The sequence below is a fragment of the Tistrella bauzanensis genome, from assembly GCF_014636235.1.
GTDB classification, from domain to species: domain Bacteria; phylum Pseudomonadota; class Alphaproteobacteria; order Tistrellales; family Tistrellaceae; genus Tistrella; species Tistrella bauzanensis.
The window spans coordinates 1-50,924 of record NZ_BMDZ01000042.1; the positions used below are offsets into that span (position 1 = coordinate 1).

42 protein-coding genes, 1 pseudogene and 1 CRISPR repeat array are annotated in these 50,924 nt (G+C 68.2%); of the genes and pseudogenes, 34 read left to right on the plus strand and 9 right to left on the minus strand.

Annotated features, from left to right (window positions below):
* Nucleotides 1-245 precede the first annotated feature (245 nt).
* From IEW15_RS16365 to IEW15_RS16380, 4 genes are read left to right on the plus strand one after another with little or no spacing between them, the layout of a single operon-like run.
* The gene (locus IEW15_RS16365) at nt 246-938 is read left to right on the plus strand and encodes an HlyD family secretion protein (RefSeq protein ID WP_188579832.1); all 693 of its coding nucleotides are present in this window, start codon (nt 246-248) and stop codon (nt 936-938) included.
* A 50-nt stretch (nt 939-988) separates the two neighbouring features.
* Nucleotides 989-2,611 carry a DHA2 family efflux MFS transporter permease subunit gene (locus tag IEW15_RS16370; RefSeq protein ID WP_229708172.1) on the plus strand — a complete coding sequence of 541 codons (1,623 nt, stop codon included), beginning with the start codon at nt 989-991 and terminating at the stop codon, nt 2,609-2,611.
* The gene (locus tag IEW15_RS16375) at nt 2,608-3,342 is read left to right on the plus strand and encodes a TetR/AcrR family transcriptional regulator (RefSeq protein ID WP_188579834.1); all 735 of its coding nucleotides are present in this window, start codon (nt 2,608-2,610) and stop codon (nt 3,340-3,342) included. The genes IEW15_RS16370 and IEW15_RS16375 overlap by 4 nt, the downstream gene beginning before the upstream one ends.
* A gap of 47 nt (nt 3,343-3,389) precedes the next feature.
* On the plus strand, nt 3,390-4,376 hold the full coding sequence (locus IEW15_RS16380; protein WP_188579837.1) for an NADPH:quinone oxidoreductase family protein: 987 nt from the start codon (nt 3,390-3,392) through the stop codon (nt 4,374-4,376).
* A 4-nt stretch (nt 4,377-4,380) separates the two neighbouring features.
* On the opposite strand, the gene IEW15_RS16385 is transcribed toward IEW15_RS16380, so the two are convergent.
* Both IEW15_RS16385 and IEW15_RS16390 read right to left on the minus strand, forming a co-directional pair.
* On the minus strand, nt 4,381-4,974 hold the full coding sequence (locus IEW15_RS16385) for a lysine exporter LysO family protein (protein ID WP_188579839.1): 594 nt from the start codon (nt 4,972-4,974) through the stop codon (nt 4,381-4,383).
* 2 nt (nt 4,975-4,976) lie between these two features.
* Nucleotides 4,977-5,282, minus strand: a complete 306-nt coding sequence (locus tag IEW15_RS16390; RefSeq protein WP_188579841.1) for a LysO family transporter — start codon at nt 5,280-5,282, stop codon at nt 4,977-4,979.
* Between the two features lie 214 nt (nt 5,283-5,496).
* Here IEW15_RS16390 and IEW15_RS16395 point away from each other — a divergent pair, with 214 nt between their 5' ends.
* From IEW15_RS16395 to IEW15_RS16465, 15 genes are all read left to right on the plus strand, one after another.
* Nucleotides 5,497-6,405 (plus strand): alpha/beta fold hydrolase, encoded by a 909-nt coding sequence (locus IEW15_RS16395; RefSeq protein ID WP_188579843.1) that lies wholly within the window; start codon nt 5,497-5,499, stop codon nt 6,403-6,405.
* Between the two features lie 198 nt (nt 6,406-6,603).
* Nucleotides 6,604-7,053 (plus strand): MaoC family dehydratase, encoded by a 450-nt coding sequence (locus IEW15_RS16400; protein WP_188579845.1) that lies wholly within the window; start codon nt 6,604-6,606, stop codon nt 7,051-7,053.
* A gap of 177 nt (nt 7,054-7,230) precedes the next feature.
* Nucleotides 7,231-8,208 carry a bifunctional riboflavin kinase/FAD synthetase gene (locus IEW15_RS16405; RefSeq protein ID WP_188579847.1) on the plus strand — a complete coding sequence of 326 codons (978 nt, stop codon included), beginning with the start codon at nt 7,231-7,233 and terminating at the stop codon, nt 8,206-8,208.
* A 154-nt stretch (nt 8,209-8,362) separates the two neighbouring features.
* Complete coding sequence (gene ileS / locus IEW15_RS16410) at nt 8,363-11,185, plus strand: isoleucine--tRNA ligase (protein ID WP_188579849.1); 2,823 nt, start codon at nt 8,363-8,365, stop codon at nt 11,183-11,185.
* Entirely contained in the window at nt 11,178-11,720 is a 543-nt protein-coding gene (gene lspA / locus IEW15_RS16415) for a signal peptidase II (RefSeq protein WP_229708173.1), read from the plus strand. The genes ileS and lspA overlap by 8 nt, the downstream gene beginning before the upstream one ends.
* Nucleotides 11,721-11,812: 92 nt before the next feature.
* On the plus strand, nt 11,813-12,364 hold the full coding sequence (locus IEW15_RS16420; RefSeq protein ID WP_188579851.1) for a DUF3035 domain-containing protein: 552 nt from the start codon (nt 11,813-11,815) through the stop codon (nt 12,362-12,364).
* 157 nt (nt 12,365-12,521) lie between these two features.
* Nucleotides 12,522-14,156 carry a M16 family metallopeptidase gene (locus IEW15_RS16425; RefSeq protein WP_188579853.1) on the plus strand — a complete coding sequence of 545 codons (1,635 nt, stop codon included), beginning with the start codon at nt 12,522-12,524 and terminating at the stop codon, nt 14,154-14,156.
* A 14-nt stretch (nt 14,157-14,170) separates the two neighbouring features.
* Nucleotides 14,171-15,589 (plus strand): M16 family metallopeptidase, encoded by a 1,419-nt coding sequence (locus IEW15_RS16430; RefSeq protein WP_188579855.1) that lies wholly within the window; start codon nt 14,171-14,173, stop codon nt 15,587-15,589.
* Between the two features lie 61 nt (nt 15,590-15,650).
* Nucleotides 15,651-16,934 (plus strand): glucose-6-phosphate isomerase, encoded by a 1,284-nt coding sequence (locus IEW15_RS16435; RefSeq protein WP_188579858.1) that lies wholly within the window; start codon nt 15,651-15,653, stop codon nt 16,932-16,934.
* Between the two features lie 18 nt (nt 16,935-16,952).
* Complete coding sequence (mutL, locus tag IEW15_RS16440) at nt 16,953-18,905, plus strand: DNA mismatch repair endonuclease MutL (protein WP_188579859.1); 1,953 nt, start codon at nt 16,953-16,955, stop codon at nt 18,903-18,905.
* A 28-nt stretch (nt 18,906-18,933) separates the two neighbouring features.
* On the plus strand, nt 18,934-20,070 hold the full coding sequence (locus IEW15_RS16445; protein ID WP_188579861.1) for an esterase-like activity of phytase family protein: 1,137 nt from the start codon (nt 18,934-18,936) through the stop codon (nt 20,068-20,070).
* Between the two features lie 288 nt (nt 20,071-20,358).
* Nucleotides 20,359-21,960, plus strand: a complete 1,602-nt coding sequence (locus IEW15_RS16450; RefSeq protein WP_188579863.1) for a B12-binding domain/radical SAM domain-containing protein — start codon at nt 20,359-20,361, stop codon at nt 21,958-21,960.
* A 41-nt stretch (nt 21,961-22,001) separates the two neighbouring features.
* Entirely contained in the window at nt 22,002-23,228 is a 1,227-nt protein-coding gene (locus IEW15_RS16455; RefSeq protein ID WP_188579865.1) for an aminotransferase class I/II-fold pyridoxal phosphate-dependent enzyme, read from the plus strand.
* 72 nt (nt 23,229-23,300) lie between these two features.
* Complete coding sequence (locus IEW15_RS16460) at nt 23,301-23,591, plus strand: type II toxin-antitoxin system RelE/ParE family toxin (RefSeq protein ID WP_188579867.1); 291 nt, start codon at nt 23,301-23,303, stop codon at nt 23,589-23,591.
* 48 nt (nt 23,592-23,639) lie between these two features.
* Nucleotides 23,640-23,969 carry a HigA family addiction module antitoxin gene (locus IEW15_RS16465; RefSeq protein WP_188579868.1) on the plus strand — a complete coding sequence of 110 codons (330 nt, stop codon included), beginning with the start codon at nt 23,640-23,642 and terminating at the stop codon, nt 23,967-23,969.
* Here IEW15_RS16465 and IEW15_RS16470 read toward each other — a convergent pair whose 3' ends face one another.
* The 4 genes from IEW15_RS16470 to IEW15_RS16485 are packed head-to-tail and all read right to left on the minus strand — an operon-like array spanning nt 23,970 to nt 30,336.
* Entirely contained in the window at nt 23,970-24,872 is a 903-nt protein-coding gene (locus tag IEW15_RS16470) for a DUF4349 domain-containing protein (RefSeq protein WP_188579870.1), read from the minus strand. It abuts the gene before it with no gap.
* A complete protein-coding gene (locus tag IEW15_RS16475) occupies nt 24,869-25,567 on the minus strand; it encodes an RsmD family RNA methyltransferase (protein ID WP_188579872.1) in 699 nt (232 codons plus the stop codon). Before IEW15_RS16475 ends, IEW15_RS16470 begins: the two co-directional genes overlap by 4 nt.
* Before the next feature lie 6 nt (nt 25,568-25,573).
* Nucleotides 25,574-29,602, minus strand: a complete 4,029-nt coding sequence (locus IEW15_RS25970; protein WP_229708175.1) for a pseudouridine synthase — start codon at nt 29,600-29,602, stop codon at nt 25,574-25,576.
* Nucleotides 29,599-30,336 (minus strand): gamma-glutamyl-gamma-aminobutyrate hydrolase family protein, encoded by a 738-nt coding sequence (locus tag IEW15_RS16485; RefSeq protein ID WP_188579874.1) that lies wholly within the window; start codon nt 30,334-30,336, stop codon nt 29,599-29,601. The genes IEW15_RS25970 and IEW15_RS16485 overlap by 4 nt, the downstream gene beginning before the upstream one ends.
* Nucleotides 30,337-30,489: 153 nt before the next feature.
* Between IEW15_RS16485 and IEW15_RS16490 the strand changes: the two genes are divergently transcribed.
* From IEW15_RS16490 to IEW15_RS16500, 3 genes are read left to right on the plus strand one after another with little or no spacing between them, the layout of a single operon-like run.
* The gene (locus tag IEW15_RS16490; protein ID WP_188579894.1) at nt 30,490-30,924 is read left to right on the plus strand and encodes a nucleoside deaminase; all 435 of its coding nucleotides are present in this window, start codon (nt 30,490-30,492) and stop codon (nt 30,922-30,924) included.
* A gap of 41 nt (nt 30,925-30,965) precedes the next feature.
* Complete coding sequence (gene motA / locus IEW15_RS16495; RefSeq protein ID WP_188579876.1) at nt 30,966-31,829, plus strand: flagellar motor stator protein MotA; 864 nt, start codon at nt 30,966-30,968, stop codon at nt 31,827-31,829.
* A 4-nt stretch (nt 31,830-31,833) separates the two neighbouring features.
* A complete protein-coding gene (locus IEW15_RS16500) occupies nt 31,834-32,895 on the plus strand; it encodes a flagellar motor protein MotB (RefSeq protein WP_188579878.1) in 1,062 nt (353 codons plus the stop codon).
* 216 nt (nt 32,896-33,111) lie between these two features.
* Here the strand turns inward: IEW15_RS16500 and purD are convergent.
* Nucleotides 33,112-34,314: pseudogene (purD, locus tag IEW15_RS16505) on the minus strand (phosphoribosylamine--glycine ligase); the annotation flags it as partial.
* A 449-nt stretch (nt 34,315-34,763) separates the two neighbouring features.
* On the opposite strand from purD, the gene xseA reads away from it, so the two are divergent.
* Nucleotides 34,764-36,383, plus strand: a complete 1,620-nt coding sequence (xseA, locus tag IEW15_RS16510; protein ID WP_188579896.1) for an exodeoxyribonuclease VII large subunit — start codon at nt 34,764-34,766, stop codon at nt 36,381-36,383.
* Between the two features lie 50 nt (nt 36,384-36,433).
* Complete coding sequence (locus tag IEW15_RS16515) at nt 36,434-37,477, plus strand: M23 family metallopeptidase (RefSeq protein ID WP_229708176.1); 1,044 nt, start codon at nt 36,434-36,436, stop codon at nt 37,475-37,477.
* Nucleotides 37,478-37,480: 3 nt separating this feature from the next.
* Here the strand turns inward: IEW15_RS16515 and IEW15_RS16520 are convergent, their stop codons facing one another.
* Nucleotides 37,481-38,563 carry a TerC family protein gene (locus tag IEW15_RS16520; RefSeq protein ID WP_229708177.1) on the minus strand — a complete coding sequence of 361 codons (1,083 nt, stop codon included), beginning with the start codon at nt 38,561-38,563 and terminating at the stop codon, nt 37,481-37,483.
* A gap of 279 nt (nt 38,564-38,842) precedes the next feature.
* On the opposite strand from IEW15_RS16520, the gene IEW15_RS16525 reads away from it, so the two are divergent.
* A complete protein-coding gene (locus tag IEW15_RS16525; RefSeq protein ID WP_188579881.1) occupies nt 38,843-39,646 on the plus strand; it encodes an alpha/beta fold hydrolase in 804 nt (267 codons plus the stop codon).
* A gap of 21 nt (nt 39,647-39,667) precedes the next feature.
* Here IEW15_RS16525 and IEW15_RS16530 read toward each other — a convergent pair whose 3' ends face one another.
* Nucleotides 39,668-40,660, minus strand: a complete 993-nt coding sequence (locus IEW15_RS16530; protein ID WP_229708178.1) for a LysR family transcriptional regulator — start codon at nt 40,658-40,660, stop codon at nt 39,668-39,670.
* A 212-nt stretch (nt 40,661-40,872) separates the two neighbouring features.
* Between IEW15_RS16530 and IEW15_RS16535 the strand changes: the two genes are divergently transcribed.
* The 9 genes from IEW15_RS16535 (at nt 40,873) to IEW15_RS16575 (ending at nt 50,469) form a co-directional block, all read left to right on the plus strand.
* Nucleotides 40,873-41,652 carry an ABC transporter substrate-binding protein gene (locus IEW15_RS16535; RefSeq protein ID WP_188579883.1) on the plus strand — a complete coding sequence of 260 codons (780 nt, stop codon included), beginning with the start codon at nt 40,873-40,875 and terminating at the stop codon, nt 41,650-41,652.
* A 95-nt stretch (nt 41,653-41,747) separates the two neighbouring features.
* A complete protein-coding gene (locus IEW15_RS16540; RefSeq protein WP_188579885.1) occupies nt 41,748-42,395 on the plus strand; it encodes an amino acid ABC transporter permease in 648 nt (215 codons plus the stop codon).
* Between the two features lie 14 nt (nt 42,396-42,409).
* A complete protein-coding gene (locus tag IEW15_RS16545; RefSeq protein WP_188579887.1) occupies nt 42,410-43,069 on the plus strand; it encodes an amino acid ABC transporter permease in 660 nt (219 codons plus the stop codon).
* 53 nt (nt 43,070-43,122) lie between these two features.
* Nucleotides 43,123-43,869 carry an amino acid ABC transporter ATP-binding protein gene (locus tag IEW15_RS16550; RefSeq protein ID WP_188579902.1) on the plus strand — a complete coding sequence of 249 codons (747 nt, stop codon included), beginning with the start codon at nt 43,123-43,125 and terminating at the stop codon, nt 43,867-43,869.
* Between the two features lie 77 nt (nt 43,870-43,946).
* Nucleotides 43,947-45,620, plus strand: a complete 1,674-nt coding sequence (locus tag IEW15_RS16555; protein ID WP_188579889.1) for a N,N-dimethylformamidase beta subunit family domain-containing protein — start codon at nt 43,947-43,949, stop codon at nt 45,618-45,620.
* 173 nt (nt 45,621-45,793) lie between these two features.
* Complete coding sequence (locus IEW15_RS16560; protein ID WP_322111510.1) at nt 45,794-47,089, plus strand: aminotransferase family protein; 1,296 nt, start codon at nt 45,794-45,796, stop codon at nt 47,087-47,089.
* A 77-nt stretch (nt 47,090-47,166) separates the two neighbouring features.
* Nucleotides 47,167-48,099 carry a BKACE family enzyme gene (locus IEW15_RS16565; protein ID WP_188579890.1) on the plus strand — a complete coding sequence of 311 codons (933 nt, stop codon included), beginning with the start codon at nt 47,167-47,169 and terminating at the stop codon, nt 48,097-48,099.
* Between the two features lie 298 nt (nt 48,100-48,397).
* Nucleotides 48,398-49,738: a CRISPR direct-repeat array (repeat unit 32 nt; unit sequence GTCGCTCCCTTCGCGGGGGCGTGAATTGAAAC).
* A 199-nt stretch (nt 49,739-49,937) separates the two neighbouring features.
* The gene (locus IEW15_RS16570) at nt 49,938-50,201 is read left to right on the plus strand and encodes a type II toxin-antitoxin system RelB/DinJ family antitoxin (protein ID WP_188579891.1); all 264 of its coding nucleotides are present in this window, start codon (nt 49,938-49,940) and stop codon (nt 50,199-50,201) included.
* Nucleotides 50,188-50,469, plus strand: a complete 282-nt coding sequence (locus IEW15_RS16575; RefSeq protein ID WP_188579906.1) for a type II toxin-antitoxin system RelE/ParE family toxin — start codon at nt 50,188-50,190, stop codon at nt 50,467-50,469. Before IEW15_RS16570 ends, IEW15_RS16575 begins: the two co-directional genes overlap by 14 nt.
* Nucleotides 50,470-50,924: the final 455 nt, after the last annotated feature.

A 50,924-nucleotide genomic window follows, 5' to 3' on the forward strand; every position in this document is an offset into this window, starting at 1 on the left:
CGCTTGGTCAATCTGGCGACGCACCCATCAGGCCCAAGCAAAGCTCGCTCACATCAGGAGAAATACGCAACTGTAATGCTAGAAGGTGCGGGTGGCCGAGGCGGCGCTGGCCAGCGCCCGCGCGTCGGTGGACGTGATCGACCGCCGGCTTGAGCTATCCACCTCCGAGATCGCGCGCGCCGAGGCCGCCGTTGCCGCCGCCCGGGCCGAGCGGTCGCAGGCGGGGGGGCGACCTGTCGCGCTATGTGGCCTTGAACAAGAGCGCCGCCGCCAGCACCCAGCGGCTGGAAACCGCCCGCGCCGATGTCCGCAAGGCCGAGGCATCGCTGGCCGAGGCGGAGGCGGACCTTGCCACCGCCCGTGGTCAGGTGCCGGTTCTGCGCGCCAATCGCGGCGAAGCGCTGGCACAGATCGCCACGGCCGACGCGCGTCTGGCGGCGGCGCGGCTGGATCTGGATCACATCGTGGTGCACGCACCCCGCGCCGGCGTGGTGGCCAATCGCGCGGTCGAGGTGGGCGAATACGTCAAGCCCGGCCAGACCGCGCTTGCGATCGTGCCGCTGCCCCAGACCTATGTCGTCGCCAATTTCAAGGAAACCCAGCTTGGGGCGATGCGGCCCGGCCAGCCGGTGGTGATCGAGGTCGATGCCCTGGGCGGCCGCGAGATCCATGGCACGGTGGAAAGCCTGTCGCCGGCCAGCGGCTCGCGGTTCAGCCTGCTGCCGCCCGAGAACGCCACCGGCAACTTCACCAAGATCGTCCAGCGCGTGCCGGTGCGGATCACCGTCGACGACACCGATGATGCGGCACATCTGTTGGTGCCGGGCCTGTCGGTGGTGGTGGCAGTGGATACCAGCGCCGCCCCCGATGCCGCCAGCCACCGTCCGGCCTATGGGCTTGGCGCCAGCATCGCGCCGCGCGCCCTGGCGCAGCGCTGACCGGCGGGGCCACGGCGCCCGCATAAGACGAGCGAGAGGATCAGGCGCCGGTGTCGACAACCTCAGGCACGACAACACCCCCGGTGACGGCGGCGGCGGCCCCGGCCGCGCCGGCCGGCGCGGATGCCGCGAGCGGCCCCAGCCGAGGCGAGATCGCCGGCTTCATCGCCATGGTCTTCGGCATGTTCATGGCCATTCTGGACATCCAGATCGTATCGTCATCTCTGTCGGAGCTGCAGGCCGGGCTTGCCGCAAGCCCCGACGAGGTGTCGTGGATCCAGACCAGCTATCTGATCGCCGAAGTGGTCATGATCCCGCTCAGCGGCTATCTGTCGCGGGCGCTGTCGACCCGTGGACTGTTCCTGATCTCGGCCGCCGGTTTCACGCTGATGAGCGTTGCCTGCGCCACCGCCACCAGCCTGAACGAGATGATCGTCTGGCGGGCACTTCAGGGTTTTCTGGGCGGCGCCATGATCCCGACCGTGTTCGCGGCCGCCTTCCAGCTGTTCCGGGGCAATCGTCGCGGCGGGGTGTCGGTGGTGATCGGGCTGGTGGCGACGCTGGCCCCGACCATCGGCCCCACGCTCGGCGGCTGGCTGACCGAGATATTCTCGTGGCACTGGCTGTTCCTGGTCAATGTGGTGCCGGGCGTTCTGGTGACGCTGGTGGTCTGGCGGGCGCCGGCCTTCGATACCGGCGACCGGTCGCTGCTGCGCCGGCTGGATCTGGCCGGGCTGATGCTGATGGCGGTGTTCCTGGGCACGATGGAATATGTGGTCGAGGAAGGCCCGCGCGACGACTGGTTCGACGACCGGACCATCTCGGTGCTGTTCGTGATCATGGTCGTGGCCGGCATCGGCTTCTTCTGGCGGGTGCTGAGCCATCACAATCCGATCGTCGACCTGAAGGCGTTCCGAGACCGCAACTTTGCCACGGGCTGCATGTTCAGCTTCGTGATCGGTGTTGGCCTGTACGGGCTGGTCTATGTGCTGCCGCTGTATCTGGCGCGGATCCGCGACCTGAACGCCATGCAGATCGGCGAGGTGTTGTTCGTCACCGGGCTTGCCCAGTTCTGTTCGGCGCCGATCGCCGGCATGCTGTCGCGCAAGATGGATCAGCGGGTGATGCTGGCGATCGGCTTCACAACGCTTGCCGGCTCCACCTGGTGGATGTCGCACATCACCGCCGACTGGGAATTCAACCAGTTGCTGGTGCCGCAGATCCTGCGCGGCATGTCGCTGATGTTCTGCATGCTGCCGATCAATCAGATCGCCCTTGGCACCCTGCCGATGGATATGCTGAAGAATGCCAGCGTGTTGTATAATCTGATGCGCAATCTGGGTGGGGCCGTCGGGCTTGCCGGCATCAACACGCTGATGATCGACCGCAATGCCGTGCATCTGGGTCGCATCGCCGACAGTGCCAATCCGGCCCGGCCGGAGGTGCAGGCGGCGCTGGACGGGTTGACGCAGCGTTTCGACGGCCAGGTGGCGGGGGATGCGTCGCTGGCCGCGTTGAAGACACTGATGGGCATGGTGCAGCAGCAGGCGACGGTGATGACGTTCGGCGATGTGTTCCTGGTGCTGGCGGCGATCTTTATCGGCGCGGCCATGCTGACCACGACCCTGCGCCGGCCGGCGATGGCGGGCGCGCCTGCGGGGGGCGGGCATTGAGCGACGCATCGGAACGGGGCAATGGCCGAGCGCGGGCGGTGCTGGCGGCGGCCCGCGCGGCGGCGGCCGAGGCCTGCCGGCCATGTGATCCCGCCGGCCGCACGGGCCCCGGCCGGCCGGTCGATGGCGACAAGCGCCGCGCGATCCTGGCGGCGGCGCGCCAGCAGTTCGCCACCAATGGCTTCAATGCCGGCATGGGCGACATCGCGGCCGAGGCCGGCGTGTCGAAACAGACGATCTATAATGCCTTCCGCAACAAGGACGAGCTGTTCCTGGCCGCGGTGGGCGAGGTCGCCGAGCAGATCACCGCGCCGTTGAGCGCGCCCGACCCCGATGCCTCGCCCGAAGACATCCTGACCGAGATCGCCTGGCATTTCATGCGGGTGGTGATTTCCGGCAAGATGGTGTCGGTGATGCACATGCTGACCGGCATGGGCAGGGGCGGCATGGCGCCGGAGCTGGCCGCCGCCTTCTACGAGATCGGCCCTGCCAGGAATGGCAGGCGGCTGGCCGACTGGCTGGCGACGCAGCATCAGGCCGGCCGGCTCGACATCGACGACCCGCATCTGGCGTCGGAGCACTTCTTCGGTATGCTGAACGGCAAGCTGCAGCTTCGCCAGCTGCTGCATGCGGCACCACCCCCCGATGATGACGAGGCGGCGCGGCGTGTGGCGGCGGCGGTGACCCGCTTCATGAAGGCCTATGCGCCGGAGGTACCGCCGGCGCGCTGACCGCGCCGGCATGTGCCGCCCGCCACGGACAGATCCGGAGATTGTGCATGCGATGCTGGCAAGGCGACGCCCTGGGCTCGCCCGATGATTTCACCCTGATCCGCCGGCCGTTGCCCGAGCCGCAGGCCGGTGAGGTGCGGATCGCGATCGAGGCCGTGGGTCTGGGCTATGTCGACGGGCTGATTGTTCATGGCCGCTATCAGATCCGGCCGCCGCTGCCCTATATCCCCGGCGGCGAGATCGCCGGCGTCATCGATGCGGTGGGGCCGGGGGTGAGCGGCCGGCGCCCGGGCGAGCGGGTGGCGGTGTGGCGGATGGGCGGCGGGCTTGCAACCCATGTGATCGTGCCTGAGGCCGAGGCGGAATGCCTGCCCGACGGGCTCGACCTGGGCGATGCCGCGGCGATGCTGGTCGATTATCAGACGGTGCATTACGGATTGATCCGTCGCGGCGGACTTAAGGCCGGCGAGCGGGTGCTGGTGACCGGTGCCTCGGGCGGGGTCGGTTCGGCGGCGGTGCAGGTGGCGGCGCGGGCCGGCGCCGATGTCACGGCCATGGCCTCGACCGATGACGGCCGCGCCAGGGCGCTGGCGCTGGGGGCTGCCCGGACCATCGATGCCACCGACCCAGACATCCGCGCCCGTATCCGAGAGGCGGTGCCGGGCGGCGTGATCGACATCGTGTTCGATCCGGTGGCGGGGCCGGTCTTCGAGCTGCTGTTCCGGTCGCTGGCCAAGGACGGCCGCCACCTGATCGTGGGCTTCGTCGGCGGACCCATTCCGTCCCTGCCGATCAATCTGCCGCTGCTGAAGAGTGCCGCCCTGGTGGGGGTGGAGATCCGGCATTTCCTGACCGCGCATGCGGAGCAGGCCGCCGCCGACCGGGCGGCGCTGTTCAGGCGGGTCGCCGCCGGCGATCTGGCGCCACCGGCGCAGATGCGCTTTCCGCTCGCGCGCGCGCGTGACGCCCTGGCGGCGACGCTGGCCCGCGGCAAGGCTGGCAAGATCGTGGTTCAGCCGCGACGGGCGGACTGAGCCGTCACAGCGACAGGAAGAGCCCCACGAAAACCGGCGTCGCCAGACTGACCGCGAAACCGCTGGCCAGGGCCACCAGCCCGGCCTCGCGCCCGCCATGGATGGTGATGATGCCGAGCGACACGTCCATGGCGGTGGCGCCGGCCGATGCCACCGGTGCCATCGGGCCGAAGGCGCGCACCATCAGCCCGGCAAAGACCAGGGTGATGACCTCGCGGCTGATATTGGCCATCAGGGCAAGGGCGCCCATCGCCTCGCCCCGGGCCTCGGCGATCATCACCGCCGACAGGCTGTACCAGCCGAAACCCGAGGCCACCGCCAGCACGTCGCCCGGCGCCATGTTGTCCAGCAATGGCGAGACCAGTGCCGCACCGCCAAGCGTGCCGGCGATCACCGCCACCGGCAGGGCGATCGCGCGCGGCCCGGCGCGCCGCAGCCGGTCCCAGGCCGAGGGATCGAGTGCCGTGCCGAGCCCAACCAGAAATACCAGCAGCATCAATGCGGGTTCGGTCGCCCAGGCGCTCTGCGCGGCAAGCTGCGGGGCCATGGCGCCGATCGCGATGCCGGCCAGATAGCCGCCCAGAATGATCAGGGTCATGATCATGGCTGGTCCTCGCGCGCATCGACGGGCCCGGCCCTGCGGCCGATCAGCCTCAACAGAACCAGGGTGACGGCGATTGAGCCCGCGACCGCGGCTGCCGAGATGATCACCGCCTTCAGGCCCGAGGCCGCGAGCGTGCGGGCGAGATCGGGCAGGGCGCCGGTGCCGATCCCCATGAGCACCAGCAGCACGACGATCGAGATCGTGGTCAGCCGGTCGACCGGGCGCTGAAGCCGAAGGCGGCGACTGCGGAGCAGCCAGCCGGCGGCGAGGCCGAGCAGGAAGGCGAGGGCAAGGGCAAGCATGGGGGCGTCTCGATGGCGGGGCCGGGCGGGTACGGATCGGGCCGGGTGCGGATCAGGTGGGGCGGACCTTGATCGATCTTATGGTTGCAGGCAATGGGAAGTCGTGGCGGGGCGGGCGTGAACCGGCTAGCATGCAGAAAAACAAACGTATGAATGCGGACCGGTCCGGCCAGCCGCCAAGGTCCGGCCGGCCGCCAAGGGAGGACTGCCCCAGATGGTCGAGATCACCCATCGTCGTGTCAATGTCGGCGAGGTCACCTTGCATGTTGCCGAGGCTGGCGACCTCGCAAAGCCGGTGATGCTGTTCCTGCATGGCTTTCCGGAATTCTGGTATGCCTGGAAGGGCATGATGGGGCGGTTCGCGGCCGACTATCGCTGTGTTGCCCCCGATCTGCGCGGCTTCGGCGAAAGCGACGCCCCGGCCGAGGTGGACGCCTATCGCGCCAAGCATGTCGTCGGCGATATCAAGGGGCTGATCGAGGCGCTGGGCGTCGCCAAGGTGATCCTGGTCGCCCATGACTGGGGCGGGGCCGCCGCCTGGTTGTTCGCGATGAGCTTCCCTCAGATGATCGAGCGGCTGATCATCCTGAATTCGCCGCACCCGGCGACATTTCAGCGCGAGTTGATGCGCAACCCCGATCAGATTCGCGCCAGCCAGTATTTCCGCCTGTTCCGCAGCCCTGAGGCCGAGGCGAAGCTGTCGGCCAATGATTTCGACTGGCTGTGGCGGTTCTCGATGAAGCCGGTCTACGAGAAGGGCATCCTGAACGATGCCGACAAGGCGGCCTATCTCGAAGCCTGGGGCCGCCCTGGCGCGCTCACCGGCGGGCTGAACTGGTATCGGGCCTCGCCGATCGATGTGGTGCCGGCCGGCACCCTGCCGGCTGAAAAGCCGCTGCTCGACCCCGAGAAATACGCGGTCACCCTGCCGGTGCTGGTGATCTGGGGGCTGGGCGATACGGCGCTGGTGCCCGGCCTGATCGAGGGGCTGGAGATCTGGGTGCCGAATCTGACGATTGAGCGGGTGCAGCATGCAACCCATTGGATCGCCCATGAAGCCCCCGACGAGGTGGAGGCGGCGATCCGGCGGTTTCTCGCGCGGGAGCCGGCATCCGGAGGATAATTTCACATAGGGCTATTTTTTGGAAATTAACAGGGCATAAAAACGGGCATCTTGGTTGTAAATGATGCGCGACCCGGATTGCTCACGGCTGTTGATCTTGCTCCGGCCTGCGGTTCTGTCTATAGTGCAGCGCACATAAAAATCGGCGCCGGCCGTGACGGACCAGGCGCGGGCGACGGAATGGAAAGGTCAGGCCCCATGACCGCGATCAGCGGCCTCTGCATCGAAGACATGACCGTGGGCATGGATGCCACGATCACCCACACCATCACCGATCAGGACGTGCGCGCCTTCGCCGATCTGTCGGGCGACCACAATCCCGTCCATCTGGACGAGGCCTTTGCGAAGACCACGCCGTTCAAGGGCCGCATCGCCCATGGCGCCTTCACCACGAGCTTGATTTCCGCGGTGCTGGGAACCAGACTGCCCGGGCCCGGCGCCATCTTGGTCGACCAGAGTTTCCGGTATCGCGCCCCGGTGCGGATCGGCGACACGGTGACCGCCCTGGTGCGGGTGCAAGAGGTCGACACCGCACGCCGGCGTGCGGTGCTGGCCACGGAATGCCGGGTTGGCGACACCCTGGTTGTCGACGGTATCACCAAGGTGATGGTGCCGGCTCGCCCGGCGGCGCTCGCCGCCGCCGGCTGACCTGCCGGCTTCATTGTGCTGCCGGCCTTGCCGTGCAGCAGGCGGCGGCGTGGCACAGCGGGGCGGCGTAACCGGCGTTCCGCCCGAGACCCCACCGCGCCCGCCGGGCGCGGCGGATGCCCCACGTAACCCGAGGGGCGACCGCCGCGGCTTCGGGGGCCAGACAATGGACGGTGCATGCGGCTCTATCGACGTTTCGACGGCCTGCCGGCAGAGGCACGGGGGCTGTCTGTGGCCCTGGGGAATTTCGATGGCGTGCATTGCGGCCATCGCGCGGTGATCGGGGCCGCCGCATCGGCGGCGCGCCGGCTGGGCACGCGCCCGGCGGTGCTGACCTTCGAGCCCCATCCCCGCCAGGTGCTGCAGCCCGATCGCGCCCCCGGTCGCCTGCAGACCCCGTCTGACAAGCTGCGGGTGCTGGCGGCGGAGGCCATTCCCGCCGTGTTCATGCTGCGCTTCAGCAAGGCGCTGGCGGCGATGCCGGCCGAGGATTTCATCGATCGGGTGCTGCTGCGCGGCCTGCGCGTGGCGCATCTGGCGATCGGCCATGATTTCGTGTTCGGTCGCGGCCGTGGCGGCGATGCCAAGCTGCTGGAACAGGCGGCCCAGCGCCATGGCTTCGGCCTGTCGGTGGTGGAGCCGCGATCGCTGGGCGACACCGTGTTCTCGTCGACCGCGATCCGCCAGGCGATCGCCGATGGCGACATGATCCGCGCCGGCCAGTTGCTGGGCCGGCCCTGGTCGGTGACCGGCCGGGTGCGCGGCGGCGACCGGCGCGGCCGCACCATCGGCTTTCCCACCGCCAACATCGCCATCGGCCGCTATGTCGAGCCGGCGACCGGGGTTTATGCGATCCGCGCCCATGTGGCAGCGGGGCGGGGCGCCGGCGGCGTGGCCCTGCCGGGCGGGCGCTATGACGGTGTCGCCAATTTCGGCCGCAGGCCCACATTCGACAAACGCGACCTGCTGCTGGAGGCGCATCTGTTCGATTTCGCCGGCGATTTGTATGGCCGGCAGGTCGAAATCGCCTTCATCGAGCGGATCCGCGCTGAACGCCGTTTCGACGGGATCGAGGCGCTGAAGGCCCAGATCGCCGCCGACAGCGAGCGCGCCCGCGGCCTGCTCGCCGATGCCGCCGACCGGCGCTATGGCTGATGGTGCGGGCGGCCATGCGCCGGTCGTGCTATGCCTGCGCCGCCGCCCGTGGCATGATGCGCGCCGCCTGACCTTCAGTGGCCGGGCAGCCGACCCATCGCGTTTTCCTGTCGCGTTTCCCTCTGACCTTCAAGCCCGGAAGGGCCGGACCTCGATGAGCGTGGACTACAAAGCCTCGGTTTTTCTGCCCCAGACCCGTTTCCCGATGCGTGGCAACCTGCCGGCCAACGAGCCGGGCCTGCTCGACCGCTGGTCCGGCCAGGATCTGTATGCCCGGCTGCGTGCGGATGGCGAGGGGCGCGAGCGTTTCGTGCTTCATGACGGCCCGCCCTATGCCAATGGCCATCTTCATATCGGCCATGCGCTGAACAAGATTCTGAAGGACGTGATCAGCCGCTGCCAGCAGATGCAGGGCCATGACGCGCCCTATGTGCCGGGCTGGGACTGCCACGGTCTACCGATCGAATGGGAGATCGAGAAGCGCTATCGCGAGAAGGGGCTGAACAAGGACGAGGTGCCGCTGGTGGAATTCCGCCGCGAGTGCCGCGAGTTCGCCAGCCACTGGATCGATGTGCAGCGCGCCGAATTCAAACGCCTGGGCGTGCTGGGCGACTGGGAGCGGCCCTATCTCACCATGACCTTCGATGCCGAGGCGCAGATCGTGCGCGAACTCGGCAAGTTCCTGCTGACCGGCCAGCTTTATCGCGGGCCGCAGGCGGTGATGTGGTCGCCGGTTGAGAAGACAGCCCTCGCCGAGGCCGAGATCGAGTATCACGACAAGACCTCGACCACGATCACGGTGCGCTTCCCGGTGGTGACCGCCAGTCATCCGGCGCTCTCGGGGGCGTCGGTGCTGATCTGGACCACCACCCCCTGGACCATTCCCGGCAACCGCGCCGTCGCCTATGGCCCCGAGCTGGACTATGTGGCGATCCGGCCGACGGCGGTTGGTGAAGGGTCGCTGGCACGCGTGGGCGAGGTGCTGGTGCTGGCCGAGGCGCTGGCCCCGGCCGTGCTGGCCGATGCCGGCATCACCGCACATGAGGTGGTGGCGACCTTCAAGGGCACGGCGTTCGAAGGTGCGGTCTGCGCCCATCCGTTCCGTGGCCAGGGCTATGATTTCGACGTGCCGCTGCTGCCCGGCGACCATGTGACGACCGAGCAGGGCACCGGTCTGGTTCACACCGCCCCCGGCCATGGCGAGGAAGACTTCATCCTGGGCCGGACCTTCGGGCTTGAGGTGCCGGACACGGTGGCCGAGGACGGCATCTATACCGAGAGCGTGCCGATCTTCGCGGGCGACCATGTGTTCAAGGTCGACGACCGGATGTGTCAGGCGCTGGCCGATGCCGGCGCGCTGCTGACGCGCGGCAAGCTGCGCCACAGCTATCCGCATTCCTGGCGGTCGAAGGCGCCGGTCATTTTCCGCGCCACCCGCCAGTGGTTCATCTCGATGGAGCAGTCGAAGCTGCGCGAGAAGGCGCTGGCGGCGATCGACCGGGTGCGCTGGGTGCCCGAGACCGGCCGCAACCGCATCCGCTCGATGGTCGAGAGCCGGCCCGACTGGCTGGTGTCGCGTCAGCGTGCCTGGGGCGTGCCGATCACGGTCTTCGTCGATAAGGCGACCGGCGAACCGCTGCGCGATCCCGAGGTTCTGGACCGGATCGCGGTCGCCGTGGCGCAAGAAGGTGCCGAGGCCTGGTACACCCGCGACCCCGCCGAATTCCTGGGCGCCGGCCGCGACCCGGCCGATTACGAGCAGGTCACCGACATCCTGGATGTCTGGTTCGACAGCGGCTCGTCGCATGCCTTCACCCTGGAAGGCCGCAACGATCTGAAATGGCCGGCCTCGCTGTATCTGGAAGGCTCGGACCAGCATCGCGGCTGGTTCCAGTCGTCGCTGCTCGAAGCCTGCGGCACTCGCGGCACGGCCCCGTATGAAGCGGTGCTCACCCACGGTTTCGTGCTCGACGGCGAAGGCCGCAAGATGTCGAAATCGGTCGGCAACGTCATCGCGCCGCAGCAGGTGATCGAGCAGTACGGCGCCGATATCCTGCGGCTGTGGGTGGTGTCGGCGGATTATTCGCAGGACGTGCGGATTTCCAAGGACATCCTGTCGTCGCAGGCCGATGCCTATCGCCGGCTGCGCAACACCTTCCGCTATCTGCTGGGCGCGCTCGACGGCTTCTCGGATGCTGAACGGCTCGACCTCGACCAGATGCCCGAGCTGGAGCGCTTCGTGCTGCACCGGCTGTGGGAGTTGGACGTGCAGATCCGCAAGGCGATCGCGGCCTATGACTTCCATACCATGGCGACCCTGTTGCACAATTTCTGCGCGGTCGACCTGTCGGCGTTCTATTTCGACGTCCGTAAGGACGTGCTGTATTGCGACGCGCCCGACAGCATCCGGCGGCGCGCGACCCGCACGGTCATGGATCTGCTGTTCGACCGGCTGACGGTGTGGGCGGCGCCGATCCTGGTGTTCACCGCCGAGGAAGCCTGGCTTGCCCGCTTCCCCGAGGGGATGGCCCCCGAAGGTGAAAGCGTGCACCGCCGGGTGTTTCCCGACACGGTCGAGGCCTGGCGCAATGACGCCCTGGCCGATCGCTGGCGCCGGGTGCGCCAGATCCGCCGGGTGATCACCGGGGCGATCGAGGTCGAGCGTCGCGAGAAGCGGATTCGCGCCAGCCTTGAGGCGCATCCGACCGTGTGGCTGGCGCCCGAACATGCCCATGCCTTCGACGGGCTGGATGTGGCCGAGCTGTCGATCACCTCGGCGGCGACGCTTGCCACCGGCGCGGGCGAGGCCCCGGCCGACGCCTTCCGGATGGAGGATGTGCCCGGCGTCGCCGTGGTCGTGGGGCGTGCCGCCGGCGAGAAATGCGCCCGCTGCTGGCAGGTGCTGCCGGATGTGGGCGTGAATGCCGACCATCCCGCCCTGTGCGGGCGCTGTGCGGATGCGGTGTCTCATGGCTGACCACCGGCCGGCGTCACCGGTGGGCGGTCTGGACCATCAGACGATGCGGGCCCGCAGCCGTCGCATGCTGCTGATCGGCTTCATCGGTGTTCTGGTGGCCGATCAGATTACCAAGCAGGTGGTGCTGGCCGCCTTCGACATGCCGGGCGACGGCGTGGTGGTGACCTTCTTTTTCAACCTGATCCTGGTGTTCAATCGCGGCGTCAGTTTCGGTATGTTGGCACAGCATGGTGAACTGGCGCGCTGGGGGCTGACAGTTCTGGCAGCGGTGGTTGCCCTGGTGCTGATCCGCTGGGGCTGGCGGGGTGAACGGGCCTGGACCGCGCTGGGGCTGGGCCTGGTGGCGGGCGGTGCGATCGGCAATGCGCTCGACCGGGTCCGGATCGGCGCGGTGGTCGATTTCCTCGATCTTCACTATGCCGGCTGGCACTACCCGGCCTTCAATATCGCCGATGCCGGCATCACGCTCGGCGTCGTCCTGCTGCTGATCGACGGCCTGTTCGGCCGCGATCCATCAGAGCAGGCCCGGTCCTGACACCGCCCGCCCGGGTGATGTCGACATGTCATTGGTAGCCGTTCGGGCCGCGCCATTCCGGTGCCGGCCGACGGGATGAGGGAGCAGACCGCATGAGCCGCCTGACCGCGCTGTCGGTGATCGCGATCCTGAGCGTCGGCCTCGCCGCCTGCGATACGGCGCGCGAGACCCTGGGGCTGAACAAGCGTGCACCCGACGAATTCGCCGTCGTCCCCCGTGCACCGCTTGTGCTGCCGCCCAATTACGACCTGCGCCCGCCGGAGCCCGGCATGGCCCGCCCGCAGGAGCAGACGCCGGCCCAGACCGCGCGCGCGGCCCTGACTGGCAATGCCGTGCCCGGCACGGCCCCCACCGGCGGCAGCGAGATCGAGCAGGCGGTGCTGGCCGCAACCGGCGCCGACCGCGCCGATCCCGGCATCCGGTCGACGATCGCGCAGGAAAACACCCAGCTGGTCGAGGCCAGCGACAGCTTTGTCAACAGCCTGCTGTTCTGGCAGGAGCAGCCGGAGCCGGGCACGGTGATCGATGCCGGCGCCGAGCAGCGCCGCCTGCAGAGCAATCAGGCGGTGGGTCGCGCGGCGACCGATGGTGAGAGCCCGATCATCGAGCGCAAGCGTCGTGGTCTGCTGGAAGGCATTTTCTGAGCCCGGCATCGGCCGGCGGTGCGGCCGCCGCCGGCCATCCGGTGGCTATGACATAACCGGGCACCCGGCGGCGGGGGGTTGCGCCGGCCGCCGCACCGGCCCATCCTTTGATGCGGCCGCATGCCACCCGGCCGGCCGATCAACGAGGAGACGACGCTTGCCTGCGTCACTACCCCCCGCCGAGCGTCCCCGCCGCCGCGGGCGGCGGACCGCGCCGCTGTTCGCCGCGTCTGCGGGCCTGATGATGCTGATGGCGACCGGCCTGGCCGCGCCGCTGGCTGCCGCCCAGCCATCCGCCGCTCAGCCAGCCGCCGCGTCACCCGCGGCCGTGCCGCCGCCATCGGTGGCGGCCGCGACGGCGACCGCCGCCGCCAAGGCCGCCACCCCGCTTCTGGGCGCTCGGACGCGCATACTCGACAACGGCCTTCAGGTCGTGGTGGTTGAGGACCATCGCATGCCGGTCGTGTCGCATATGGTGTGGTATCGGGTGGGCAGCGCCGACGAACCGCCGCGCCGGTCCGGCATCGCCCATTTCCTGGAACATCTGATGTTCAAGGGCACCGATCAGGTGGCGGGCGACGAGTTCTCGCGGCTGATCGCCGAGAATGGCGGTCGTGACAACGCCTTCACCTCGTATGATTTCACCGCCTATTATCAGAACATCGCCGCCGACCGGCTGGATCTGGTGATGCGCCTGGAAGCCGACCGGATGACCGGGTTGAAGCTGACGCCGGAAGACACCCGGACCGAGCTTCAGGTGGTGATCGAAGAACGCCGCAGCCGCACCGACAACGACCCGCAGGCGCGGTTTTCGGAAGCCTATCGCGCCATGCTCTATGGCGGCCATCCCTATGGCCGGCCGGTGATCGGCTGGAGCGCGGAACTGCCGACGCTGACCCGTGACGACGCGCTGGCCTTCTATAAGGCCCATTACCGGCCATCGGCTGCCATCGTGGTGGTGGCAGGCGACGTTCAGGCCGCAGACGTGTTCAAGCTGGCCGAGGCGACCTATGGCCGGGTGGCGAATGACGGCCCCGCTCCCGACGATGCGGCACCCGGTGCCGGCGCGGAGGTCGGTGTTGCCAATGATGCCCGGGCGATCGAGGCTCATCGGCTTCGCCCGGCGCCGGCACCGCTGATCGGCGACCGGCGGCTGGTGCTGGCCGAGGCCGGGGTGGCCTCGCCGACCTGGCGCCGGTCGTGGCTGGTGCCCGTGGCCGAGAGTTTCGGCCACGACCGCGAGGAAGCGCTGGACCTGTTCCTGTTTGCGATGGGTGGCGGGTCGAATTCGCCGCTCTACCGCCGGCTGGTGGTGGCCGAGGGCGTGGCGGTTCAGGCTGGCGCGTTCTATTCCGGCGCCCGCGACGAAGGCCAGGTGATGATCTATGCGGCGCCGGCACCGGGCGTGTCGGTGGCGGCGCTGGAAGCGGCCGTCGAGGCGGCGGTGGCCGATCTGCTGAAGGACGGCGTGCCCGCCGATGTGCTGGAACGCGCCCGCACCCGGATGCTGGCCGACGCGGTCTATGCCCGCGACAGCGTGTCGTCGACCGCCAATCTGGTGGGGCGCGCTTTGGCCACCGGCGAGACGCTGGACCGGCTGGAAACCTGGCCGGAGCGGATCGCCGCCATCACCGGCGAACAGGGGCTTGAGGCCGCGCGCGCGGTGATGGCGCCGCCCGCCGGCACCGCCACCGGCATCCTGCTGCCCGAAGGTCTGGGGGTCGACGATCCGGCGCCGGCGGTGGCCTCCGCGGCCAGTGCCGCGCCGTCCAGCGAAGGAACCGTCCATTGATCGCCGCGCTTTACATGTCAGCGTTTCGTCACGGGCGGGCGCTGTGGATTGCCCGTATCATTCCAGCCATCGCCCTGGTGGCTTTGATGGTGGCAAGCGGTTCAATGCCGGCGCATGCGCTGGAAATCCGCACCCTGAAGAGCCCGGAGGGCATTCCCTTCTGGCTGGTACAGGTGCAGGAGCTGCCGGTGGTCACGGTCGATTTCGCCTTCAAGGGCGGCACGGCGCTGGAGCCTGCGGCCAGGGCCGGTGCGGCGACCCTGGCATCGGGCCTGCTGGTCGAGGGCGCGGGCGATATGGATGGCCCGGCCTTTCAGGACGCGCTGGCGGCGCGGGCGGTTGAGTTTTCCACCAATGTCAGCCGCGACCGGTTTTCGGGGAGTTTCCGCAGCCTGGCCACCGTGGCGCCGGATGCGGCCGACCTGGTCGGGTTGGCCCTGACCCGGCCGCGATTCGATGCCGAGGCGATGGAACGCGATCGCCAGCAATTGCTGGTCGGGCTGGCGCGGGATGCCGAAAACCCGCAGGTCATCGCCTCACGCAGCCTGCTGGAGGGCCTGTTCCCGGCCGATCCCTATGGCCGCCCGGACGAGGGCACCCCCGAAACCATGAGCGCCATCCAGCGCGACGATCTGATGGCCTATGCCGGCGCACAGTTCACCCGCGCGCGGCTGACAGTGGGCGTCGTGGGTGACATCACGCCCGAGGCTGCGGGTCAGGTGGTCGATCGGGCCTTCGCCGCTCTACCGGCGGGCGAGGGTGACGTGATGACCCGGCCGGTGGAGCCGGCCTTCTTCGGCGAGACCGTCGTCGACCGGCCGATCCCGCAGACCGTGATCACCTTCGCGCTGCCGGGTATTCGCCGCAACGACCCCGACTGGTTTCCGGCCTTCGTGATGAACCATATTCTGGGCGGCGGCAGCTTCACGGCGCGGCTGTTCAAGGAGGTCCGCGAGGCGCGGGGCCTGGCTTACAGCGTCGGCACCACACTGTTCCCGCTGGACCGTGCCGGGCTGATCTATGGCTATGCCGCCACCCGCAACGACCGCGCGCGCGAAACGGTGCAGGTGATCCGCGAGCAGATCAGCCGCTTCGTCGCCGAAGGCCCGACTGAGGCCGAGCTCGCCGGTGCCAAGAAATTTCTCACCGGTTCCTTCCCGCTCAGCCTGGATGGCAGCGGGGCCGTTGCCGGGCTGCTGGTGACGATGCAGATCCATAACCTGCCGCCGGCCTATCTCGACAACCGCAGCGCGCTGATCGAGGCGGTGACCGCTGAAGATGTGAAACGGGTGGCCGCACGTCTGCTCGATACCGATCGTCTGGCGGTGGTGATGGTGGGGCAGCCGGCCCCGGCCGAGGCCGGACATGCCGCCGTGGCCTCGCCACCATCTGATGCCCCTCCGTCATCCGGGGCATCGTCCACGTCGCATTGACCGTTCGCGCCTGGCCGATCTTCCGCCGTCAATGATGTCCCAAGGACAAGACACCCGCATCATGCCCAACACACTGCCGTTCACCATCGACTTCGCCGGATGCCCGGCCGACCCGTCATCGGACCGGAGCGCGCTTCTCGATCAGACCCGTCAGGCGCTGGACCGTCTGCATGGCTGGCAGGCGGACGGCACCCTGCCGCTGCTGAACCTGCCCGCCGCCCGCGATGATCTGGCGGCGCTGGCGCCGGTGGTGGCGCGCTGGCGACAGGAGGCAGGCGACGTTCTGGTGCTGGGCATCGGCGGGTCCAGCCTTGGTGCTCAGGCGCTGCTGGAATTGCGGGATCCGGCCGATCAGGGGCCGCGCATCCACACCCCCGACAATGTCGACCCGGTGAGCTTCCGGCGGCTGATCGACGGGCTGGACTGGACCGGCACCCGGTTGCTGGCCGTCTCGAAATCGGGTGGGACGGTGGAAACTGTGGCCCAGCTGCTGCTGATCCTGGACCGGATGGAAGCCGCGATCGGCCGCGACCAAACCGCGGCGCGGCTGGTGGTGATCGCCGAACCCGGCAACTCGCCGCTGCGCCAGATCGCCAATGATTACGGCGTCGAGACCTTCGACCACGACCCGGATGTCGGGGGCCGGTTCTCGGTGCTGTCGCTGGTGGGGTTGATGCCGGCAATGCTGGGCGGCGTGGATGCGGTGGCCGTGCGCGAAGGGGCGGCAGCGGTGCTGGAGCAGGCCTTTGCCGGTGGCGATCCGACCGGCATCCCGGCGGCGATGGGTGCCGTGGTCGCGGCGGGGCTGATGCGCCATCACGGCGTGTCACAGGCGGTTCAGTTCGGCTATGTCGACCGGCTGGCGCGGTTCGGTGAATGGTGGCGGCAACTGGTGGGCGAAAGCCTGGGCAAGCAGGGCATCGGGCTGGCGCCGGTCTTCGCCCGTGGCGCCACCGACCAGCACAGCCAGCTTCAGCTATATCTGGATGGTCCCCGCGACAAGCTGGTGACGGTGATCGAGCCGCCGGCGGAACAGAACCCGGCCTGGCGGATCCGCCCCGAGGCCGCGGCTCGTTACGGCGTCGACTATCTGTCGGGCCGCAGCCTGGGTGACCTGATCGCGGCCGAGGCGCGGGCGACCGCATCGTCGCTGATCGCCGAGGGCCGCCCGACGATCTGCATGCGGCTGGATGCGGTGGATGCCCGCACCATCGGCGCGCTGATGATGAATGCGATGCTGGAGACCATCCTGCTGGCCGACCTGCTGGCGGTCGATCCGTTCGATCAGCCGGCGGTGGAAAAGGGCAAGATCCTGACCCGCGAATACCTCGCGGCCCTGGGCTGAGGCGGCGGCGAGCCGGTCATGTCACAGATCCGCCGCCTGCCCGAGACGCTGGTCAACCGCATCGCCGCCGGCGAGGTGGTGGAACGGCCGGCGGCTGCGGTGAAGGAACTGGTCGAGAACGCCATCGATGCCGGCGCCACCCAGATCGAGGTGGCACTGGGTGGTGGCGGCCGCAGCCTGATCGCGGTCAGCGATGATGGCATCGGCATGGACGGTGAGGATCTGGAGCTTGCCGTCGATCGCCATGCCACCTCGAAGCTGGCCGATGACACCCTGGTCGAGATCGACACGCTGGGCTTCCGGGGCGAGGCCTTGCCATCGATCGGCGCGGTCAGCCGGCTGAAGATCACCAGCCGGCGCAAGGGCGCCGATGCGGCAGTGGAGATCGCCGTCGAAGGCGGGCTGAAGGGTCAGACCCGGCCGGCCGCGGGGCCGGTCGGCACCCGTGTCGAGGTCCGCGACCTGTTCTATGCCACCCCGGCACGGCTGAAATTCCTCAAATCGGAACGCGCCGAGACCCAGGCGGTGGCCGATACGCTGCGCCGGCTGGCGATGGCCTATCCGGAAATCGGCTTCAGCCTGACCGATGGCGAGCGGCGGATCTTCGCCTTCCGCCCTGAGGCGGGACTTGGCGCCGCGGCGCGACTGGCCCGGCTGGCCCGGATCATGGGCCGCGACTTCGCCGAGAATGCCTTGGAGATCGAGGCCGAGCGCGACCTGATCTGCCTGGACGGCCATGCCGGGCTGCCGACCCTGAACCGCGGCACCGCCCAGCACCAATATCTGTTCGTCAATGGCCGGCCGGTCCGCGACCGGTTGATGCAGGGGGTGGTCCGCGCCGCCTATCAGGATCTGCTGGCCCGCGACCGGCATCCGATGGTGGCGCTGTTTCTGACCGTGCCGTCGGCGCTGGTGGATGTGAACGTGCATCCGGCCAAAGCCGAGGTGCGGTTCCGTGAGCCGCAACTGGTACGTGGGCTGATCATCGGAGCGCTGCGCCATGCGCTGGCCGAGGCCGGCCACCGGGCGGCGACAGCCTTGGGCGGCATCGGTGGTCTTGGCACCGCCAACCGCGCCAATCTGCCCTTCGGCTCATCCACAGGTTTGCCAACAGGGTCATCCACAGGGTCGCCCACAGATCTGTCCACAGGCGGGGGGGATCAGGCGTCGCTATGGGCCGCCGCCCGACAGGCCGCCGCCGGCATCCTGCCGCCACGGCTGAGCACTGCCGCAGCCGGCAGGGCCACGGCCTTCTGGGCACCGCCATCAGTCGATGATCAGGGACTTGCCGATCCGCCGACGCCGGGCATGGACCGCGACCCGCTGGCACCGCCGGCCGCGCGCGGGGCCGCACCGGCCGCCGCCGGCCCGGTGGATGCGACTTTGCGCGCCCATCCGCTGGGTGCGGCGCTGGCCCAACTGCACGATACCTATATTCTGGCCGAGACCGATCATGGGCTGGTGGTGGTGGATCAGCATGCCGCCCATGAACGGCTGGTCTATGAACGCATGAAGCGCCACATGGCGGAGGCCGGCGTGCCCTCGCAAGGCCTGCTGCTGCCCGAGGTGGTGGATCTGGACGAGGCTGCGGCCGATGCGCTGGTCCGGCGGGCGCCCGAACTGGCCCGCATGGGGTTGGACATCGAGGCTTTCGGGCCGGGGGCGGTGCTGGTGCGGGGCGTGCCGGCGCTTCTGGGGCGGGTGGATGCGCGCGGCCTGATCCGCGATCTGGCCGACGAGATCGCCGAATATGACGACGCCCTGGCGCTGGCCGACCGGCTGGAGGCGGTGTGTTCCACCATGGCCTGCCATGGCAGTGTCCGGGCCGGCCGCACGCTGTCGGTGCCTGAAATGAATGCCCTGCTGCGCGAGATGGAGATCACGCCCCATTCCGGCCAGTGCAATCATGGCCGGCCGACCTGGGTGTCGCTGGATCGCGGCGCCATCGAGCGGCTGTTCGGGCGGCGGTGAGCGGAGTGGATCGCACAGGATGCCGCCAATGCTGACACGGCTGCGGGGCGGGCTGCTGGCAGCGATGCTGCTGCTGCCGCTGACCACCGGCTGCGCTGTGCCGGCGGTGTACGACGTTGCCGATGCCGGCGGCGTGGCGCTGCTGGACGACCGGGTGTTGCGACCGGATGACGGGCCGCGTGGCATTCCCATGGGCGGCTTGTCCGAAATTGCCGCCGACGGCGATGGCGGCTATGTGCTGATCAGTGATGATCGCGGTGAGTATGGTCCGCCCCGGCTTCTGACCATGGCGATCGACTTCGATCTGGAGCGGCGGCGCTTCCGTATCGGGGCAAGGGACTGGCTGCCGCTGGTGACTGGTGCCGTAGACGGCATGACCCCACCGGTGACGATCGACGGCGAGGCGCTGCGTATCGTGCCGGGCAGTGGCGACCGGCTATGGTCGTCGGAAGGGCGGATCTGGGACGGCGTGCCGGCGGCCCTGTATCTGAGCGACGCGGATGGCACGCTGCTGCGTCAGATGGTCCTGCCCGACTATTTCCGGCCCGATAAGCCCAGGGGCTGGTCGGGGCGCGGCATGCGGCCGAACAAGGCGTTCGAGGCGATCGACGTCACGAAGGATGGCCGTCAGGCGGTGGCCATGCCCGAAGACGTGCTGATGCAGGAGATGACCGACGAGAATGGCCGCACCGGCATACCGGTGCGGGTGATGCGCTTCGATCTGGATAGCGGCCGGCCGATCGGGGCCCATGTCTATCGGCTGGATCCGTTTCCTGACCCGGGGGCGGACGGCGCGCCCGGCGGCATCAATGCCAATGGCGCGGTGTCGATGCTGCTGCTGGATGATGGCCGCTATCTGGTTTTGGAGCGGGCGTTTCTGAAGGCCTATGGTGTCCGGATCCGGTTGTATCTGGCCGATCCCGCTGGCGCGGATGACGTGCTGGCCATCGACAACCTGAAGAACAGGCGGTATCGCGCCGCGTCGAAGCGACTGATCGGGGATCTGATCGGCGCGGGCCTGCGCGCCGACAACTGGGAAGGCATGGCATTCGGGCCGGACCTTCCCGATGGCCGTAAGACCCTGGTTCTGGTGTCGGACGACAATTTCAACCGCCTGTTTCAGTCCACGATCATTGCCTGGATCGCGCTTCCGCCTCTCGATTGATGCAAAAAACAATCATTGGTTGATAAAATGGACAGAATCCCGCTGATTCAGGACGTAACTTTCGCGTTTTATATTGGTGAACATATTGACCATAACGCGGATGCGTTAGACATTCCGGTCATTAGGTTTCGCAATCCGTTCGATATTCTACTTCAAATAGCGGCCCTTGGCGTCGATAGGCGCCATTGCGGACCGCCTGTCGCGCCGCATCATCGGTTCGACAAGCGGACTGTGCCGGGCCGTCGGTTGAGGTGGGCCGGTGCGTGCCAGCATTGACCGGGACCGATCATGACCATCAGGGCCGTTGCCGTTTCCGCCCCCGACTGGGTGGCGGGTGTGAAGGATCAGCGCGCGCTCAACAGCCGCGACGCTGCCAGTCTGTATAATGCCTGCCGGGTTGCTGCCGCCGAGGCGGCATCCGGCATTGGGCCGTGGGGCCGCTCGAACTGGGCGGGTGGTGACGCCCGCGCCAGCCGTTCGGCCGCGCGCGCCGCCACGCTGCTGATGTATTCCATGGACGACATGGCGGCGTTCCGCGCCCTTCTTGCCCGTGAGCAGCCGAACCTGCTGCTGATCGGCGCCATGTCGCTGTGCCTGCCGGGTGCCATCGCCTGTGCCGGCATTGCTCGTGACATGCTGGGCGACCGGGTGGCAATCGTGCTGGGCGGTCGTCATGCCGGCGAAACGGTGTGGCTGGCCGATGTCCAGACCCGCCAGTCCTCGGCGCTGCGTCGCCATGTGGCGGCACCTCTGGACCTGATCCATGCCGGTCGTATCCCGCCGGTGTTCGATGCCGTGGCCATGGGGGATGGCGAATATCTGATCGCGGCGCTGGGCCGGGCGGTGGATGCGGCCATGTCGCGAGGGTTGCATCCGGCGGCGCTGTTCGGCGAGGTCGAGTCCGCCACCCCGGGCGACTGGATCCTGGGGCTGAACGACCGGGGACGGCCCGGCTATCTGGTGTCGCAGGCGGCGCCGATGGATTACGCGGCGCTGCCCGCGCCATCGCGGATGTTCGGCGTGGGTGGGGCGTTCGGTGTGTTCGGCGGGCGTATGACCGCCCATGTGTTCAGTGATATCGGCCGAGGCTGCGTGTATGACTGCGGGTTCTGTTCCGAGCGTGCCTCGGCCACCGGCGGGGTGCGCGACCTTGCCAACAGCGGCGACCGGTTGTATCGACAGTTGCGCGATGCCGCCGTCACCATCGCCGAAGACTGGCCCGGGTGCTGCGCCAGCGCGTTCTGCGAGGATTCGGTGTTGCTGGGCGGCGCCAATCGGCTGATCGACGGGTTCTGCACCCTGATGGAACGCCAGCCCGTCGATATCCGCTTCGGTGGCCAGCTGACCATCGACCAGATTCTGGCGCGACCTGCCGAGGTGGCGCGGCTGGCCCGTGCCGGCCTATCCTATGTCTTCATCGGTGTGGAAACGTTGTCGCCGGAGGAGATCGGGGGGATGAGCAAGGATGTCGGCCGCAAGCGGTCGTCCTGGACCGACCGGATGCATCAGGCCTTCGACATTCTGGGCGCCGCCGGCATCGATTGCGGCTGTGCTGTCCTGTTCGGGCTGGGGGAACGTCATGACAGCCGGCTGGCGCTGCTCGACCGGCTCGACCGTTTCCGCCGCAGCCATGGCGTGCCCGATCCGATCAGCCTGAACTGGGCGGTGCAGCACCCGCTCTGTGGCGCGGATGGCGGTGCTGGCTATGACTATGTCGACTGGGGAACCCCTGAAGGTCCGTATCTGGACCTGTTCCACAATTTCGGCGAGGCGTCGCTGCGCTATCCGCTGCCCCATGCCGGGCGCCCGCGTCTGGACGAGGTGGCCGAGGTGGTGGCTGCGGCCGATGCGGTGCGTCGTGTGCCGGTCGGCGGACGGATGGCGTCGTGAGTGGGGGGGACCGGACAGACGGCGGCAGTGGCGGTCGACCGATGCCGCCGTCGATACCTCTGTCTCGATGGCGCCAGAACACCCGCATCGCTCAGGGCGCCCGGTTCCCGCTGGGCTGCGTGGAAACGCCGGTGCCACCGGTGACCGAGGCCACCACGGTGCTGTTCGCCGATATCGACGCCATGGCGCCGGTCGACCGCGACAGTCTCAGCCGCCAGGGCCATGACCCTTTCGACGGCTTCTATTACGGCGCGGTCGGCACACCGTCATCGGGCGCGCTGGCGCGGATGGTGGCGGGGGCCGGCGGCGCCGGTCATGCGGTGATCACGCCCGCCGGGCTGTCGGCCTTCATCGCCGCCCTCTGGGCCTGTGTGAAGCCGGGTCAGCGGGTGTTGGTCTCGGACGCCGTCACCTATTCGCTGCGCTGGCATCTGGACCGGCGCGCGGCCCTGGCCGGCATCGGGGTGGATTATTTCCCGCCCGGCATCGGCGCCGGCATTGCCGGGCTGATCCGGCCCGAGACCCGGCTGGTCTGCGTGGAAAGCCCGGGCGCCTTCACCTTCGAGGTCGAGGATCTGGCGCCGCTGGCGACAGCGGTTCATGCCGCCGGCATTCGGCTGCTGGTCGACGATACCTGGAGCGCCGGTCAACATTACCGGCCGTTCGATCATGGCGCCGATCTGGTGCTGTACTCGCTGGCCAAGCTGCATGCCGGCATCGCCGGCGTGTCGCTGGGCGCGGTGCTGACCAACGACCGCGCGCTCTATGAAGATGTCCTTGAGGAAACTGCCCTTCAGGGCATGGCGGTATCGGCCGATGCCACCCAGAAGGCCTGTGTCGCCTGTCAGACCCTGGCGGTTCGGCTGGCGGCACAGGACCGCAGCATCCGACGGGTGATGGCGGCGATGTCGGCCATGGTGCCGGCGGGGCTGCGGCTGTTGCATCCGGCGATCGAAGCCCATCCCGGCCACGCAATCTGGCGGCGCGACTTCACCGGCGCCGGCAGCCTGTTCTCGATCGTGGTCGAAGGCGGCACCCCCACGGATGCCGCGGCCATCGGTCGCGGGCTGGCCCTGTTCCGTCCCGGCTATGGCTGGGGCGGGGCGGTCAGCCTGCTCTCGCCGTTCATCGCGGGTGAGGGCCGCACGGTGTCTCGCCCGCCGGTGGAAGGCGCGGGTCTGCGGCTCTATGTCGGCCTTGAGGATGCCGATGACCTGGCGGAGGATCTGTGCGCGGCTGTGGAACGGGCGGCGCGGGCCGGCGGGTAGGACGAGAGCAGTCTACACTCAATCCGTAAAGTGTCGCTTTACGCAGAACGAATTTTGCGGGTATTGTGGCGGATGAGAATCAGGACGGTTATCCACAAGGGATTGCGTCGTTTGATCGATAAAGACGACGCCGGTGGCCTGCCGCCCGCAGTCGTACCCAAGCTGAGGAACATGATATCGTTCCTGGAAGCGATGAGCGATGTCGACGAACTGAAGAGCATACCGCATTGGCATGCCCATCTGTTGACTGGTGATCGCAAGGGCTGCTGGGCGCTCTATGTCACGCGGAATTGGCGGCTGACCTTCAAGGTGGATCATGTCCAGATTGAGATCATCGATCTGGACTATCAGGATTATCATTAAAGCGGACGTATAGTCCGTTTAGAGCCCGCCGTTCGACAGGAGATGACAATGACCGCGATGCAGGGCATTCGTATGAAGATGCCGGGTCATCCTGGCGGGTTCTTGAAGAGCGAGATTCTGGAGCCGCTGTCGCTGTCGGTAACGGATGCGGCCCGTGTGCTTGGCGTAACACGGCCGGCCCTCTCGGCGCTTTTAAACCAGCGTGCACAGCTGTCGCCCGAGATGGCGTTGCGGATCGAGAAGGCGTTCGGTGTGTCGATGGACACGTTGATGCGGATGCAAACCAATTATGATATCGCCCGCGCTCGCCTGCATGCAGACGAACTTGATGTTCTGCCGTATGCGGGCCGGCGGGACGTGGCTGAGCCGCCGGCGTGATCAGCGCCGCCGGCGGCGGATGAAGCGGACCAGGAACGTCAGCACCAGCGCCACCGGCAGCAGGGCGGGCAGCATGCCGATCAGCCAGACCAGCAGGCTCAACCCGTCGCGGAAGGCGTCGATCAGCCCGGCGACCAGATCGCGGCCCAGCCCCTTGAACGGGTCGAGCAGGCCGGGGCCGGTGGCGGGTGCCATCACCTGAACCCGGTAAAGGTCGCGGCTGATGCGGTTCTCGATCCGGCCATATTCGCCTGTGGCCAGTTCCAGCCGGGTCTGGGTGTCGGCGATTTCACGGCTGAGGGTGATGAGGTCTTCAAGCGTGGCGTCGGGCCGCTCATACAGGCCCTGGAGCCGGTCGCGATGCTGGCGCAGCAGGGCCAGCCTGCGGCTGACATCCACCACCTGATCCGACAGATCCTCGGCGGCGGTCTGGCGTTCCAGCGCCTCGCCCTCGGCGATACCGGCGAGATAGCCGTCCATCACCTCGACCCCGGGCTTGGGCAGGCGCGCTTCAAAGGCGCCGCCGATCTCGGGGCCGTCGATGCGCACCGACAGCATGGTGCAGCCCGACATGTCGCGGCAGATCTGGCGCAGACGCTCGATATGGCTGCCGGGTTCCGAGACGGTCAGCCGCCGGTCATGGGTATAGGCCAGCCGTTCTTCCGGTGCGCCGTCTTCCAGGCCGGCCGTCGCGGCTTCACCCGATGCGGGCGCTTCCGGGGCCTGCATGCCATTGCCCGCTGGTCCGGCGGTCCTCGACATCATCGGTGCCGGCGGGGCGGCCGCGATGTCGCGGGAGATGCCGCCCTGGCCGCTGGTGCCGCCACTGCCATTGTCGTCGGGGTCGCAGGCGGCAAGCGAGACGGCGAGCAGGCCCGCCAACAGCACGCGGCGCAGGATCATGACCTGGACTCCGCATCGATGTCGGTATCGGCGCCAGCGCCTTCGTCGATGCCCGTATCCTCGTCGATGCCCGCGTCTGCATCGATGGGAACGCCATGGCCCAGGATAAGGATATCGGCCTTGCCATAGCGGCGCCGGTCGAGCAGGGCGTAGCCGTTGACCGGCTCAACCGGAGTGCCCCGCTGCACCTCAAGTGTGATGATCGCCGGGCTCGCCAGCGACCGCGCTGCCAGCAGTCCGGTCAGGATTGCCGGCACCAGCTGTGGTGCGTCATAGGGCGGATCGATCATCACCAGATCGAACACACCCTGGCCGCGCAGCGCCCCGGCCACCGTCTCAGGCCGGCTGAGATCGGCCGAGGCAAAGCGGCAGCGCGGGGTTTCCCCCAGCGTGTCGGCATTGGCGCGGGCAAGGTCCAGCGCATGGCGGTCGCGGTCGAGGAAAACTGCGGCTGCGGCACCGCGCGACAGGGCTTCCAGCCCCAGCGCGCCGATGCCGCAACACAGATCGGCGACGCGGCGATCACGGACCACCGCATCGCCATCGCCCCGCAGATCGCGATGGCCGAGGATATCGAACAAGGCCTCGCGGGCGCGTTCCGATGTCGGGCGGATCACCGCCCGGCTTGCAGGACCGCGCCCGTCAGGCGCCTGGAGTGCGCGGCCGCGATGGCGGCCGCCGACGATCCTCGGCATCGGTGATCAGCCCTCGCCGCCATGGCCCTCGGGCTTGCGCCCGCGGGGTGCGCCGAAGGGCCGGTCCTGGCGCGGTGCGCCGCCCTGCGGACGATCGCTCACTGGCCGGCTGCCACCGAAGCTGCGACGCTCGCCACCACCACGGGTGTCACGGTCGCCACCACGGAAGCCACCACCCTGCGGACGATCGCCCTGAGGCCGGCCGCCGCCGAAGCTGCGGCGCTCGCCCCCGCCGCGGTTGTCACGGTCGCCGCCACGGAAGCCGCCGCCCTGAGGCCGATCGCCCTGGGGCCGATCACCCTGAGGCTGGTCGCCACCGAAGCTGCGCCGCTCGCCGCCGAAGCCGCCGCGATCGCCACCACGGTTGTCACGGTCGCCGCCACGGAAGCCGCCACCCTGGGGCCGATCGCCCTGGGGCCGGTCGCCACCGAAGCTGCGACGCTCGCCGCCGAAGCCGCCGCGATCGCCACCACGGTTGTCGCGGTCGCCGCCACGGAAGCCGCCACCCTGGGGCCGATCGCCCTGGGGCCGGTCGCCACCGAAGCTGCGACGCTCGCCGCCGAAGCCGCCGCGATCGCCACCACGGTTGTCGCGGTCGCCGCCACGGAAGCCGCCGCCCTGGGGCCGATCGCCCTGGGGCCGGTCGCCACCGAAGCTGCGACGCTCGCCGCCGAAGCCGCCGCGATCGCCACCACGGTTGTCGCGGTCGCCGCCACGGAAGCCGCCGCCCTGGGGCCGATCGCCCTGGGGCCGGTCGCCACCGAAGCTGCGACGCTCGCCGCCGAAGCTGCCGCGATCGCCGCCACGGTTGTCGCGGTCGCCGCCACGGAAGCCGCCACCCTGGGGCCGATCGCCCTGGGGCCGGTCGCCACCGAAGCTGCGACGCTCGCCGCCGAAGCCGCCGCGATCGCCGCCACGGTTGTCGCGGTCGCCGCCACGGAAGCCGCCACCCTGGGGCCGATCGCCCTGGGGCCGGTCGCCACCGAAGCTGCGACGCTCGCCGCCGAAGCCGCCGCGATCGCCGCCACGGTTGTCGCGGTCGCCACCACGGAAGCCGCCGCCCTGGGGCCGATCGCCCTGGGGCCGGTCGCCACCGAAGCTGCGACGCTCGCCGCCACGGTTGTCGCGGTCGCCACCACGGAAGCCGCCGCCCTGGGGCCGATCACCCTGGGGCCGGTCGCCACCGAAGCTGCGACGCTCGCCGCCACGGTTGTCGCGGTCGCCACCACGGAAGCCGCCGCCCTGGGGCCGATCACCCTGGGGCCGGTCGCCACCGAAGCTGCGACGCTCGCCACCGAAGCCGCCGCGATCGCCACCACGGTTGTCGCGGTCGCCGCCACCCTGGGGCCGATCGCCCTGAGGCCGGTCGCCGCCGAAGCTGCGACGCTCGCCACCGAAGCCGCCGCGATCGCCACCACGGTTGTCGCGGTCGCCGCCACGGAAGCCGCCACCCTGGGGCCGATCGCCCTGAGGCCGGTCGCCGCCGAAGCTGCGACGCTCGCCGCCGAAGCCGCCACGATCGCCGCCGCGATTGTCACGGTCGCCACCACGGAAGCCGCCACCCTGCGGACGATCGCCCTGGGGACGGTCGCCGCCGAAACTGCGCCGCTCGCCGCCGAAGCCGCCACGATTGTCACGGTCGCCACCACGGAAGCCGCCGCCCTGGGGCCGATCACCCTGGGGCCGGTCGCCACCGAAGCTGCGCCGCTCGCCGCCGAAGCCGCCGCCGCGATTGTCACGGTCGCCACCACGGAAGCCGCCGCCCTGGGGCCGATCACCCTGGGGCCGGTCGCCACCGAAGCTGCGCCGCTCGCCGCCGAAGCCGCCGCCGCGATTGTCACGGTCGCCACCACGGAAGCCGCCGCCCTGGGGCCGATCACCCTGGGGCCGGTCGCCACCGAAGCTGCGCCGCTCGCCGCCGAAGCCGCCGCCGCGATTGTCACGGTCGCCACCACGGAAGCCGCCGCCCTGGGGCCGATCACCCTGGGGCCGGTCGCCACCGAAGCTGCGCCGCTCGCCGCCGAAGCCGCCACGGTCGCCGCCGCGATTGTCACGGTCGCCACCACGGAAGCCGCCGCCCTGCGGACGATCACCCTGGGGCCGGTCGCCACCGAAGCTGCGCCGCTCGCCGCCGAAGCCGCCGCGATTGTCACGGTCGCCACCACGGAAGCCGCCGCCCTGCGGACGATCGCCCTGGGGCCGATCACCACCGAAGCTGCGGCGTTCGCCACCGAAACCGCCACGATCGCCGCCGCGGTTGTCACGGTCGCCACCACGGAAGCCGCCGCCCTGCGGACGATCACCCTGGGGCCGGTCGCCACCGAAGCTGCGACGCTCGCCACCGAAGCCGCCGCGATCGCCGCCACGGTTGTCGCGGCCACCGCCGCCGAAGCCGCCACGATCGCCCTGCGGACGCTCGGCGCCGAAGCTGCGACGTTCGCCGCCGAAACCGCCGCGTTCGCCGCCACGGCGTGCCTCGCGGGCACGCTGTTCGGCGATGGCCGCATCGACCTCCTCGTCGGGCTCGTCGGCCTTCAGCGGGCTCCAGCCCTCGCGCCGGTCGCCGCCACGCGGCGGCTCATGCCTGTCACCCTGGCGGTCGTCACGGCGCCGGTCGCCACGGTCGTCGCGGCGGTCGCTGTTGACCGCGATGTTGCGGGTCGGGCGATCATTGCCCTGCAATTCGCGCAGACGGCGCTTGTCGCGGATGTTGCGGGCCGACGGCTCGGGGGCGTCGACGGGATTGGCAAGCGTCAGCAGCTCGTCGTCCTCGCCATCCTCGTCCTCGTCGCCATCATCATCATCATCGTCGTCGTCGTCGAAATCGCCAAGATCCTCGATCTCGTCGTCGTCGCTCTCGTTCAGTTCCTCGGCGCGGGCGATCAGCGCTTCCAGCTCTTCCAGGGTCTCGACGTCCTCGTCATCGAGGTCGTCCAGATCATCCTCGTCGATCTCGTCACCATCGACATCGTCATCGCCGTCGATCTCGTCGCCGTCGATCTCGTCATCGAAATCGCCGTCGAGTTCGTCATCACCGTCTTCCAGATCGTCCTCGTCTTCCCCGGTGAAGCGGGCGGAGGGGATCTCGTCATCGCGCAGGGCCGCATCACGGGCGGCGGGCGCATCGCCGGGCTCGGCGACCGTGCGGGTCGCGACCGTTTCGGTCTGGCCGGGCTTGCTGGTCTCGTCGGTCATCGTCTTGGTCATTTCATGTGCGGGCACGCCGGTTTGTGCGGCGGCCGGGCGCCGGGACGGGGCATCACGCCCGGTCCCTGGCAGATAAAGGCCTTCAGCGAGGGCGCCAAGCTGGTCTTTCAGCATGCGGGCGGTTACCTCGCGCACCTCTCCGGGGTGCATGCGGCCGATCTGGAACGGTCCATAGGCGACGCGGATCAGCCGGCTCACCGGATGTCCCAAGGTCTCGAGGACGCGTCTGATTTCACGGTTCTTGCCTTCGGTCAGCACGACCGAAAGCCAGGCATTGGTGCCTTCATGCTCGACCTCGACCTCGATCGGGCCATAGCGGACACCTTCGACGGTCATGCCGCGCGCCAGCTGGTCAACAGCCTGGCCATCGGGCGTGCCGTAAACGCGCACCCGATAGCGGCGGCGCCATGCGGTATCGGGGCTCTCAAGACGGCGGGCAAGTTCGCCGTCATTGGTGAGCAGAAGCAGCCCCTCGGAATTGTAGTCCAGTCGCCCCACGCTCACCACGCGGGGAAGGCTTGCCGGCAGGCGGTCGAAAACGGTCTCGCGCCCCTCGGGATCATGGTTGCTGGTGATCAACCCGCGCGGCTTGTGATAGAGGAACAGCCGCACGGGCTCGCGCGCCGGCAGCGGCCGGCCGTCGACGGTCACCCGATCGTCGGGCGACACGTCGAGCGCCGGGCTGTCGATGCGGCGGCCGTTGACGGCAACGCGGCCGTCGACGATCAGGCGTTCGGCATCACGGCGCGAACACAGGCCCGCACGGGCGATGGCCCGGGCGACGCGCTCACGCGCATGGTCCGGCTCGGTCTGGCTGGTGCGGGTCATCTGGTCTCCAGAGCGGCGGCCACAAGGCCGTCGAAGATCAAGCGATCGCCGGTATCGATCAGGAATTCGGGGTGCCATTGCACACCCAGGCAGTACCGGAAGCCCGGATGCTCAATGCCCTCGATCACCCCGTCGGGGGCTGCGGCATTGCGCACCGCGCCGGGCGCGATCCGGTCGACGGCCTGGTGATGGGCACTGTTGACGGACAGGGTTTGCCGGCCGACCAGACGGGCCAGAAGCGTGCCCGGGTCGACGCTGACCGTATGTCCCGGTTCGTTACGCGGATTGGGCTGCTCATGGGCGAGCGCCTCCGGGAAACGATCGGGGATATGCTGGATAAGACTACCGCCAAGTGCGACATTGAGCAATTGTTCCCCGCCGCAGATGCCGAGCACCGGCATGTCGCGATCGAGGGCTGTCCGCACCACGCCCAGTTCAAAGGCGGTGCGACGGTCCTTGGTGGTCACGGTGACATGGCGCTCGCCGGCGCCGAACAGCACCGGATCGACATCGAAGGCGCCGCCGGTCACCACCAGCCCGTCCAGCCGCGCCACCATCTGGGCGGCGAGGTCCGGTTCATGCGGCAACGCCACGGGCAGGCCGCCCGCGGCAACGATCGCATCCATGTAGTTCACACGGAGCGCGTACCACGGGAACCTGGAATAGCCGCCGGGCTGTTCGACGTCGAGGGTGACGCCGATGAGCGGGCGGTATGCGGAAACGGATATACCCATGGCGGCAATTCATGGGGCTTTGCGGCCCATGATGCAAGAGCCGCTTGACGCAAACCCCCATGCAGGCTTCGCTTGGCTGCCATGTCGATGCAACGTTCCGCCCCATCGGTGCCGATCGGCACCGGTTTGATGATGTCACCGGCGCTGCGCCCCATGCAGGCCGCGCTGGCGGAGGCGCGCGCGGCGGCGGCCCGTGGCGAGGTGCCGGTGGGGGCTGTGATCATCGATCCGGTGACCGGAAAGATCCTGGCCGCGGCATCGAACCGCACCGAGACCGACCACGACCCCACGGCCCATGCGGAAATTCTGGCAATCCGTGCAGCCGCCCGTATGCTCGCCACCCCGCGCCTGACCGGGCTCGACCTGTGGGTGACGCTGGAACCCTGCGCCATGTGCGCGCAGGCGATCGCGTTCGCCCGCATCCGGCGCCTGTATTACGGCGCAGCCGACCCCAAGGGCGGTGGTGTCGAGCACGGTGCCCGTGTCTTCTCGCATCCCACCTGCCACCATCGCCCTGAGGTATTCGGCGGCATCGCCGAGACCGAGGCGTCGCGGCTTCTTAAGATTTTCTTCAAAAGCCTGAGATAATCTCTCAGCCTCTGACGCAGTGCAGCAGGAGCATCCGGCCCATGGGTCCGATCATCGGCATCATCCTGACCCTTGTTATGGTGTTCGGCGGATTCATCATCGCCGGCGGCCATATCGAGGTGATTCTAGAAGCGCTGCCGATCGAGGGCATGATCATCGGCGGTATCGCGCTGGGCGCCTTCGTCACCGCCAACAGCGGCACGGCGATCAAGCACACGCTGGGCGGGCTGGGCAAGGCGTTCAAGGGTGCCAAGTGGAAGAAGGCCGACTATGTCGACCTGATCGGGCTGATGTATATGGCGCTGTACAAGCGGCAGCGCGAAGGCACCAAGTTCAATGATTTCGAGGATGCGAAGAACAGCGCGCTGTTCAAGAAGTATCCAAAGATCCTGAACGATCATCTGGCGATCACCATGATCTGCGATACGCTGCGCAACATGAGCATGCGCCATGAGGATCCGCATCAGGTGGAATCTTATCTTGAGAATCTGCTTGAGAAGGTCGAGGAAGAGCATATGGAGCCGTCGCATGCGCTCCAGACCATTGCCGACGGCCTGCCGGCCTATGGCATCGTGGCGGCGGTGCTGGGCGTGGTGAAGACCATGTCGTCGATCGATCAGCCGCCGGCGATTCTGGGCGGGCTGATCGCGAGCGCGCTGGTCGGCACCTTCCTCGGCATCTTCCTTGGATACGGGATGGTCGGCCCCATCGCCAGCCGCATCAAGCAGATCAATGAAAATGACGCGCGGTTCTACAAGCTGATCCGCGACGTGTTCGTCTCCACCCTGTCGAAGAACGCGCTTCAGGTGGCGATCGAGGTCGGCCGCGCCAATATTCCGACGGTGATGCAGCCGAGTTTCGCCGAGACCGAAGCCGCGATCAACAAGGCCAAGGGGAGCGCCTGATCCGATGGCAGAGAACGGCCACACGACGATCATCAAGAAGGTCAAGAAGGGCAAGGGCGGCGGTCATCACGGCGGCGCCTGGAAGGTGGCCTATGCCGACTTCGTGACCGCGATGATGGCCTTCTTCCTGCTGCTGTGGCTGCTGAACGCCTTGGACGAGAAGAAGCTGCGCGGTATTGCCGATTATTTCACCCCGACATGGACCGTGTTCCGCGATGCCGGCGCCTCTCACACCCTGACGATGCAGTCGGGTACACCGGATATCAATGTCGGCTCCGGCGGTGTCAGCATGCCGTCTTTCGAACGCTCCGATCTGACGCCGCCGCCGTCGCCGATGGATCTGAACCCCGAGATGGCGAAGCGGCCGGCGGCCAATCCGTCGGATGAGGCGCCGCCTGAGGAATTGCAGGTCAACGATCCGGCCGAGGCGATGCGGCGGGTGCTGTCGGGCGAACAGCTTGAGGCGCCGAAGCCGTTCCAGACCTATGAACAGGCGGTGCAGGACGCCGCCGAGCGGATGGTCGAGGCGCGCGATCGTGCCCGCGAGCGCGATCTGGCGGCGCAGGGTGCATCGGAGCGCCGGTCTTTCGAGGCAGCCGCCGACACCCTGCTCAGGGCGATCTCGGCCGAGTCCTCGACCCGCGATCTGTCGGGCAATCTGACCATGCGGGTGATCGATGAAGGGCTTGAGATCAACATCGTCGACCGCGAGGACACCCCGGTTTTCCCGTCGGATGCGATCGAACCCTATCCGGGGCCGCGGCGGATGTTCGCCCTGGTCGCCAGCACCATCCGCGGGGCCCCCAATCAGGTGGCGGTGCGCGGCTATCTGGCCGGCCAGGAGGGTGTGCGTGCCAATGCCTGGGCGCTGACTGCGGAGCGGGCGATCGTCGCGCAGAAACTGCTGGTCGAGGCCGGCGTGCCGGCAGCCCGGATCAGCGAGGTATCGGGGCGTGGAACCTCTGACATGCTGGTGCCGCAGAATGTCGACGATCCGCGCAACACCCGGATCAGCATCGTGCTGCGCCGGACGAAGCCGGTTGCCGACCCGGCCCGGGCCGGCTGAACCTGCCAGGACGCCTGCGATCTCAGAGCGCGCGCCAGCCGATGTCGCGATCTCAGAGCGCGCGCCAGCCGATGTCGCGATCTCAGAGCGCGCGCCAGCCGATGTCGCGATCTCAGAGCGCGCGCCAGCCGATGTCGCGATCTCAGAGCGCGCGCCAGCCGATGTCGCGATCTCAGANCGGCAGAACCCACCCGGCCAGTCGATCGCGTCCACCGCCGCATAGGCGCGGTCGCGGGCTTGCGCCACGCTGTCACCAAGGGCGGTCACGGCCAGAACCCGGCCACCGTTCGACAGCACCCGGCCATCGGCATCGGCCCGGGTGCCGGCGTGGAAGATGATCACCTCAGGGGCCGCATCGGCGGCATCATCCAGCCCGCCGATCACCTCGCCCTTCGCATAGTCGCCGGGATAGCCGTTGGCGGCCAGCACCACGGTCAGGGCGGTGCGCGGGTCCAGCTCGATCATCGACGGGTCCAGGCGGCCATCGCGCGCGGCCAGCAGGATCTGGGCCAGATCGCCCCACAGCCGGGGCATCAGCACCTGGGTTTCCGGGTCGCCGAAGCGGACATTGTATTCCACCAGCTTCGGGCCCTGGGCTGTGAGGATCAGGCCGGCATAGAGCACGCCGACGAAGGGCCGGCCCTCGGCCGCCATGGCGTCGACCGTGGGCTGCACGATCTCGCGCATCGCCCGTTCGGTAAGGTCGGGCGTCATGCAGGGCGCCGGGGAATAGGCACCCATGCCGCCGGTATTGGGGCCGGTATCGCCCTCGCCGACCCGCTTGTGGTCCTGGGCCGTGCCCAGCAGGATGGCGGTGGTGCCGTCCGACAGCGCGAACAGGCTGGCTTCCTCGCCCTCCATGAATTCCTCGATCACCAGTGACGCGCCGGCCTCGCCGAAGCGGCCGGCCATCATCTCGTCGACGGCCTCCAGCGCCTCGGTCTCGGTCATCGCCACCACCACGCCCTTGCCGGCGGCGAGTCCGTCGGCCTTGACCACGATCGGCGCGCCCTGGGCGCGGATATAGGCCTTCGCCGCCTCGGCATCGGTGAACCGGCCATAGGCGGCGGTGGGGATGCCATAGCGCTGGCAGATATCCTTGGTGAAACCCTTGGAGCCTTCCAGCACGGCCGCCGCGGCCGTCGGGCCGAAAGCAGGCACGCCCGATGCCTCCAGCACATCGGCGAGCCCCGCGACCAGCGGCGCTTCCGGGCCGATCACCACCAGGCCGATGCCCTCGGCCTTGGCGAAGGCCGCGATGCCGTCCATATCCGCCGGATCCAGGTCCAGGATCTCGGCGTGCTCGGCGATACCGGCATTCCCGGGGGCCGCACACAGATAAGACACGGAGGCGCTGGCTTCCAGTGCACGCGCCAGCGCATGCTCCCGACCGCCCGATCCGATCAGCAGAACCTTCATTGCGCGCTCCTGTTGGCCTGTTTCCGCCGGATTGATGCCGATCGCCCGCGACCGGTCGCATCATGACCGGCCGCCGCCCCGGCTTGCCCCTCTGCGGGCCTCATGCTTCTATCATGGCCCATGCCCGTCGCGGAACCCCGTGACGAACACCAACACCCCCGTCGCGGAACCCCGTGACGAACACCAACACCCCCGTCGCGGAACCCCGTGACGAACACCAACACCCCCGTCGCGGAACCCCGTGACGAACACCAACGCCCCCGTCGCGGAACCCCGTGACGAACACCTACACCCCCGTCGCGGAACCCCGTGACGAACACCAACGCCCCCAACGCCAACGCCCCCCGGGAGACCTTATCGCCGTGACGTCCCGTGACCGGTCCAGAGGCATGCCGAGCCTGCTCGATCGTGCCGCCCCCCGTGCCGCCGACGATGCCCGCCTGCCCGATATGGGCGAGAGCGGTGGCGGTGGCCACAACCTGCCGATCTATACCGTCACCGAGATTTCGGGCGAACTCAAGCGCACGGTGGAGGGCCGGTTCGCGGCCGTGCGGGTGCGGGGCGAGATTTCCGGCTTCAAGCGTGCGGCATCGGGGCATTGCTATCTGGCGCTGAAGGACGAGGACGCGCTGATCGATGCCGTGGTCTGGCGCGGCGCCGCCGGCCGGCTGAGCTTTCGTCCCGAAGACGGGTTGGAGGTGATCGCCACCGGCCGGCTGACCACCTATCCCGGCCGGTCGAAATATCAGCTGGTCGTGGAGCAGATGGAGCCGGCCGGCACCGGCGCGCTGATGGCGCTGATCGAGGACCGCCGCCGCCGGCTGGCCGCCGAAGGGCTGTTCGACGCGGCACGCAAGCAGGCTTTACCGTTCCTGCCCGAGGTGATCGGCGTGGTGACATCGCCGACCGGTGCGGTGATCCGCGACATCCTGCACCGGTTGGCCGAGCGGTTCCCGCGCCGGGTGATCATCTGGCCGGTGCTGGTTCAGGGGCCGGGTGCGGCCGATCAGGTGGCGGCGGCGATCCGCGGTTTCGATGCGCTGGTGCCGGGTGGGGCGATCCCGCGCCCCGATCTGCTGATCGTGGCGCGGGGCGGTGGCAGCATCGAAGACCTGATGGCGTTCAACGAAGAGGCGGTGGTGCGGGCGGCCGCCGCCTGCACCATTCCGCTGATCTCGGCGGTCGGCCACGAAACCGACACCACGCTGATCGATTTCGTGGCCGATCTGCGCGCGCCCACCCCCACCGCCGCCGCCGAGAAGGCGGTGCCGGTGCTGGGCGATCTGCTGCTGGAGGTGGGCGATCTGGGCGCGCGTCTGCCGGGCGCCGCCTTCCGGATCATCGAACGCGGCGCCGAGCGCACCCGTGGCCTCGCCCGTGGTCTGCCCCGCCCGCAAAGCCTGATCGACAGCGCCACCCAGCGGCTCGACGACCGCGCGGAGCGGCTGCATGCCGGCATCGACCGGGTGCTGGAGCGGCGCGCGGCACGGGTGGCGGAGCTGTCGGCCCGGCTGAAGAGCCCGGGGGAACGCTTCGCCGAGGCCGCCGGCCGGCTGGATCTGGTGCTTCAGCGGCTGGATGCGGCCATGCACCGGATCGGCGATCGCGCCACCGCGCGGTTGGACCGCGCCGCCGCCGGTGTGACGCCGGCCGCCGCCATCCGCGCCCGCAATCTGGGCGCCGAGCGCCTGGGCGGGCTTTCCGATCGCCTGCATGCGGCCGAGGCCCGGCATCTGCGCAATCTGGCCGACAGGCTGGCGGGGCAGGGCGCGCTGCTGGAAAGCTATTCCTATCGCCGGGCGCTGGCGCGCGGCTTCGCCCTGGTCGAAACCGCCGGAGAGGATGGCATCGACGGCGGTGGAGACGAGCCCGGCCGGCCGCTGACCCGTGCCGCCGCCATCGCCGCCGGCCAGGCGCTGAGCCTGGTCTTCGCCGACGGCCGGGTGGCGGCCCATGCTGACGGCGGGGCACCGCCGGCATCCACCGATGCCACGCCGCGGCCGGCCAGGCCCGCCGCCCGCCCGCGCCGCGACCCGCCGGCTACCGGCGAACAGCCCAAGCTGTTCTGATGCCCTCCGCGCGCCCGATGCCAGCCGTTTCCTTCCGGAAGGTTCCGACCATGATCGCGATCCCCCGCCCGTGCCGCACCGTCCGGCCACTCCGCCATACGGCTGCGGCCATGACCCTGCTGTTGGTTCTGGGCCAGATGCCAATGGCGATCGCGCAGACGGCCATGGCGCAGGGCCGCGCGGCCGAGCCCGGCCAGACCGGCACCGCGCAGCCACCGGCCACGGCGGCCCCGGTTCAGGACCAGCCGACCGCCGAGGCACCGGGCATCGGTGTGGAAGGGCCGCTGATGCAGGGCAGCCTGAACCTGGGCCGGGTGCCCAAGGGCTGGACGGTGACAGTGGATGGCACACCGGCGCAGGTCGATACATCCGGGCGGTTCGTGTTCGCAATCGGCCGCGACGCCGCACGGGTGCAGATCGCGGCGCGCGCCTCTCATGGGGCGACATTGGAGCGGGTGGTGACGGTGGCGGCGCGCGACTGGGCGATCGAACGGGTCGACGGCCTGCCGCCACCCAAGGTGACGCCGGATCCGGAACTCGACGACCGCCTGCGCCATGAACGCAGCCTGATCGTCAATGCCCGCGCGGCATCGAGCGACGAGGCCACCGGCTTCGACGTGGTGACCCGTGGCTTCCGGCTGCCGGTCGAGGGGCGGATCTCTGGCGTGTTCGGCAGTCAGCGGGTGCTGAACGGCACCCCGCGCAGCCCCCATCGCGGCCTGGATCTGGCCGCCGCCGAGGGCACGCCGGTGATGGCGCCGGCCGCCGGCAAGGTGGTGCTGGTGATGCCGGATCTGTGGTTCACCGGCGGCACGATCATCATCGATCACGGCCAGGGGGTCAGCTCGATCTTCGCCCATCTGTCTGAAACCCTGGTGCCGCCAGGGCAGGTGGTGAAGGCCGGCGACCCGGTCGGCCGGGTTGGCATGACCGGGCGCGCCACGGGCCCGCATCTGCATTGGGGCGTGTTCTGGCACGATATAGCGGTCGACCCGGCCCAGATGGTGCCGGCGCTGGCCGATCGCATCGATCCGATGCGGCCACGGCCGGAACCGAAGCCCCAGCCGCAGCCACAGGTGACGCCGCGATCCTGACGCTCAGCCCTTCTCCGATCTCATCTCGGCCCGTAATTCATTGGCGAGGTCGGGCGAGGGTTGGGGATGGGGCAGGCTTTCCGGGGCCGGCGGCGCGCCACGGCTGCGGATCATCGACACCACCACGCCGCCCAGGATCAAGCTGGCGGTGACGATCAGCGACAGTTCCGCCGGCGGCTTGCCCATGAATTCGGCCCAGAAGATCTTGCCGCCGATGAACACCAGAATCAGCGACAGCGCATATTTCAGGTCACCGAAGCGGTGGATCATCGCCGCCAGCGCGAAATACAGCGCCCGCAGGCCAAGGATCGCGAAGATGTTGCTGGTATAGACGATGAACGGATCAGTGGTGACCGCGAAGATCGCCGGTACGCTGTCGACCGCGAACACCACATCGGCGGTTTCGATCAGCACCAGCGCCACCAGCATCGGTGTGGCGTGGCGGACCAGCCGCCCGGTCTTGTCGGGCGCGCGCACCATGAAGGCATGGCCATGCAGATCGGGCGTGACCGGGATCGCCTTTTTCAGCAGCCGCATGAAGATGCCCTGGGTGAAGTCCGGCGGGTCGCCATCGCCCATCAGCATCTTGATGCCGCCCCAGATCAGGAAGGCACCGAAGCCCAGCAGGATCCAGTGGAATTCGGTCACCAGTGCCGCACCGATCCCGATCATCAGCGCGCGCAGCACGATGGCGCCGAGGATGCCCCAGAACAGCACCCGATGTTGCAGATGGCGGGGGATGGCGAGTGCCGCGAAGATTGTGGCGATGACGAACACGTTGTCCATCGCCAGGGTCTTTTCCAGCAGGAAGCCGGTGGCATATTCCATGGCGCTGGTGGGCCCCGACGACCACCAGACGAAGCCGCCGAAGGCCAGGCCCGCCGAAATATAGAAGGCCGACAGCGCCAGGCTGCGGCGGACACCGATGGCGCGGTCCCGGCGGTTCAGCACCCCAAGATCCAGGGCCAGCAGCACGATCACGACGGTGACGAAAATCGCCCATTGCCACAGCGGATGGCCGGCAAGGGCATAGGTCGCCACCGGGCCAAGCCCGGTGAACGGTTCGGATGACGTTTGGGAAAACACGCGATCACCCCTCGATCGCGGTTGCGCTGCGTCGAAGCGCGACATTGGGTGAGGGATCCGACATCACGACCGACGCCTCGGTCGCCAGAGGGGCCCGGCTCCTGTAGCAATCGTGCCGATGTGGGGCGGGGGCGGGCCTGCGTCAACCCGCAAGGCCGGTCGGCGCGATCATTGGTGGTGCCAGCCGTCAACCCCCGTTGTTGCGACCGCAACGCGTGCTCGACGCATGCTGTGCCCTCATGCATCATGGGTCAGTCCAATTCGTCGGAGACCGCCCCCATGATGCAGCGCATCACCACCGATGACGGTGTCGACATAGCCGTGGAACATTCGGGCAACCCGGACGGGGCGCCGCTGGTGCTGGTCCATGCTCTTGGCGTCGATCACACGATCTGGGATCTGGTGGCCGCGCCGATGCGCGCGACCCGGCGGATCATCGCGATCGACCTTGCCGGCCACGGTGTCAGCGAGGTTCGGCCATCCACCCCTGAACAGCCCCAGACGCTGGAGCGTCTGGCGATGGATGTCGAACAGGTGGTCGCGGCGCTGGGCATCGAGCGGGCCGATTATGCCGGCATCTCGATCGGCGGCATGGTCGGGCAGGTTCTGGGTGTGCGCAACCCGGCCTGGCTGCGCAGCCTCACTTTGGTCTGCACCGTCTCGTCGATGCCGGTTGAGGCGCATGTGCTATGGGATGAGCGGATCGCCACCGTTCGTGATCAAGGCATGGATGCCCTGGTCGATGCCACGCTGGCGCGATGGTTCACCGCTGAATTCGCCCGTCTGGCGCCATCGGCGCTCGATCAGGTGGCAGCGATCATCCGCACGACGCCAACCGACGGCTTCATTGCCGCCTGCGAGGCGATCAAGGGCCTGAACATGACCCCGCATCTGGGCGGCATCGCCGTGCCGACCCTGGTGATCTCAGGCGCGCAGGATGCAAGCTGCCCGCCTGAGGCCGGTCGCGCCATTGCCGCCGCCATTCCTGGTGCCCGCTTCGAATGCCTCGAACCTGCCGCCCATATGCCGCCGATCGAGGCCGCCGACCGGCTGTGGCCGCTGATCGACGGTCATTGCGCCTGAGCATCCGGCACCCGGCGGCGATTACCACCCGTCCAGGCCATAGGTGCGGGCGGCCAGCGGCAGCTCGTCGACTTGGCCGCGGAGCAGGGCCAGCAGGCCGGCCTCGGCGCGGTTGAGACTGGCCTGCGGGTTCGACACCAGGAAGATGTCGATCGCCGGTGGATCCTGATAGGGCGGCAGGCGCCAGAGCAGGCCGTCGCGGACATCGCGGCGCACCACATGCAGCGGCAGTGGCCCGATGCCCAGCCCGGCGGTGATCATCCGCCGCACCTCTTCCAGGCTCGACGAGATGCCGATCACCGCATCCTCCACCTGGGCCACCGCGCGCAGCAGGGCCACGGGCCTGAGCGCATCGGATGGGTGGTCGGTCTGGAACGACACCGATGTCTCGCCCCGCAGATCATCCAGGGTCAGATCGGTGCGACCATAGAGCCGGTGCTTGGGGCCGCAGAAGAAGCCGAAGAATTCGCGATAGACCACCCGGTAATCCAGCCGCGGGTCGGGGTTATGCACCAAGCACAGCCCGAACGAGGCGCGTTTCTGCGCCACGGCCGTCACCACGTCCAGGCTGGTCATGACGCTGATGGTGAAGGTGGCTTTCGGATGGCGGGTGTGGAAATCCGACAGCGCCTGATCGAACAGCGGTGACACGATATGGCTGGCGACCGCGATCGCCACATTGCCGGTCACCTGTTCCTGCACATCGCGCAGCCGGATCGGCAGCCGGGCGACGGTGCCGAAAATCTCGACGCAATCGTTATAGAGCAGGCGCCCGGCCTCGGTGACCTCGAAGACATTGGGCTTGCGGTCGATCAGCCGCCGGCCGAGGCGGGCCTCGATCCGTGCCAGCGCATTGCTCAGGGTCGGCTGTTTCAGGCCCAGCCGCTCGGCCGCGGCCGTGATGCCGCGTTCCTCGACGATCACCATGAAGGTGCGCAGCAGGTTCCAGTCCAGATCCCAGGCCAGCCGCTGGGCCTGATGCTTCTTCAACTGGTGTTCGCGCATCGTCGTCATCCGGCGCTCCGGCGTGGTGGGTGGCGGAGGGTACAGTTTAGCATTCTTCAAATCTATCTTCTGTATTTTCCATATCTATTTGATCAATGACATCTCCGGCCGCACCCTTTGAGGGACGCGGTGGCAAGGCCCTGGGGGAAACCAGGCCGGCAGGCGACAGGGCGCCGGGCCGCGGATATGGCATCAATGCATCGACCCCAGGGAGACCCGGCATGAACAGATTTCTGTCCTCCGTCCTTGCCGCCGGCATGGCGCTGGTGATGAGCGCCGGCGTGGCCGCGGCCGACGACCAACTGGCGCGGATCAAGCAGGACGGCGTGATGAAGATCGCGATGAGCGGCGCCTATCCGCCGTTCAACTTCGTGAATGACAAGAACGAGGTGGTGGGCTTCGACGCCTCGATCGGCCGCGAGATCGCGCGCCGGATCGGTGTCGAGGGCGAGATCGTCACCACCGCATGGGACGGCATTCTGGCCGGGCTGCTGGCGAGGAAATACGACACCATCGTCGGCAGCATGACCATCACGCCGGAACGCGAGAAGGTGGTCGATTTCGTCGGCCCCTATTATCACGCCGGCCGCGCGGTGTTCGTGGCCGAGGGCTCGGATATTCAGTCGCTGGCCGACATCAAAGGCAAGACAGTCGGCGTCACTCTGGGCGAGACCCACGAGAAATGGGCGCGCACCCAGGATGGCTGGAGCGTGCGCACCTATAAGGGCCTGCCCGAACTGCTGCTGGAACTTCAGGCCGACCGGGTGCAGGCGATCATCGCCGACAACATCCCCGTGCGGGTGGCGATCAAGGAGAACGGCGCGAAGCTGCGCCAGCTCGACACCCCGGATATCGAGGGCGGCAGCGTCGCCATCGGCATCGCCATCAACAAGAAGAATCCTGAGCTTGCCGCCGCGATGCAGGCAGCCCTCGACGAGATGATGGCCGACGGCACCTATAAGAAGATCGCCATGGAATGGGTCGGCGCCGACATCCGGTAACGGCTGGGCAGGACTGATCCGGCGGGCGGGGCGGGCGCGTCCCGTCCTGCCGATGCCATCATCCTACGGGCCCACGACTGTCGAGGTCATCTCCGATGGATGTCGACCTGATGATCCGGGTGTTTCCGTATTTCGCGGAGGCGGCCTGGACCACGGTACAGATTTCGGTCCTGGCGCTGGCGCTGGGGCTGGTCATGGCGGCGCTGGGCTCCGCCGCCCGGCTGTCGCGATGGGCGGGCCTCAGGTTTCTGGGCACGGCCTATGTCAGCCTGTTCCGGGGCACGCCCTGCCTGATCCAGTTGTTCGTGCTCTATTTCGGCGGGCCGCAGATCGGGATCAATCTTGACCCCTTCGTTGCCGGCGTGATCGGGCTTGGGGTCAATATCGGCGCCTATATGACCGAGTCGATCCGTGGCGCCATTCTGGCGGTCGCCCGGGGCCAGGTGGAGGCCGCCCGCAGCCTGGGCATCGGCCGGCGCCAGACCATGGCCCATGTGGTGCTGCCACAGGCGGCGCGGCTGATGATCCGGCCGCTGGGGGTCAACGCGGTGGCGCTGATCAAGGGCTCGGCCCTGGTCTCGGCGATCTCGCTGGTCGAGCTCACATATACCGCCCAGCGCTATATCGGCTCCACCTACAAGCCGTTCGAGATGTTCGCGATCGCGGCCCTGTTCTACATGGTGGTGATCTATGGCGCGCTGCGCCTGATCGCCTGGCTCGACCGCCGCTATGCCATCGACTGACGGAGGAAGATGACATGGAGGGGCTCGATTTCAGTGTGGTGCCGCCCTATGCCGGGCTGTTGCTGCAAGGGGTGATCTGGACCACGGTGCTGACCATCGCCGCCTCGGCGGTCAGCTTCGCCGGCGGCATCGCGCTGGCGCTGGCGGTGATGTACGGCCCCTGGTTCCTGCGCTATCCGGTCAGGCTGTTCGCCTGGCTGTTCATGGGCACGCCGCTGCTGCTGCAACTGTTCCTGATCTATTTCGGGCTGGTGCAGATCGGCATCGACATTCCGGCGCTGGTCGCCGGGATCATCGGCCTGGGCCTGCATTTCGCGGTCTACAACGCCGACATCATCCGCGCCGGCCTCGCCGCCGTCGATCCGGGCCAGAACGAGGGCGCGCGCAGCCTGGGGCTCAGCCGTTTCCAGAGCTTCCGGCACATCATCGTGCCGCAGGCGGTGCACAGCGTGATGCCGCCGATCGGCAACAACCTGATCGCGCTGCTGAAGGAGTCGGCGCTGGTGTCGGTGATCGGCGTCGCTGAACTGGTCCACACCGCCCAGCTCGCGATCAGTGAAACCTATCGGCCGTTCGAGTTCTATATCGTCGCGGCGGCGCTTTATTACATCCTGAACCTGATCCTGGAGGCCGGTCTGCGCCGGCTGGAACGGCGCGTGGAGGCAACCCGATGACCCTGACGACCGGCACCCGCACAACCGCTGCTCCGGCCACCGGAACCCGGCCGATGGTCGAGGTCCGCAACGCCCATAAGCGCTATGGCGCGCTGGAGGTGCTGAAGGGCATCGACCTCACCGTCGATCGCGGTCGGATCATCGCGATCATCGGCCCCAGCGGATCGGGCAAAAGCACGCTGCTGCGGGCGATCAACCATCTGGAAACCCTGAATGACGGCGAGATCTTCCTGGATGGCGTCCAGGTCAACGCGCCGCTGAGCGGGGCGGCCTTCGAACGCCATATCAACGCGGTGCGCCAGCAGATGGGCATGGTGTTCCAGCACTTCAATCTGTTCCCGCATCTGACGGTCGCCCAGAACGTCACCCTGGCGCCGATGCTGCTGAAGGGCATGAAGACGGCGGAGGCCCGCGATCTGGCGCGCGGCCTGCTCGACAAGGTGGGCCTGGCCGACCGGATGGACACCTACCCGTCGCGGCTGTCGGGCGGCCAGAAGCAGCGGGTGGCGATTGCCCGCGCCCTGGCCATGGAGCCCAAGGTGATGCTGTTCGACGAGGCGACCTCGGCGCTCGACCCCGAACTGGTCGACGAGGTCAATCTGGTGATGAAACAGCTTGCCGCCGAGCACATGACCATGCTGATCGTCACCCATGAAATGCGCTTCGCGGGCGAGGTCGCCGACCGGGTGCTGTTCATGGATGGCGGCGTGGTGGTCGAGGAAGGCCCGCCCGACGAGATGTTCCGCGCCCCCCGTCAGGAACGCACCCGTGGCTTCCTGCGCAAGTATCTGACCGGCTGACCGGCTGACCGGCTGACCGCCGACCCTCTCCCCGCCATCGCCGCCACCTCTTCCGACCGCCTGCAAGGAAGCGCCTGATGTCGCATCCCGATGATGTCGCACGCCCCGCCGCCGCCAGCCCCGCCACAGCGCCGGCGTGGCCCGAATTCGGTCTGACCCCCGCCCAGCGGCGGATCGCCGTTCTGGGCCACACCTATGAATATCCGGGCATGGATGGCGCCCGGGGCGAGATCTGGTGCTATACCGACCGGCTGTCTTACACGCCCGGCGATGTGGTGGCGTTCCATGTCAGCGCCACCGCGCCGCGCTATCGGATGGAGATCGCCCGTGACGGCGCCGCGTTGCAGGTGGTGCATGTGGAAGACGGCCTGCCCGCGCGCCATCACGACACCCCCGATCAGTGCTCGGTCACCGGCTGCGGCTGGCCGGTGGCGCATCGGCTGACCATTCCCGCCGGTTGGCGCTCCGGCGCCTATCGCGTCACCCTGACGGCCGATGGCGCCGATGGCCGGCCGATCCTGTGCCATCATCTGTTCATCGTCACCGCCGGCGGCGGCGCGCATCTGCCGGGGCGGGTGTTGCAGGTGGCGGCCACCGGCAGTTGGACCGCCTATAACACCTGGGGCGGGTCCAATCATTACCAGGGCATCACCGGTCCGGCGCGCAACCAGTATGCGCCGCGCGTCAGCCTGGACCGGCCGTTCTGCCGGGGTTTCGTGGTCCTGCCCGACGATGCCCCGCGCGTGCCGGTCGATGTCGAGGTGCCGCCGGCGATGCCGCCGCGCTATCCGCATATGGAATGGGCCTATGCCACCGGCCATTCCAAGAAATACGCCTCGGCCGGCTGGGCCAGCTATGACCGGCATTTCTTTCAATGGGCGGAAGCGGCCGGCTATGCGGTCGACCTGGCCAGCCAGCACGATCTGGAATTCAACCCGGCGATCCTGTCGCGCTATGACTGCGTGGTGTTCTCAGGGCATGACGAATACTGGACGGCCGGCATGCGCGATGCGGTCGACGCCTATGTCGAGGCCGGCGGGCGGGTGGCGCGGTTTGCCGGCAACTTCATGTGGCAGACCCGGCTGGAGGATCAGGGCCGCACCCAGGTCTGCTATAAATACCGCGCCCGCGCCGAAGACCCGCTGCGGGGCACGGCCCTGGTCACCACCTCGTGGGAAGCGGCCGAGATCGGCCGGCCGGGGGCGCTGACCTTCGGGCTGAACGCCACCCGGGGCCTGTATGTCGGCTGGGGCGGCTGCGCGCCGCGCGGCGTGCGCGGCTTTCCGGTCTATCGGCCCGAGCATTGGGCCTTTGCCGGCACGGGGCTGTATTACGGCGACCTGCTGGGGGCCGCGTCCCATGTCTTCGGCTATGAGGTCGACGGGCTGGATTACGTGATCCGGAACGGCCTGCCAGAGCCATCCGGCGCCGAGATGGTGCCCGATGGCTTGCAGATCCTGGCGCTGGGCCTGTCGTCGCTGATCGAGGAAAGCGCCGACATCGCCGCCGACGACCAGTTCCTCAGCGATGCCGATGCCCGATTCGCCGCCGAGATCCTGACCGGCGCCACCGACCGCCCGGCGGTCGACCGCATCAAGCGCGGCGCCGGCATGATCGTGCATTTCCGCCGTGGCGCCGGCGAGGTCTTCCATGCCGGCAGTTGCGAATGGGTGGCCGGCCTGCTGCGCCGTGACCCGATGGTCGAGCGGGTGACGGCCAATGTTCTGGACCACCATCTCAGCCGCGGCTGATGGCATGTCAGTATAAAGTCACGTCATAATTTCCGCATGTTTTTCGTGGAGCCCCTGCGATGCCGACTCCCGCCCCGACCCCGACGGCCACCCCGACAACCACCCCGCCGGCCACCGCCGGTGACAACCGCCCGCCCTCGCATCTGTTCTATCAGGCCCGCCAGCGCCGGCCGATGGCCACCCGCGCCGAGGGCATCTATATCTGGGACGAGCATGGCCGCCGGGTGATCGACGGCTCCAGCGGCGCCATGGTGGTCAATATCGGCCATGGTAACCGCCGGGTGCTGGACGCGATGAAGCGCCAGATGGATCAGGCCACCTTCATCTACCGGCTGCATTTCGAAAACGCGCCCGCCGAGGATCTGGCGGCGGCGCTGGCCGCGCGCTGCCCCGCCGGGCTCGACCGGGTGTTCTTCGTGTCCGGCGGGTCGGAGGCGGTGGAATCCTGCCTGAAGCTGGCGCGCCAGCATGCGGTGGCAACCGGGCAGGGCAGCCGCTACAAGGTCATCTCGCGCTTCCCGTCATATCATGGCAGCACCATGGGTGCGTTGTCGGTCACTGGACATGCCGCCTTCACCACCCCCTTCGCGCCGATGATGCATGAAAGCCCCAAGATCGCCGCCCCCACCGCCTATCTCGACCGCGACGGGCTCGACATGGCGGCGCGCGGCCGGCGCTATGCCGACATGCTTGATGAGGAAATCCGCCGTCAGGGCCCGGAAACCGTGCTCGCCTTCATCATGGAGCCGATCGGCGGTGCCTCGACCGGCGCGCTGGTCGCCCCCGACAGCTATTACCCGCGCATCCGCGAGATCTGCGACCGCCATGGCGTGCTGCTGATCCATGACGAGGTGATGTGCGGCGCCGGCCGCACCGGCCGCTATCTGGGCGGCGATCATTGGGGCATCACGCCCGATCTGATCGCCTTGTCCAAGGGGCTGGGCGCCGGTTATGCGCCGCTTGGCGCCATGATCGCCTCGGAAAAACTGGTGCGGCCGGTGCTCGATGCCGGCGGCTTCCAGCATGGCTTCACCTATGCCGGCAACCCGCTGGCCGCCGCCGCCGGGCTGGCGGTGCTGGATGAAATCGACGCCCACGACCTGATCGGCAATGCCGCCCGCATGGGCGACCTGCTCAAATCCCGGCTCGATGCCCTGAAGCGGCGCTTCCCGTTCATCGGCGATGTCCGGGGCCGGGGCCTGCTGCTGGCGGTGGAATTCGTTTCGGACCCCGAGACGATGGCGACGCTGCCGCGCGCGCTCAACGCCCATGCCCGCATGGTCGATCTGGCCTTCGATCGCGGCTTGATCCTGTATTCACGCCGCACCCGTGGCGGCATCGATGGCGATCACGTGCTGGTCTGCCCGCCGATGATCGTCACCGAAGCCCAGATCGACGAGATCATGGCGATCTTCACCGACACGCTCGAAGCCCTCGCCCGCGAATTGTCGCTGCCCTGGTCCGCCTGAATTCCTGATCCGCCAGAGCCGCCCCGCCGCGATCGCCGCCCGCGCCCCCACCGCCGACAAGCAGGAGCCCCCCCGCCATGGCAGCCACCAAGGTCATCATCACCTGCGCCGTCACCGGCTCGATCCACACGCCGACCATGAGCCCGCACCTGCCCTGGCGCCCGGAAGACATCGCCGCCCAGGCGATCGAGGCGGCGGAGGCGGGGGCCGCCATCCTGCATCTGCATGCCCGCGACCCGGCCGACGGCCGCCCCAGCCCCGACCCGGCGGTGTTCCGCCAGATCCTGGCACCGATCGCCGCCGCCACCGATGCCGTGCTGAACATTTCCACCGGCGGCAGTTCGCTGATGACCCTCGATCAGCGGCTGGCGGCGCCGCTTCAGGCCCGGCCCGAAATGTGCTCGCTCAACATGGGTTCGATGAATTTCGGGCTGTTTCCACTCGCCGACCGCTATCAAGACTGGCAATTCGATTGGGAACCACAACTTCTAGAGGCGACGCGCGGCTCGATTTTCCGCAACACCTTCCACGACATGGAACAGATCCTGGAGCGCCTGGGTCGCGACCACGGCGCCCGCTTCGAATTCGAATGCTATGATGTCGGCCATCTCTACGCGCTCGCCCATTTCCGCGACCGCGGCCTCGTCACCGGCACCCCGTTCATCCAGTTCGTGCTGGGCGTGCTCGGCGGCATCGGCGCCGACCCCTCGCACCTCATGCACATGAAACACACCGCCGACCGCCTGTTCGGCCAGGACTATCAGTTCTCCGTCCTCGGCGCCGGCCGCCACCAGATGCGCCTGATCACCATCGGCGCCGCCATCGGCGGCCATGTCCGCGTCGGCCTGGAAGACAATCTCTACGCCGCCCCCGGCCAACTCGCCCGCTCCAACGCCGAACAAGTCCGCCGCATCCGAACCATCCTCGACGCCCTGTCGCTGGACATCGCAACCCCCGCCGACGCCCGCCAGATGCTGGCCCTGAAAGGCCCCGCCAACACCGCGATCTGACACCGGCCGGGGCGTGAGGGCGCGCGCGCGGTTTTCAGAGGGAAGACCACGGGGGCCGCGGGCCCCCGCACCCCCATCTCGTGGGCCCAGGCGGCAGCCGTGTGGCGCAGATACCCCGGCCTTGCGCGAACCCCAAGCACACACAAAAACCCCGGGAGGTTCGCGGAACGGAAAACCGTTCTGAATCAGTGGGTTATTTTTTGAATGACATGTCGTACATGCGGAGGTGTGACTCCCGGAGGGGATTCGCGGAAACCGCCTTTTTCAGGTGTGATATCAGGGTATTAGTGGGGGGTGAGTCGCTCCCTTCGCGGGGGCGTGAATTGAAACCCCGAACGATGGCCCCGGCGCCGACGCCGGGTCGTCGCTCCCTTCGCGGGGGCGTGAATTGAAACGATGTCGTCGGCCAGCCCTAGGCCGACCAGGGCCGTCGCTCCCTTCGCGGGGGCGTGAATTGAAACGATACGTTTGATCATTGCGTCATCCACCATGCGGGTCGCTCCCTTCGCGGGGGCGTGAATTGAAACACAAACGCGCCACATCCGCCTATATTTTAGGAGTCGCTCCCTTCGCGGGGGCGTGAATTGAAACGTGCCGGCTTGCCCGTCGACACCGTGAGGAACATGTCGCTCCCTTCGCGGGGGCGTGAATTGAAACCGGTTCGCTCCGAATAGGCGACCCGGACCATGTCGTCGCTCCCTTCGCGGGGGCGTGAATTGAAACCACGAAAGATCCTGACAGTGGCCAGCGCCGACCGTCGCTCCCTTCGCGGGGGCGTGAATTGAAACCCTGGTCTCGATCCAGTGGAAGGTGAATCCCAGGTCGCTCCCTTCGCGGGGGCGTGAATTGAAACTCGTCCGTCGATGCCCGGCTGTTGCCGGCCGGAGTCGCTCCCTTCGCGGGGGCGTGAATTGAAACCGTGCCGCGACACGGCGCCCCTATCCATATCGGTCGCTCCCTTCGCGGGGGCGTGAATTGAAACCTCAAATCACACAGATCGAATTCGACAGTCAGGTGTCGCTCCCTTCGCGGGGGCGTGAATTGAAACGCGGCCGACACCCTCGACCGCTGGTACGACACCGTCGCTCCCTTCGCGGGGGCGTGAATTGAAACAGACCGGCGAAGGCGTCGAGGGTGTCAGCCCGGAGGTCGCTCCCTTCGCGGGGGCGTGAATTGAAACACCGTCTCACCCGCGGTCAGCACGATGTCGGCTAGTCGCTCCCTTCGCGGGGGCGTGAATTGAAACACGGCATCTCGGACCGGATCGGACTTGGCCTGGTCGCTCCCTTCGCGGGGGCGTGAATTGAAACGCCCTGACCCACTCGACACAGTCGACCGGCTCCCGTCGCTCCCTTCGCGGGGGCGTGAATTGAAACCGGATCACACCATACCGCCGGCCGTCCACCTCATGTCGCTCTCTTCGCGGGGGCGTGAATTGAAACGCGGTGATCATCAGCGGCTACACGCCCGCATCGCGTCGCTCCCTTCGCGGGGGCGTGAATTGAAACTGGGCGTCGGCCTCGGCGCCCAAGCGATCGATGGTCGCTCCCTTTGCGGGGGCGTGAATTGAAACCGGTGCAGTCGGTACCGGGCGATCGACACCGCCCGTCGCCCCCTTCGCGGGGCCGTGACTTGAAACGCCGCAGAAGCGATTACCGTTGAGGCCCAGGGCCGGCCGCTCCCCCACCGACCATGCCCTCGCCGCACCTGAAATGGGCTGCTTCCGCCGTGAGGATATACCCAGGATGTGGCCTATTCGCCGTTGCCGCCGGACAGGCCGCCTTGATTGTCAATCCGCTGTGAATTACATTGTCATGCACGAATAGAAGGGGATCGATATGGCCGCCAATCAACTTGTCCAAACCAGGGTGAACGGTGAAATCAAGGCTGAAGCAGCGGCTGTGCTGGCCGCGATGGGCCTGACTGTTTCCGATGCGGTGCGGATGCTGCTCGTCCGTATCGCACAGGATAAGGCTCTGCCATTCGAGCCATGGACCCCGAATGACACGACCATTCAGGCCATGAAGGAAGCCCGGGCCGGCAAGGGCGCCCGCTTCGCAAGCATTGATGACCTTGTCGCCGATCTGCATGCGGCAGATTGAGCGGACAGGCCAGTTCAAGCGAGACTATAAGCGCGAGGCGAAAGGGCAGCACGCAAAGGGACTTGATGCCATTCTGATCCCGGTGATCACGGCCCTGGCCAATGATGCACCCCTGGAGCCGCGCCACCGCGATCACGCACTGGCCGGGGCATGGGCGGATCATCGAGACTGTCACATCAAGCCTGATCTGGTGCTGATCTACCGAAAAACGGACACCGAGACACTGCAACTGGTCCGTCTGGGTTCCCACGCGGAATTGGGCCTTTAGTTGCGACGCGACCATGGCGGCGCCATCGAGCCGTGCGGTGCCGATCGACAGGGCGACCGCATAGGCCTGATCAGCGGCGTGGTGGTGGAGCCGGGGGGGGGCAGGATCAGGGCCTTGGCTATAACGGCGTCGCGGCTGTGGTCGGCATCATCCAGCGGCCACGTGCCGGCAATCTGGTCGTCGAGGATCGCCCAGACTGCCGCCCCACATGGCCGCTGATCGGCCCGGTGCGCCACAGCCTGCGCGAACCCCAAGCACACACAAAAACCCCGGGAGGTTCGCGGAGCGGAAAACCGTTCTGAATCAGTGGTTTAGTTTTTTGAATGACATGTCGTACATGCGGAGGTGTGACTCCCGGAGGGGGTTCGCGGACAGGGCAACGAGTCCAGGTTAACGCGCTTGCAGAGCCGCCATGAGGTATTGTGTGTCCCACGTGGCAAGTTTGCGCCTGGCCT

Bases quoted from the DNA above. Each gene is read 5' to 3' on its own strand.
- IEW15_RS16560 (WP_322111510.1), top strand. From the start codon at position 45,794: ATGGCCACCCGCGCCGAGGGCATCTATATCTGGGACGAGCATGGCCGC.
- IEW15_RS16450 (WP_188579863.1), top strand. From the start codon at position 20,359: ATGACCATCAGGGCCGTTGCCGTTTCCGCCCCCGACTGGGTGGCGGGT.
- IEW15_RS16485 (WP_188579874.1), bottom strand. From the start codon at position 30,336: ATGGGTATATCCGTTTCCGCATACCGCCCGCTCATCGGCGTCACCCTC.
- IEW15_RS16455 (WP_188579865.1), top strand. From the start codon at position 22,002: ATGCCGCCGTCGATACCTCTGTCTCGATGGCGCCAGAACACCCGCATC.
- IEW15_RS16490 (WP_188579894.1), top strand. From the start codon at position 30,490: ATGCAGGCCGCGCTGGCGGAGGCGCGCGCGGCGGCGGCCCGTGGCGAG.
- IEW15_RS16390 (WP_188579841.1), bottom strand. From the start codon at position 5,282: ATGCTTGCCCTTGCCCTCGCCTTCCTGCTCGGCCTCGCCGCCGGCTGG.
- IEW15_RS16380 (WP_188579837.1), top strand. From the start codon at position 3,390: ATGCGATGCTGGCAAGGCGACGCCCTGGGCTCGCCCGATGATTTCACC.
- IEW15_RS16555 (WP_188579889.1), top strand. From the start codon at position 43,947: ATGTCGCATCCCGATGATGTCGCACGCCCCGCCGCCGCCAGCCCCGCC.
- IEW15_RS16525 (WP_188579881.1), top strand. From the start codon at position 38,843: ATGATGCAGCGCATCACCACCGATGACGGTGTCGACATAGCCGTGGAA.
- IEW15_RS16545 (WP_188579887.1), top strand. From the start codon at position 42,410: ATGGAGGGGCTCGATTTCAGTGTGGTGCCGCCCTATGCCGGGCTGTTG.
- ileS (WP_188579849.1), top strand. From the start codon at position 8,363: ATGAGCGTGGACTACAAAGCCTCGGTTTTTCTGCCCCAGACCCGTTTC.
- IEW15_RS16400 (WP_188579845.1), top strand. From the start codon at position 6,604: ATGACCGCGATCAGCGGCCTCTGCATCGAAGACATGACCGTGGGCATG.
- IEW15_RS16465 (WP_188579868.1), top strand. From the start codon at position 23,640: ATGACCGCGATGCAGGGCATTCGTATGAAGATGCCGGGTCATCCTGGC.
- IEW15_RS16535 (WP_188579883.1), top strand. From the start codon at position 40,873: ATGAACAGATTTCTGTCCTCCGTCCTTGCCGCCGGCATGGCGCTGGTG.
- IEW15_RS16550 (WP_188579902.1), top strand. From the start codon at position 43,123: ATGGTCGAGGTCCGCAACGCCCATAAGCGCTATGGCGCGCTGGAGGTG.
- IEW15_RS16475 (WP_188579872.1), bottom strand. From the start codon at position 25,567: ATGCCGAGGATCGTCGGCGGCCGCCATCGCGGCCGCGCACTCCAGGCG.
- IEW15_RS16565 (WP_188579890.1), top strand. From the start codon at position 47,167: ATGGCAGCCACCAAGGTCATCATCACCTGCGCCGTCACCGGCTCGATC.
- IEW15_RS16420 (WP_188579851.1), top strand. From the start codon at position 11,813: ATGAGCCGCCTGACCGCGCTGTCGGTGATCGCGATCCTGAGCGTCGGC.
- IEW15_RS16395 (WP_188579843.1), top strand. From the start codon at position 5,497: ATGGTCGAGATCACCCATCGTCGTGTCAATGTCGGCGAGGTCACCTTG.
- IEW15_RS16575 (WP_188579906.1), top strand. From the start codon at position 50,188: ATGCGGCAGATTGAGCGGACAGGCCAGTTCAAGCGAGACTATAAGCGC.
- IEW15_RS16405 (WP_188579847.1), top strand. From the start codon at position 7,231: ATGCGGCTCTATCGACGTTTCGACGGCCTGCCGGCAGAGGCACGGGGG.
- IEW15_RS16570 (WP_188579891.1), top strand. From the start codon at position 49,938: ATGGCCGCCAATCAACTTGTCCAAACCAGGGTGAACGGTGAAATCAAG.
- IEW15_RS16385 (WP_188579839.1), bottom strand. From the start codon at position 4,974: ATGACCCTGATCATTCTGGGCGGCTATCTGGCCGGCATCGCGATCGGC.
- IEW15_RS25970 (WP_229708175.1), bottom strand. From the start codon at position 29,602: ATGACCCGCACCAGCCAGACCGAGCCGGACCATGCGCGTGAGCGCGTC.
- IEW15_RS16435 (WP_188579858.1), top strand. From the start codon at position 15,651: ATGCCCAACACACTGCCGTTCACCATCGACTTCGCCGGATGCCCGGCC.
- IEW15_RS16470 (WP_188579870.1), bottom strand. From the start codon at position 24,872: ATGATCCTGCGCCGCGTGCTGTTGGCGGGCCTGCTCGCCGTCTCGCTT.
- IEW15_RS16445 (WP_188579861.1), top strand. From the start codon at position 18,934: ATGCTGACACGGCTGCGGGGCGGGCTGCTGGCAGCGATGCTGCTGCTG.
- lspA (WP_229708173.1), top strand. From the start codon at position 11,178: ATGGCTGACCACCGGCCGGCGTCACCGGTGGGCGGTCTGGACCATCAG.
- IEW15_RS16515 (WP_229708176.1), top strand. From the start codon at position 36,434: ATGATCGCGATCCCCCGCCCGTGCCGCACCGTCCGGCCACTCCGCCAT.
- motA (WP_188579876.1), top strand. From the start codon at position 30,966: ATGGGTCCGATCATCGGCATCATCCTGACCCTTGTTATGGTGTTCGGC.
- IEW15_RS16460 (WP_188579867.1), top strand. From the start codon at position 23,301: ATGAGAATCAGGACGGTTATCCACAAGGGATTGCGTCGTTTGATCGAT.
- IEW15_RS16500 (WP_188579878.1), top strand. From the start codon at position 31,834: ATGGCAGAGAACGGCCACACGACGATCATCAAGAAGGTCAAGAAGGGC.
- IEW15_RS16430 (WP_188579855.1), top strand. From the start codon at position 14,171: ATGTCAGCGTTTCGTCACGGGCGGGCGCTGTGGATTGCCCGTATCATT.
- xseA (WP_188579896.1), top strand. From the start codon at position 34,764: ATGGGCGAGAGCGGTGGCGGTGGCCACAACCTGCCGATCTATACCGTC.
- IEW15_RS16540 (WP_188579885.1), top strand. From the start codon at position 41,748: ATGGATGTCGACCTGATGATCCGGGTGTTTCCGTATTTCGCGGAGGCG.
- IEW15_RS16530 (WP_229708178.1), bottom strand. From the start codon at position 40,660: ATGACGACGATGCGCGAACACCAGTTGAAGAAGCATCAGGCCCAGCGG.
- mutL (WP_188579859.1), top strand. From the start codon at position 16,953: ATGTCACAGATCCGCCGCCTGCCCGAGACGCTGGTCAACCGCATCGCC.